The organism is Ravibacter arvi, assembly GCF_039540405.1.
GTDB classification, from domain to species: domain Bacteria; phylum Bacteroidota; class Bacteroidia; order Cytophagales; family Spirosomataceae; genus Ravibacter; species Ravibacter arvi.
Genome location: NZ_BAABEY010000025.1, coordinates 115,343 through 173,013 on the forward strand (window position 1 = coordinate 115,343; position 57,671 = coordinate 173,013).

Genomic DNA, 57,671 nt, shown 5'->3' on the forward strand with positions numbered 1-57,671 from the left:
CCAGCGTATCGGGTGAAGCCAGGAGACGGGCGTCCCACCCCTCAACGAGCGCTGTCAATATACGTTTAAGAATTGCGCGAAAACTCCCGGCCTCAGCGGATTCGAACCGGCTTATGTGCACATCGCTTCCTTTCCAACCGGCTTCCCTGTGCAGCCTGATACCCGAATTTCCGGCTAAAACCGCCTTAAAATTGGTTGACGCCGATTCACCGAGCGGAGAAACGATCACTTCTGCACCTACGTAAACCTCCTGTCCCATCTACACCTTATGCGCCTCTTTCCACGCCTGATAAAACGGTGGGCTCAGCAACTCCAGCTCACGCGTTTTTTGAGAGACAAAAACCTGGGTAGTGGTGCCGACAGCGGCTGTTTCACCGGTCGACAGGTTGACCACCCGGTAGTTGAAAACGATTTTGGCGGTTCTCACCGGTACATACTCCGTTATCACCCTGATTTTCTGACCGTAGAAGACGGACGCCTTAAAATCAAGCGAAGAATGTACGATGGGAATAAAAAAGCCTTCGTCAGCGACTTTCAGGTAAGGGATATTGAAGGTTTTCCCGAAGTGCTCCCTCCCGTCTTCGAAAAATTTCAGATAATTGCCATGCCAAACCACGCCCATAGCGTCAGTTTCACTAAAGCGTACGTCTAAATCTATTGTTGAGGTTAGTCCCGGGTTTGTACTGTTCATTTTTCAGATCACCAGCTTTATTTCACCTTCCAGCAGCTTCCGGTCCTCGTGATAAACCTCGCCCCGGATCATCACGACCGGCTCCAGCCGGTGTGTTACGCGTACATGCGTAGTAATACGATCGCCTACCCGGGGCAGTCCAAGGACGTTTACCCGTGAAATGGCGCCAATATAGCCAATTTTAGGCTCCTGCCCATTCTTCATCCCGTTGAAGCCAAACCCGAGCGCCGCGCTCTGCGCTATATTTTCCAGCAGCCCCGACTCCTGGAAGATACCGTCCCGTGTAAGGAGGTTTCCTTCGGGAATTTCAAACTCCGTCACGAAATGGTCTTCCGAAGCGCTTATCAGCTTACCGACCTGCACAAAGGGACTGCGATGCGGAATCAGCGACAACCAGTCCTGTTCAACGATTGTTTGCTTGTTCAAAATAAGGAAAATAGTTAAACCATTGTTCCGGATTATCCTTCACGCGGGATTCCAGTTCTTTTACAAACGCCCCCGCGATTTCCGAGGGCGAGAACTTACCTGTTACGGGTGACGTTGCGCTCAGATGGTATACAAAATTGCTTTTTTTCACACCAAACACAAAAGTAACGGGCGCATTAAACCTGGATGCAATCAAAAACGGCCCCAGCGGGAAGCGGGCAACCCGGCCCAGGAATGGAAGCTCAAGATATTTGGCACCTTCCAGGTAACGGTCCGCGTGAATGGCCACAAATTCGTTGTTTTTCAATGCGCCATTGATTTTCACGACATGCGTGAGATCGTTTTTTATGGCGATAATCCGGAACCTCGGCCCGCCTGTTTTTTCATGAAGATAGGCTTTGATCGCTTCAACTTCGGCGTCGAGCATTACCACGTTAATGGTGGGTGTTACCCTGCCTTTGAGCAAATTCCCGGCCGTTTCCCAATTACCGAGGTGAGCGCTGATCAGGATACCGCCTTTCCCGGCCTCGCGCATGGCGATCAGGTAGTTTTCATTTTCAAAAGAAAGGGTAAACTGGGAGGCTTTGCCCACCAGGAAATACATCCGGTCGACCAGGGTCTGAGCGAAAGTATAAAAATTCCGGAAGACAAGCCGGTTAACCGCCCATCCCTGCAGGCCAAACCCCAGTCCGTAGAACTGTTTTAGCGCTTTGCGCGCCTTTCCCGAAAAAATAAAATAGTAAAATGATATAAACCGGAGAAGCAGGTATACAAAACCTACCGGCGTATTGCGCACACAGGAAAGCAAAATCCGGTACCCGAGCAGTGTCCCTTTTGTCCTGCCATCCCAATTACTCATTCCATTACAGCGAAGAGCTCACCGCCACCGGTGCCAGCCTGGAGGCCACAAACCGATAAAAATCCTGGAAAGTGACGATAGATTTAAAATCCTCTCCAGTGACTTTAATGTTAAAATTTTCCTCAATCAGCACCACTAAATCGACGTAGTCAAGACTATCGAGGTCCAAAGTTGCTTTAAGGTCACTTTCCGGCTGGATCAAATTCTTATCTACCTCAAACTCCTCAGACAGAAAATCTTTGGTCGTCGTCACTATTTCCTCAATGCTCATGTTCAATTTTGGCAACATTATTGACACACAAAAATAGGCAATTTTGTTAATTTACTTAAATCCCCCCTTATTGTTTTTGAGCCAACGGAATACCTGAGTTAGCGGCGGCAATTTTTCTACCGCATCAAACGGTACCGAAGGCGATTTATTTTTAACCCGATGGCGGAAAAAATTACCGGATGATATTTATTGGAAATAAAATCCGGGCTCCCATCTAATTTATATTAAATTTGACCATGTAACGTTTTGCCACTCATACGAACAAATTCATGCTGCGGATTTTAGCGACCCTGACCCTGCTTCTGACTTCCAGCCTGGCCTTGCCCGCGCAGCGCGCCTCGCTCTTCGATGGTAAAACGCTAACGGGATGGCGGGTATCGGACCCGCAGTTTGCCAGTTTATGGTCGGTGGAGAACGGTATGATTGTCGGTGGAAGCGCCTCAGAAAAAATCCCTGCCAATAACTACCTGGTATCGAACAAGGCCTACAAAAACTTCGAATTCAGGTGTCTGTTCAAACTGGATGGCGATCCGGCAACCGGCATGATCAACAGCGGTATCCAATACAGGTCGGAAGTGAAAGGCCAGAACATGGTTGGCTACCAGGCCGATATCGGTGACGGCTACTGGGGAGATATTTATGACGAGCACAGGCGCGGAAAACTGGTGTCGGGCAACCTGGCAGCACTCAAAGAATTGCTACGTCCCGACGGCTGGAACTCCTATATTGTCAGGTGTACCGGCAACCGTCATGAACTGTATATCAACGGTATAAAAACGGCTGATTACGAAGAAAAAGAAAAAGGCATTCCGGGATCCGGCATCATTGCCTTCCAGGTACATAGCGGCGGCAAGGCACGCATTTTTTTAAAAAATATTGAAATAGAGACCTATCCTGATTAAACATTCACCCGTTTTGCCACAGCGAAGTCCCTCTTTTCAAACAATAGCTGTACATGCATTCCAGATTAAGTAAAGGCCCGGGCATCGTGATCATCGGCTGCTTTGATACCAAAGCCGAAGTTTTTGCACTTCTCTATGAGGAGCTATCCCGCCTGGAGCGTAAAGTCATTACCATCAACACCGGGATCCTGGGAAGCACCGGGTTGTTCCCGGTCCATTACGAAAACCATGAGCTGGCCGAACTTGCCGGAAGCAACCTGGCAGAACTGGCCGGAGCAGGGAACCGCAACCGGGCTGTGGAAGCGATTTCGCTGGGGGCAAAACGACTGCTCGAAGCATTATCAACCAGTGCGGAAGGCATAGCCGGGGTGATCGGCATGGGCGGCGGCGGCGGCTCCTACATCGCCATGCAGGCCATGCAGGGAGTTCCGTTTGGAATTCCAAAAGTCTGTATCTCAACATTGGCCACCAAAGATGTAAGTCACCTGGCCGGCATCAAGGATATTGTCCTCATCCCGTCAATTGTTGATGTTGCCGGCAGAAACAGCATCATAGAGGCGTTGATCAAGCAGGCGGCCCGGGCAATAGATGCTATGGCCCGGGCCGTTGTAACCCCCGATACCGCCAGGAAGCGGGTGGCGGTGAGTATGTTCGGCAACACGACAAAATGTGTTGAACGGTGTACCTCGCTTCTCGTCGAAAGCGGTTTTGAGGTGCTGCCCTTTCATGCCAACGGCAGCGGCGGAAAGGCAATGGAGACCCTGATCAGAGGCGGGTATTTTTACGCGGTACTGGATGTAACCACTACCGAGCTGGCCGATGAACTCTGCGGCGGCATTTGTAGCGCCGGTCCTGACAGGCTCACCGCTGCGGCAGACCTGGGTATTCCGCAGGTGGTGATACCCGGTTGTCTCGACATGGTTAATTTCGGCGCGCCGGAAACGGTTCCGCACAAATACCATGACCGGCAGTTTTACAACTGGTCGCCCGATGTGACGCTTATGCGCACCAACTTTACGGAAAATATGGAATTGGGAAAAATTTTGTCCCAAAAAGTCCTGAGAAGCAAGGGACCTGTATCAGTGATGCTGCCTACCGGGGGAATTTCGGAAATCGACCGCCCGGGAAACGACTTTCACCAGGAACGCTCCAACAAAAAGCTTTTTGATACCATTATCGAGAACCTTTCAGGGAAAATACCGCTAACCCAGCTCCCCCTTCACATCAACGATCCTGAGTTTGCTGCTGCAATTGTAAACGAATTACTGACGATTGCTGCTTCCAGGGCTTAGCTGTTCCGGTTATTATTTATGCACTTTGCCGTTGCTTCCATCATTAGATCGGGAGGGGATCTTGTCTTTTGTCAAAAGAACACTTAATCCCGTTTCCACTTCTATACCGCACCGCATGCACCGTTCAGTTTACCTGCTGCTTTTCGCCTTACTTTCAGCACCCGTTTCAGGCAAGGGGCTTTTTGTTTCCGACAGTTCCAGAACCAGGAACTATGTGTTGGAAAGCACCATGCTCGGCTATTTCAAAAAAGACGGCATGCGAAACCCGACACTTAAGGCCAACAAAGGCGACAAGGTCCGGATTATGATTGTAAACGGTGAGCTCATGCCGCACGACCTGGCCCTGGAGAAACACCAGGTTCAAACCCGGCCGGTTCTGGAGAAAGGTGATACGGCTTCGATAGAATTCATTGCCCTGCAGGATGACGTGTATTACTGTACCATACCCGGCCACAGGATTGCGGGTATGGCAGGAAAGATAGCGATCGTAGAAGGGGCGCTTACCAACGTGGCGGAGGTAGCGGGAGAAATTCCGCTACAAGAAGGGCGCAGGATGAACCTCAACTTCGAAACCGGGGATTTCACTGACTGGACAACCGAGGGTTCGGGATATAAACCCCTGATGGTCCACCAGGACCCTTCCCCCGATCATGACGAAAAAACTCAACTCGGTATAGGCGGCCATTATGCTTTTTCTTCGGGTGGAACCGCCCATTACCGCCAGACCGGCGTCCTGGTATCTGCTCCGTTTAAGGTGACACATCCGTATGCTTCTTTCCGGGTTTCGGGGGGTGCGCTTGAAGATACGCGTGTAGAACTTACAGAAGAGGGCGGCACTGTTCCGTTCTTTTCTATTACGGGTTCCGGCCGGCTCCCGCTGCAGCCGGTTGTCGTGGACTTAAGAAAATGGAAAGACAAGCTCATACGGATCCGCCTCGTCGACCAGGAAACCGGGATTTCAACCATTCCTTACATAAAAGATGACAAGTCTGCTCATCTTAACTTTGATGATTTCCTTTTTCATACGACCCGGCCGGTCTTCGAAAATGAGCTTAAAAAGGAAGACATTATCGCCCTACCGCCGGTAGATGTTATCAAATATGCTGGGCTCTCTGGCCGGGATGCAGCTAAATACATGACGGCGCCCGAAGGTTTCAAGGTGACTCTGGCAGCTTCCGAACCTGAAATAATCCGGCCGATCAGTTTCACCATAGACGCAAAAAACAGGCTTTGGGTAGCGGAAGGCCACACTTATCCGGTCAAGGCCAAAGAAAATGAAGGCAAAGACCGGATCCTTATTTTTGAGGATACCGATGGCGACGGCACGCTCGATAACCGGAAAGTATTTATGGAAGGCCTCAACCTTGTAAGCGGTATTGAGTTGGGAATGGGCGGGCTTTGGATAGGTGCAGCGCCGCACCTGCTATTCGTACCGGTCGATTTTTCGAAAGATCAACCTGCAGGCCCCGCAAAAATATTACTGGACGGCTGGGGTTACCAGGACACTCATGAAACGCTGAACAACCTTCGGTGGGGACCCGACGGCTGGTTATACGGCGTTCACGGTGTATTTACTCATTCCAAAGTCGGCAAGCCGGGCACGCCGGAAGCCCAAAGAACACCGCTTAATGCGGCAGTCTGGCGCTATCACCCCGTGCGTCATGAGTTCGAGATTTTCTCGCATGGCACGAGCAACCCGTGGGGGATCGATTTCAACGACTACGGGCATGCCTTCATTACCGCGTGCGTGCTTCCGCATTTGTACCACGTAATCCAGGGAGCCCGCTACCAGCGCCAGGGGGGCAAACACTTTAACGAGTTTACCTTCGACGACATTAAGACCATTGCCGATCATGTGCATTGGGTAGGAGACCGCGGGCCACATGCCGGCAATTTCCGGTCAGCAAAAAAAGGCGGGGGTCATGCTCATGCCGGCGCCATGATTTACCTGGGCGGATCTTGGCCTGAAGGCTTCAGGAACAAGATTTTCATGAACAACATCAACGGCGCCCGGCTCAATGTGGATTATCCGAAGCGTTCCGGTACCGGGTACGTAGCGAGTCATGAGCCCGATTTCATGGAGATGAACGACTCGTGGTCGCAATGGCTTAATATGCGTTACGACGCCGGCGGATCGGTTTATGCTATTGATTGGTATGATAAAAACCAGTGCCACAGCCCGAACCCGGATGTACATGACAAGACCCTCGGCCGGATTTTCAAACTCGCGCATCAGAACGACAAAGCAGTAAAAGTCGACCTGTACCAGGCAAAAAATGAAGAGTTGATAAAAAACCTGCTGCATCCCAACGAGTGGTTTGTCCGGCAGTCCCGGCAGCTATTGCAGGAGCGGGGCATTTCGCGCAAAGAGCGGAAGACACTCCTGAAAATGATGGGAGAAAGCACCGACATCCCCCGCAAGCTGCGTATTCTCTGGACCCTGCACGTTACCGGCAGCCTGACCGAGCAGGACTATATCGGCCTGCTGGCATACGAAAATGAATACATCCGGAGCTGGGCGATCCAGCTGGGCACCGAGCTGTTTCCCGCATCGGTAAAATGGACGGAAGCATTGACCGCTCTTTCCCGCCAGGAAAATCCGCCGCTGGTCAGGCTGTACCTGGCGTCCGCACTGCAACGGCTGCCGGTTGCGGCCCGTTGGGGGGTACTTGCCAACCTGCTTCCTTTGTCCGGCGATGCCAAGGACCAGAATCAACCCCTGATGTTGTGGTATGCATTTGAGCCTGCCGTGGCTGAAAATCCCGGAAAAGCGTCAGCACTCGCGCTGAAAGCCGCGGCGCCTGAGATGCTCTCTTATGTAATCAGGCGGTTGAAGGCAGTTGAAGGGGCACCGGCAAAACGTGCGCTTCAGCACTTAAAAACAAACCTGGAAAGCCAGGGGCACCGGTACCACCGGGAACTGGAGCTGCTTGCAGGAAAAGAATAAAGCAGCTATACTCTTTTTAAAACTTCCATACACATCCTGGAATTGTGATAAGGGCATTTCCAGAAGCTGATTTTATTGCCATTAGCCAATGTATAGTCGTCATTGACGCCGGTGAACCATTCCCCGCCCTTCAGGTCCAGGATGTATTTGCGGGTAAAAGCCCACATCTCCTGCATGCGGGTAAGAAATACCGGGTCTTTCGTTATCTGCCAGGCGTTGAGATAACCTACGATGGCTTCGGCAAACACCCACCATTCGCGGTGTTTGTCCCAATGCCCGTTGTCGGGGTTGTATTCGTAGTAAAGGCTTCCATCGGGCGCCAGGCCGGCAAAGGTTGCCCGGGCCATTTCCACCGATTTTTTGCGCCACTTTTCGGACACCGCCTCCTGGTGCAGTACTTCGGCAGATTCCAGCAACAGCCAGGAAGCTTCTATATCGTGCCCGAAGGAGACGCTGCGGGACAGCGGTTTCCAATCCATAGTGGCATATAAGACCATTTGGCTGGTTTCCGGGTGAATGATATGCCGGTCGAACGCTTCCAGCAGTCCTTCAATACTTTTTCTGAGCCTGATATCGGGCCAGACGTGGTAGAGATTCACGTAGGCTTCAATCACGTGCAGGTGCGTGTTCATCGTTTTCGGGGCATTTAAGCCGCCGCCGCCCAAGCGCATGTCGGACAAAGGCTCCCAGCTTTTCGAGAAGGCCTCTATATAGCCCCCCGATTCATGGTCATAGCTGAACTCCTCCAGCCGTTCATAGATTTCGGTGGCGAAAGCAAGCGCTTCCACGTCATCCGACACCGCATGGTATTCGCTTAACCCGTAGATCGAAAAGGCCTGCCCGTAAACGAATTTGGGGGTTTGCGCCGGACTTCCATTCGCCCTTACCGCCCAATAGGTCCCGCCATTTTCATGGTCATAAAAATGATCGCGCAGGTACGTATAGGCTCTTTTCGCCAAATCGAGATAAGCCGGCTTTTTAAGAACCCTGTATGCAGCCGAGAAGGTCCAGAGTATCCTGGCATTGAGTACACCGCCTTTTTCGGCTTCGGGGTAACGCTTGCCGTCGTGATCAATTCTGCCGATAAACCCGCCATGCTGGCGGTCCGGGGCATTGGTCCCCCAATAGTCCAGTATCCGCGAAAGCTCCGTCGCCATTTCTTCCCTGAATTTGGTTAAGTCTTCCATAGCGTGGGGATTTCGGGATTTATTACTATTTAGTCCTGGCTATTCATGCAACCATTTCATGTTATCGAGCTTGATTTCCTCCTTATCCAGGGTCAGGAATTCTTCCCAGAAAGGATCGAGCGGCACCCCGGCCCGGCATAGGACCGGCTCCTTTTTGACGGGGTGCTCAAAGAACAACCTGCGTGCATGCAGGTTAATATTGTTTTCTGGGTTGAATTTCGGGAACCCGTATTTCACATCACCGCGGATGGGGCACCCCATGTGCGCGAGCTGCGCCCGGATCTGGTGCGGGCGGCCGGTGATGGGCGACACCTCCAACAGGTGAAATTTATTGACTTCACCCAACCAACGGTAGGTAAGCTCAGCTTTCTGACTCCCGTCAACCTCACGGTCAAAAACCTCCACCTGGTTACGTTTCTCGTCTTTCACCAGCCAGTTCACCAGCTTTCCGTCCTTGTTATCCGGCTTTCGGCCTACCACCGCCCAATAAGTTTTTTGAATTTCCCTTTTCCTGAAAATGGCATTCATACGCTCCAACGCCTTCGACGTCCGCGCAAAAACCACCAGTCCGCTCACCGGCCGGTCCAGGCGATGCACCGGATGCAGAAAAACCTCTCCAGGCTTTTCGTATTTGTCCTTCACATAACCTTTCAGGAAATCCACCAGGCTTTTATCCCTTGTACCGTCTCCCTGTACCAGCACGCCTGCGGCCTTGTTGACTATTAATAAATGATTGTCTTCGTAAACGATCTGATAAGGCCTACCCCTGCTCATTCTTCCGTTTCTTTTATGTTACTGCCTTTAAAATTTGCACAAAGGTAACGCTTATTGTGCAGGAGATAACGGTAACCTCACATAATACGCAGCGAGGACTCCCTGATGACGAGCTCGGAAGGCAAGACCAGGTTTTCCGCACGGGCATCTTCGTTTCTCATCACCTGTCTCAGGAAGAGGCGTGACGCCTCCTCTCCTATCTTTCGCCCCGGCCTGGAAACGGTAGTCAGCGACGGGTAGATGTAGGCTGCAATGGGCGAATTATCAAACCCGACGAAAGCCACGTCCTGCGGGATCCGGAGCCCTTTATCGATAGCCACCCGCATGGCGCCGATGGTCACCTGGTCGTTGACGCCAAAGATACCGTCGGGCGGGTTGCTCAGTCCGAAAAGACGTATTGTTGGCACGATGGCGCTTTCTACTTTGAAATTGGTACCCATTATCAGGTCTTCATCCAGTGGGATATTGTACCGTGCCAGGCAATCCCGGTAGCCTCTCAGGCGTTGTTCAGACACCGTAAGGCCCTGCGGCCCCTGCAAATGCGCAATACGCCGGCACCCCATCTGAACAAGATGCTCCACGGCCGAAAACGCGCCGTGATAATCGTCTACCATGACACGGTCTGCGGTAACACCTTCATATTCCCGATCTATAAAGATGAGCGGTATTCGCCTGGAAAGCACCGCCTGCAGGTGTTTGTAATGCCCTGAATCATAGGTTTCCTGCGACACCGACAGAAATATTCCCTCCACACGGTTGGAAAGCAATTTGTTGATATGCTCTTTCTCCAGCAGATAGCTTTCGTTGGTCACGCAGATATTGAGCGTATAGCCCAGCGGCTGCAAAACGGAATGAAGCCCTTCCATCATTGCCGATTCGTAGTAAGCGCTGACCGTAGGGACAACCACCCCCAGCGAATCGCTCTTCTTATTCAGGAGACTGAGCGACAACTCATTACGCTGATACCCTACCTCCTGCGCATACTCCTGGATATTTTTGCGGGTATCCTCGTTGATGGCGGGATGATCGTTCAATGCGCGGGAAACCGTTGACGGTGAACAACGGAACCTCCTGGCAATATCCTTAATGGTAACCGGCCGGTCTGATTCTTTTGCCATTGGTGATTAGATCATCAACTGTCGTTTCCTGTTGTCGAGCCACGCCTCTATTTCAGTCAGGCTCAGCGCATTAAATGTACTCGCTTTGGTCAATCCGCCTTTTCGTCCCACCGTAACGCCGTACCGCATGTCGTGGTAACCGGCAGTTTCGTGCGCGTCGGGGTTGATGCTAAGCAGCACACCTTTCTCCATACAATACTGGATCCATCGCCAGTCAAGGTCAAGACGCCACGGGCTTGCATTGATTTCAAGCACCACATTGTGTGCCGCACAGGCGTCGATAATTACTTTATGGTCGACCTCATAACCCGCCCGGGAAAGTAAAAGCCTGCCGGTAGGGTGCCCGAGTATGGTCGTAAAAGGGTTGGCAATTGCGGTCAGCAATCTTTCCATCGCCTTGCTTTTGGTCATGGTCAGGTTGCTGTGGACCGAGGCTACAACATAATCGAACCCGGCCAGTACGTCGTCGGTATAATCCAGCGAGCCGTCACCGAGAATATCGGATTCAATTCCCTTCAGGATTTTAAAAGGCCGTCCGCCGTCGGTCGCATATTGCGTGTTCAAAAAGTCGATTTCCGACAATTGGGCAGACACACGCTCCGGCGTGAGGCCGTTGGCATAGGCCGCACTTTGAGAGTGGTCGGCAATTCCCAGGTATTCAAACCCAAGCTCCCGGCAATAATCCGCCATTTGCTTCAGCGTATTGCGACCGTCGGAATAGGTACTGTGGTTGTGCAGGATCCCCCGGAGATCTTCCCAGGTCACGAGCTCATTTGCATTCCGGCTTTCAGACCAGCTCCACTCGTGAATACCCTCCCGCATTTCGGGGACAATAAACGGAAGGCCCGCCGATTCGTATATGGTTTCTTCGGTTTCAAAATTGTTCCTGCTCACCAACTGGAAGAGGCTTGTTCCGTCAACGGCCCTCCTGGAGAGGTGGTCGGGGCCGGCAGAATCGAGAAACAGCTCGGATGCCAGGCGTGCGGGCGCCACTACCCTGATATCTACGGGCAGGGAAGAATCACGCAGTATGCCGCGCCAGATAAAGGGGCTTGATTCTTTCTCGTTTTTAACCAGGTCTTCCACTCCATCCAAAACCCGCTGAACGCTCACGGGTGAATCGGCCCCGATCAGGAGGCTGATCCGGTCAACAATCTCGGCTCCGCGCCTTACGTCGCCTGAAATCGCAACGCTGCTGAAATGTTGTTCGAGCTTTTCTTTTAATTTCCCGGCCAGGTAAGCGCCTTTATCCATCCTTACCTTGCCTTGCTGATTTTTCAGGAAAGCTATGGATTCCAGTATTTTCTGCTGGGTGCTGCCGCCAAAACCTTTGAGCTTCGCCACCGATCCGTTCAGACAGGCTTGTTCAAGCTCATAGACGGTTTCTATCCCCATTTCCTTCCAGATAACCTGGATCTTTTTGACACCGATCCCCTTGATCCTGAACATCTCGAGCACACCTTCCGGGGTGGTTTCCAGCAATACCTGAAGCTCCGGGAATGTTCCCGTATTCACAATTTCTATAATCCTGGCGGCGATACTCTTGCCCACTCCCTGAAGTTTAACCAGCTCGGCCTCCGTCATTTCGGAAAACGGCCGCTCATTGAACTTGTCAAGATAATACGCCGCGGTTCCGTAAGATTTAATTTTATTGGGGTCCCCGCCGTGAAGCTCCATCAATTTGGCGCTCAGATCCAGCAGTTCAACAATATCTTCGTTGGTCATTTATTTGTCGGGTTTGTATTGACGTACAACTTCTGATGCAAAGCTAAAATTAGGAAATTACCGCTAATTTTGTTTAACATGAGAATTCTATTGATCGAAGACGACCCAACCCTGAATGGCAATGTCAAAGAGGCGCTGACCGCCGAGAGAATGCTGGTCGATAACGTGTTTGACGGTTTGCTGGCGGAGCGCATGCTGCAACAAAATACATATGAATGTGTAGTAATGGACATCAATCTCCCGGGGAAGTCCGGCTTTGATCTTTGCAGGCAGTTCCGCACCTACAATTCCAGGACACCCGTTTTAATGTTAACGGCTTTCAGCGAGCTGGAAGACAAGATCAAAGGCTTTGATTGCGGCGCCGACGACTATCTTACCAAACCGTTTTTCATGCGCGAGCTGATCCTGCGCGTTCAGTCACTCACTAAAAGAAGCCGGATAGCAGATGACAACCAGGTGGATGACCGGGTAACGGCAGGTGACATCACGATTGACCGCCGGCAGAAAAAAGTATGGCGGCAGGGGACAGAGGTAGAGCTGACACCAAGAGAATACCAGATTCTCCTGCGCCTCGCGGTTACGCCCGGGGAAATCGTTTCCAAAAATGAACTGATCAGCGAAATCTGGGGCGGCATTGCAGGCTTTAATACCAATACCGTCGAAGTGTATGTAAATTTCCTTCGCAATAAACTGGACAAACCTTTTAACAGGACGACCATCCGGACCAAAGTCGGATATGGCTATTTTCTTGAGGTGTGAGGTATGAGGGGTGAGGTGTGAGCGCGCATCCCTCTCATCCCTCAAGCCTCACACCTCATAGCTCACACCTCCCTCATGAAAATCAGGAACAAAATACTAATCTACTTTTCGAGCACGGTCATTGCGCTTACGGCGGTGTCGTTTGCGGTGGTTTACCTGCTTTTTGCCGCCAATCGCGAGGAAGAGTTCCAGCAGCATCAGAGCGAAAAAATTACCCGCACCATCCGCATGCTTGCCGAGTATAAAGAAATGAGCGAGGAGCTGGCATTCCTGGTGGATGAGCAAACCCTGCATGACATTTACGATGAAAAACTGCTCATATACGACGGTCAGAAGGACCTGGTTTTTGCCAGTATAGACAGCCTTCCGATTCGCGATGCCCGCCATATCCTGCAACAACTATCACCGGCAGTCAGATGGATCGAAAGCAGGGAAGGCGCCTATGACCTGGTTGGGGTCTACACCGAACACAATCACAAAAGCTACTACGCCATCAGCAAGGCATTCGACAGCCTGGGTCATTCCAAGATGGAGTTCCTGAGAAACGTGCTCATTATCATGTTCTTTTCCATTTCCATCGTAGTAGTAATGGTATCTCTTTATCTCTCCAACAAAATCGCCAGGCCGATTACATCACTGGCGGAAAGCCTCAACAATTATGATCTGAGCCGTGAAAAAGTTTCGGAACTGAGCGCCGACACTACTACTTTCGAGCTGCTTTACCTGACCGGCCGGTTCAACGAATTACTGAAAAGAACCAACAAAGCCTTCGCCTTTCAGAAACATACCATTCACCACATTTCGCATGAGCTCAAGACACCGATCGCGGTACTGGTTTCGGAGCTGGAGCGCCTTTCCACGAGCCAGGATCTTCTGGCCATCCGGTACGGGCTCGGGCAACAGGCCGAGAAAGCCAAGCTCCTCGGCGAAGTAATCCAGGTTTTGCTGGAAATCTCCAAAATTGAGTCCGGCCAGGTAATTCTTAAACAGCCGACCCGACTTGACGAAGTTCTGTTTGACCTGATCGACGAACTGAGCCTGATCTACCCGCAGGTCAGGATCGCGATCCACTATTTTCCTACCGACATTGACGACAAAAAACTAACGCTACAGGTCAACGAAATATTGATTCGTCACGCCTTCCTGAACCTTTTGGCCAATGCGGCCACCTACGCATCTGACCACCAGGTCGAAATCAGGATAGACGGCTCCCGCCCGCAGCAACTCTCCATCCGCTTTTTTAACAACGGCGAAACCATCCCGGAAGAGGAGCAACAGTTTCTTTTTCAGCAATATTTCAGGGGCCGCAACAGCCTTCCGCACAAGGGATTCGGCCTCGGACTGGTGCTCACGCAAAAAATAATCGCGCACCACAACGGCACCATCCGGTATCATGCAGGTACCGAGCCCGCCAATGTTTTTGAGGTGACGCTGCCGATTAACCCTTAAGTTAATTTTTATCCTTTTTAAGCCAATTTTAAGGTTATCGTTCAAAAATTTGCACGGTAGATACGTCCTATTGTACAAATTATGCGCGTTGCAGCTTCCTGTCTGATTTCACTTTTTTCCGTTTTAATCCCCTTGCTTTCAGTGCGGGCGCAGGACACCCTCCGGCTCACCAAAGCGGCCTGTGAAGCTAAATTTCTCAGTGAAAATCTCCTGTTGCTGGCGGAAAAGCTGGAAATCCCAAAAGCCGAAGCCCTGGTTCAGCAGGCCCGGCTCTGGCCCAATCCTCAATTTACGCTGGACCAGGTAAACCTTTGGGCAACCCGGTCACAAACGGGCGGCAACGAGGTAGTTCCGCCGCTATTCGGCAACTTCGGAAAAAACCGCCAGTTCGGGGCTGAAATCGAACAATTGATCCTGACGGCCCGGAAACGCGGGAAACTGATAGCGGTCGAACAGGTAAAGGTAGATCAATCGCTCGCCTATTTCGAGGAACTTCTCCGTAACCTCAAACTGGAACTGCGCAAGGACCTCATAGAATTGCAGCACCTCCAGCTCCGGGAAACCACCTACCAGAAGCAGTTGGAGGCAGTCCGGCAATTGCTGGCCGCCTATCAGCGACAGGTGCAGGAAGGCCATATACCGCGCAGCGAGTACGTCCGGCTCAAATCGCTGGAACTGGAAATACTGAAAGGCATGAACGACCTGGAACAACAGAAAAATGAATCGCAGAGCGCCATCCGGCAATGGGCCAACATCCCGGCGGACCGCTTTTTAATCGTGTCGGAAGACGGATTCCGTATTCCGACAGCAGCGCTTCCGAAGGTTAACTTCCCCGAAGTCATGGAAGAAGCCAAACAGAACCGGCCGGATCTGCGCGCCAGCCTGCTCGACCATACACTGGCGTTAAAACAAATGGACTATGAAAAGGCCCGGCGTACCCCCGACCTGACGATCAAAGGAACCTATGACCGGAACGGCAACGCCATGCTCAACTTTTTCGGATTAGGAGCTTCGATTGACCTTCCGGTCTTTGACCGCAACCAGGGCAATATCCGCCGTGCGGGTATTGTTGCCGAACAGGCGCAGAAGGTGTCCGATTATCAAACCCGGAAAGTGGAAAATGAAGTCTCGCTTGCCTACAGGAACCTGTTGAGCGCCTACCACATTGCATCCAGAATTGAGGAAGGCTATGAAGGCGCTCTTGATAATATGTTGGGTGCCTATACCAAAAATTTCTCGAATCGGAACCTGAGCATGCTCGAATTCCTGGATTTCATGAATGCCTACCTGGATAACAAACAAACCATTCTCGAAACCTACAAGTCCGTGAACGAACGGTTGCAGGAACTTAACTACGCGGTCGGCCGCGATCTGTTGTAAGGTGTGAGGTATGAGCAGTGAGGTATGGGGCGCTCATCCCTCACCGCTCACGACTCACACCTCACACCTCACACCTCACCCCCATTTCATAATTAGACACTTCAGAATGCTTCGCAAATTCCCCTTTTTACTTATTGTGCTGGTGATCGGCATAGCTGCCTGCAGCGAAAAAACGGAACACCGGGAAACCGCCCCTGAAAAACCGGAAACTTACTGCCTGGACTCCGCTTTCAAATCCCGGCTAACGTTTGCCCAACCTGCTTTCGGTAAAGTTTCGGAGTCCATTCACCTTACAGGCTCCATTGAGGCCAACCCCGACCGCGTGGTCTCCTTCGTCAGCCTGGTAAGCGGTGTCGTTACGAGCGTAAACTTTTCAATCGGCGACAAAGTCCGGCAGGGACAGGTGCTTGCCGAAATGCAAAGCACAGAGCTTTCCGCCCTGCAGTCGGAGCTGACCACCTTAAAATCAAAGATCGAGCTTGCTGAGAAACGGCTTAAATCAGTAAAAGGCATGTTCGCTGACGGTGTATCGTCGGAGCGGGAACTTATGGAAGCGCAAAGCGACCTGGCGATTCTCCAATCTGATCTGGCCCGCACCTCGGCCAACCTCAACCTTTACAGCGCCAGCGTAACCCGGGGTGTTTTCCAGATACTGGCGCCGGCAAGCGGTGTGATTACATCCAAATCGGTCACCGCGGGCAGCCGGATTTCACCCGACTCCGGCCCGCTGTTCACGGTCTCGGACCTCAGCCAGATCTGGATACTGGCCAATATACATGCAACCAACGTGGCCCATATCACGGAGGGAATGGGGGTTGGCATCACCACGCTCTCCTATCCTGATGAGCAATTCAAAGGAAAGATAACCAATATCAATTCGGTCATGGACGAAGAAGCCAAGGTATTGAAAGCCAGAATTGAGCTTCCGAACAAAGACATGAAACTCAAGCCGGGGATGCTGGTGGACATCAACGTTGTCAAACCCGTGGACCGCTCAGCATGGAGCCTGCCGACCAGCGCCCTCGTGTTCGACGATAACCGGAATTATGTGGTTGTCTATCAAAATGATTGCCGGCTCGCCATCAGGAAAGTTGAAATCATCGCCCAGGACGAGGCAACTACCTACCTGTCAGAAGGACCGGACAGCACGGAGTCCGTCATTACCAGGAACCAGCTCCTGATTTTTGAACAGTTGAAGAACTTCCAAAACTAAGGGAAATGCAAAAATTTGTGCAGGGAATAGTCGCTTTTTCCCTCAAAAACCATGTAATTATCTTTTTTGCAACGGCCTTGCTCGCCGTGGTCGGGGTGATCAGCTACCTGCATACACCTATCGAAGCCTTTCCCGACGTGACCAATACCCGGGCGCGGATCATCACCCAATGGCCCGGCCGGAGCGCGGAAGAAGTAGAGAAGTTTGTGACCTTGCCCGTCATGAAGGCCATGAATACCATCCCGAAAAAGTCGGAAGTACGGTCGATTTCCTTGTTTGGCCTTTCGGTTGTCACCGTACTTTTTGAGGAAAACGTAGAGGATTTTTATGCCCAGCAGTACGCATCCAACCGGATGCAGGGGATCGAACTTCCAAACGGAGCAGATGCCAGCATAGAGCCGCCTTACGGGGCTACCGGCGAAATTTTCAGGTACGTTCTGAAAAGCAAACGACCGGTATCGGAACTTACGGCTATACACGACTGGGTGATTGAACGTGAAATTCTGGCAGTCCCGGGCGTATCGGACGTAGTGAGCTTTGGCGGCGAGGAGAAAATCTACGAAATCCAGATCAACCCTACCGAGCTCGCCAATTACGACCTTTCGCCGGTAGACGTATTTGAAGCCGTCGAAAAGAGTAACCTGAATGTAGGCGGGGACGTGATTGAAAAAGGAAACCAGGCCTATGTGGTACGCGGTGTCGGACTGCTGGAAAGCGTGGCGGATATAGAGAATATCATGATCGAGGTAAGAGGCACCACGCCCATCCTCGTCAAGCATGTGGCGGAAGTGCATGTTACTGCCAAACCCCGTATCGGGCATGTAGGCCTGCAGGATGAAAATGACCTGGTTGAAGGCATCGTCATGATGCTGCGGGGCGAAAACCCCGGGGAAGTAATCCACGCGCTAAAGGACAAAATTGCCGACCTGAATGAACGCATCCTCCCGGCCGATGTTAAGATCGAGCCCTTCGTTGACCGTACCGAGCTTGTTAATACTACGGTCCACACGGTGAGCAAAAACATTGTGGAAGGAGTTGTATTGGTGTCGGTTATCGTATTTATCTTTCTTTTCAACTGGAGAACCACCGTCATCGTGGCGTCAGTCATCCCGTTGTCCTTCCTTTTTGCCATTACCATGCTCCGCATACAGGGTTTGCCGGCCAACCTCATTTCAATGGGCGCCATTGATTTTGGCCTGCTTCTCGAGGGGACCCTCGTTATTGTTGAGACGGTCTTTGTGGCTATGGAAAAGAAAGCGCACCACCTGGGCATGGAGCGTTTTAACCAGATCAGCAAAGCCGGAATTATCAAGAAAAGCGCCGGGAGCGTGGCGTCATACATCGTATTTGCCCAGATTATACTGATTGTCGCTTTGCTTCCTATCTTTTCGTTCCGGAAAGTAGAAGGGAAAATGTTCTCGCCCCTGGCTTATACCCTGGGCTATGCGCTCGCCGGCTCACTGCTGCTCAGCATCACCTATGTCCCGGCCATGTGCAAACTTTTACTCACCAGGGACATTGTGGAAAAGGAGAATTTTATCTCCAGGTTTTTCAAGAAATACCTGTTTAATCTTTACCTCCTGAGCAACAGGAAGAAAGCGGCCACCTTAATCGGGTTTGTGGTACTGCTGATCGGGACGACGGTTGCCTTCATGAACCACGGTACCGAGTTCATTCCCAAACTCAACGAGGGTGCGCTGTACGTAAGGGCTACCCTTCCCAACAGCATCAATATCAAGGAGTCGACGCGGCTGGCTAATGAAATGAAGGCCAAGCTCCGGGAATTTGACGAAGTAAAATTCGTCCTCAACCAGGTGGGGCGCCCTAATGACGGGACGGATCCCACCGGCTTTTTCAACATCGAGTTTCATATTCAGTTATTCCCGGAAAAAGACTGGAAACGACACCTCACCAAAGAAGAACTGGTAGAGGAAATGCGTGGGAAACTGCAATCGTATCCCGGTATTGTTTTCGGTTTCAGCCAGCCGATCCAGGACAACGTAGAAGAGTACGTTGCAGGGGTAAAGAGCTCGCTGGTAATCAAAATTTTCGGCGATGATTTATTTCAACTGGAAAAGATGGCCGACAGTGTGGCGTCCAGTATCCGCGATGTGCCCGGCATCAAGGACCTCAATGTCTACCGGAATATCGGCCTGCCGGAGCTGCGCATACAGCTGCATGACCACAAGCTGGCGCGATACGGCATCGATATTGCACATGCCCAGGCCGTTATTGAGATGGCGATCGGAGGACGGGCCGCCACCAAATTCTACGAAAATGACCGCATTTTCGACGTACGGGTCCGCTTCATGGAAGACTACCGTAGCAACGATGCCGAAATCGGCGAAATATTGATCCCCGCAAAAGACGGGAAAAAGATCCCGCTCCGCGAAATCTCGACCATCGGCTACCTCACCGGCCCCACTTTCATCTACCGGGAAGGAAGCAGCCGGTACATCGCCATCGGGTTCAGTATTGAAGGCCGTGACCTGGGAAGCACGATTGCTGAGGCCAAGGCAAAGGTGGAGAAAGAAATTACCCTCCCCGCCTCCAATAAAATGGTCTGGGCCGGCGAGTTTGAAAGCAAGGAACGCGCTACGGGTCAGCTTGCCGTTATCGTCCCGGCCGTGTTGCTGCTGATCCTGTTTCTCCTTTATTTCAACTTCGGCAATCTCAAAGACACCCTGGTGGCGGCCAGTACCATCCCGTTTGCATTTATCGGCGGATTTCTCTCACTCTGGGTCACAAACACCATTTTCGGTATTTCAGCAGGGATCGGGTTCATTATACTCTTTGGTGTAAATACCATCAACAGCATTATCCTGATCGCGGTGATGCGGGAAAACCTCCGGAAGCAGCCCCTTGCAGAAGCAATTTCCAACGGGGTATACAGCAGGATTCGTCCGATTGTGATGATTGCCTTGATGGGGTCAATGGGCTTGCTGCCCGCCGCTTTGTCCACCGGGATGGGATCGGAAATCCAGAAACCGCTGGCCATCATGATCGTCGGCGGACTGATTATTTGCATGTTGCTATCGCTTACGGTATTGCCGCAGGTATTTTACTGGGCCTACCGGAAAAGAAGTAGATAACGGAATCATATCGATCCGCCCGCGTTTTCCGTTATTTTAGCATTACAAATTGACGGTGTATGAAATTAAATCGCTTTTTCGGGTACCTGGTTCTCATGTCACTGGCCGGCTGTGACCCGAAAGTCAATCCTGCCGGTCTGCCCGCTTTCCGGTCAACGCCTGTGGAACATACCCTGGCAGAGGGGCTGCTGGAAGGAGCGTCGGGTATTGTGGATGCCCGCAACTTTTCAAACGCTGTTTGGGTGCACAATGACCATGACCCCAGCCTTTATCTGCTGAGCCACGACGGAAAACTCCTCAAAAAGCTACCTTTCCGCGGCACCAGCCGCGACTGGGAAGATATTGCACTGGGTCCCGGGCCGGAACAGAACCGGAATTACATTTACATAGCCGAGACAGGCGATAACCAGCAGGTATACGACCGCTACCATATCTACCGTTTCCCCGAACCCGTTGAAAGCCAGGAACGGATCGACAATTATGACGACATTCCGTTTACGTACGAGGACGGCAAATATGATGTAGAAGCCGTAGTGCTTGACCCGCAGACCAGGGACCTGTATCTTTTCACGAAAAGAAGCCTCACTGAAGCCCGGGTTTATAAGCTGGCCTACCCGCAAAAAGTGGGAGAAAACAATACGGCAACTTTCGTTAAAACAATACCCTACGGCTTTCTGACCGCTGGTGATGTCTCCGCCGACGGGAAAGAAATTCTCCTGAAAAACTACGCGAGTATTTTCTACTGGAAAGTCCGGAACGGAGAAACCATTCTCTCCGCATTGGACCGCAAACACGATCTGCAGCCTGCTTACGTACTAGAACCCCAGGGCGAAGCCATCTGCTTTGACAAAAACGCCGGCGGTTTCTTCACCATCAGCGAAAAAGGAAATGGCAAAACTCCCGTGAAGTTGTATTATTATGGGAAGGAGTGAAGGGGGGAGAGAGGTCGGAAATCAGAAATCGGGCTTTTACTACGGTGTCGATTTCTGATTTCTGATTTCCGGTTTCTGATTCCCGATTTCCGATTCCCGATTTCCACTCAAAAATCCTCGTCAAAGGCAATCTTCGTCGACTCTTTTTCTTTGGTATTGCTCATGACGCCTGCTTTTTGGTAGTCTCCAACGCGTTTTTCGAAGAAGTTGGTTTTACCGGGAAGGGAGATGAGCTCCATAAAATCGAACGGGTTGGCGGTACCGAATGGTTTACGACACCCGAGACGTTCGAGCCAGAAATCGGCTACGTACTCTATATATTGCTTCATCAGGTCGGCGTTCATGCCGATCAACGATACCGGAAGCGCTTCGGAAATAAACTCTTTTTCTATTTCAACAGCGTCCAGGATGATTTCAAGAATGCGTTCTTCCGGGAGTTTATTGACAATATGCTGGGTGTACAACAGGCATGCAAACTGGCAATGCAAACCCTCGTCGCGCGATATCAACTCGTTTGAGAAGGAAAGCCCGGGCATCAGACCGCGCTTTTTCAGCCAGAAAATGGAGCAGAACGAACCGGAAAAGAAAATACCTTCAACAGCGGCGAAAGCGATCAGTCGTTCGGCAAAATTCGGGCTTTCGATCCATTTCAGCGCCCATTGTGCTTTCTTCTGCACGCATGGGATCGTATCGATTGCACGCAACAGGTGATCTTTTTCAACAGGATCCTTGATATAAGTATCTATCAATAGCGAATAAGTCTCCGAATGGATGTTCTCCATGGCAATCTGGAAGCCGTAAAAACATTTTGCCTCCGCGTATTGAACCTCGCTCAGAAAATTCACGGCCAGGTTTTCATTGACAATCCCGTCAGAAGCCGCAAAAAAAGCAAGCACATGCGAAATAAAATGCCTTTCGCTCGGCGTCAGTCCTTCCCAATCCTTCTTATCCGGTCCCAGATCTATTTCTTCAGCCGTCCAAAACGACGCCTCATGCTGCTTATACAATTGCCAAATGTCGTTATGCTTAATTGGAAAAAGCACAAATCTCAAGGGGTCTTCGACCAATAGGGGCTCGGTTGCTGGAGTTGGTTGTGACATAACTTTGTAACGGTAGATATTTGTAAAAACAAAGCTAGGGCATAATCCCTCCAATATCAAACCGGAACGAATCACACCTCCAAAGAATACACCATTATCCTAAACACAAAAAATCAAACACCTTTCAAATAGGCACTTACCTTTTAAACTTCCTATTAAAGTACAAATATGTTTCTTTTTACCGCTGCCTTCCTGCCTGAATCTGCTCCAGGTTGCGGCAGAGTGCAGGTTAAATCTCCCGCTACCTGCACCCAATCACTTCAGAGGACTTTTTCATAGCAACCGGAGATCCGTCGGCTCCACTGCGTTCCGCTCAGGATGACCGTCCGGTAGATGCGCTACCATTGACAATACTACAGATGAAGGCGCTCCCACCGGACGGTCATCCCGACCGCAGTGGAGGGATCTCCCGCTCCCGGTACCCAATCCTTTAAATAGAATTCTTCTAACAACAGGAGATCCTTCGACTCCACTGCGTTCCGCTCAGGATGACCGTCCGGTAGATGCGCTACCATTGACAATACTACAGATGAAGTCGCTCCCACCGGACGGTCATCCCGACCGCAGTGGAGGGATCTCCCACCCCCTTCACCCAATCCTATAAATAGAATTCTTCTAATAACGGGAGATCCTTCGACTCCACTGCGTTCCGCTCAGGATGACCGTCCGGTAGATGCGCTACCATTGACAATACTACAGATGAAGTCGCTCCCACCGGACGGTCATCCCGACCGCAGTGGAGGGATCTCCCGCTCCCGGTACCCAATCCTTTAAATAAAATTTTTCTAACAACAGGGAGATCCTTCGACTCCACTGCGTTCCGCTCAGGATGACCGTCCGGCAGATGCGCTACCATTGACAATATTACGGATGAAGGCGCTCCGACCGGAGGGTCATCCCGACCGCAGTGGAGGGATCTTCCCCCCCTGCACCCAATCCTTTAAATAAAATTCTTCTAACAACAGGGAGATCCTTCGACTCCACTGCGTTCCGCTCAGGATGACCCTCCGGCAGATGCGCTACCATTGACAATATTACGGATGAAGGCGCTCCCACCGGACGGTCATCCCGACCGCAGTGGAGGGATCTCCCGCTCCCGGTACCCAATCCTTTAAATAGAATTCTTCTAACAACAGGAGATCCTTCGACTCCACTGCGTTCCGCTCGGGATGACCGTCCGGGAGGTAGCCTCCGGCTACTATTGACTTCCATTGACAACATCTATTTGTCATCTCCACTCCAAGGTATTTCGGCAAAAAACTTTTTCCTTAAATTGACAGACGATCTATCAAACCAGAGAAAAAACATGCAGATTATACTCACGGCAACTGCTCAGTCCGCCCCCTTGTTGTTAAAGCTAATCAGTTCCGACTCCCCGCCGGAGCATCCTGTATTTTCCGGCAAAGCAGGAGAAATATGGTGGGCAGGCACCGGCGAGCTCTGGCTGGGCACCGGCAGCAAGCCTGATGCCCCCGCCCTACGAAAACTGGTGAGAAAACTCTTTCATAGCCGGAAAAGTGCGTGGCCGGAAGCGATCTCAATTGAGGTAAGCGGCCTGCACGAAGCCGAACTTGAGTCGGTTGTTAACGGCGTCATTACTGGGGGATACGACCTGCAACTCTACAAAACAAACCCGGTCGCGATAAGCCCCTTGTTCGGGGCGAACGGCAGGCTTTTTCTGGTCACGGGCGAAAAGAAAACACAAAGACTCTCTGAAATTATTACAAAAGCCTCCGCAACCGCTGAAGTCCAGCTCAGGATAATGGACCTCATGAACGCGCCGGGCAATAAGAAGACTCCCGGCACCCTCGCCAAATGGGCTCTCGAATCAGGCGATAGTTATGGCTATTCAGTCAAGGTATTCGACCAGACCGAACTTCAACACTACGGGTTTTCGGCACTTTTGGCCGTTAACCAGGGGAGTACAGAGGATGCCGCCATGATTGTAATGGATTACCATCCCGAGAAATCCCGCAAGACGGTAGCATTGGTCGGAAAGGGCGTCACCTTCGATACGGGAGGAATTTCAATAAAGCCCGGCAACAATATGCACCTTATGAAGAGCGATATGGGCGGCGCGGCGGCGGTGTTAGGAACAATAGAACTGGCAGCGAGGCTTCGCCTGCCCGTCCGGGTCGTCGGGATTATCCCGGCAACCGAAAATTGCGTAGACGGCGCTTCTACCAAACCGGGAGATGTAATTGACTCCTATTCAGGCAAAACAATAGAGGTAATTGACACGGACGCCGAAGGCAGGCTTATCCTCGCGGACGGGCTCAGTTACGCCGTTCGCGAGTTCAAACCTGACCTGCTGATTGACCTTGCCACACTGACCGGCAGTGTTATCCAGACGCTCGGTTACCACGCAGCCGGGCTTTTTACGCAAAATGACGCGCTGGCGGCCGCTCTCGAAAATGCAGGCGCCGCAACCGGCGAGAGAATCTGGCGCCTTCCCCTATGGAATGACTATAACGATGAAATCCAGTCGGACATAGCCGATGTCAAAAACTTTCACGGCAAGCCGCTCGCCGGTGCAATTGTCGCTGCCAAATTCCTTGAGGTATTTACGGATGAGCACCCCGCCTGGGCGCATCTTGATATTGCAGGTATGGCATTCGGAGACACCGATCTGGTCCCCGGCAGAGCGGGTACCGCCTTCGGGATAAGGCTCCTCCGGCAATTTCTCGAAAACCTGGACTAAACATTTTACAGTCAGCAACTTGCTTCTTGCCGTTGTTTTTTCTTTATTTTAGTCAAAAAACCCGGCGCGCCCCATCTAAACCTAAACGACTATGTCCTCTCGGCTGACTTTCCTATGCATCACCACCTACTTCAAAGGCAACGATTTCCTGAGGGCGTGCAAAGAGGCCGGAAACACCGTTTTCCTGCTCACTGCAAAAAAACTCGAGCAAAAGCCCTGGGCCCGGGAGGCCATTGACGAGACTTTCTATATTGAAGAACAGGGACATAACAACTACAACCAGGACGAACTGATCAGGGGCCTGGCCTACGTATTCCGAACCCGGAAAATTGACCGTGTAGTGGCCCTGGACGATTTCGACGTGGAAAAGGCCGCATTCGTCAGGGAACAGTTCAGGATCCCGGGGATGGGAAGAACTACCGCCTCGTACTTCCGCGACAAACTGGCGATGCGGATAAAAGCAGCTGCATCCGGAATTCGCGTCCCGGCTTTCTCCAGTCTTTTCAATGATGCACAGATCAACGAATTCATTGAAAAACATCCCGGCCCGTGGATGGTAAAACCGCGAAGTGAGGCCTCTGCCGCCGGCATTACCAAAAGCCACTCCGCCGGTGAGCTCTGGGACACCATCCACGCCCTCGGCGATAAGCGGCACGAATACCTGGTAGAACAATATAAACCGGGGAATGTCTATCACGTAGATTGTCTTTCGGTAGGCGGAAAGGTGGTCTTCAACTGGTCGAGCATCTACCTGGCCCCACCATTTGACGTTGCGCACGGAGGCGGCATTTTCCGCTCGGCAACCGTTCCCTTCGGATCGCCCGAGCAGCACGCGCTGGAAACCATCAGTGTGGATGTTCTGAAAGCCTTCGGATTGCAGTACAGCGCCTCGCACACCGAGGTAATTCGTTCGCACGACGACGGCCATTATTACTTCCTGGAAACATCATGCCGGGTAGGCGGCGCCCACCTGGCAGATATGGTGGAAGCTTCGTCAGGGCTCAATCTTTGGAAAGAGTGGGCCCTGCTGGAGACTGCCGAGGCACTGGGTATCCCCTATTCACTGCCTCCCCTCCGGCGGGATTATGCCGGGATTGTCGTTTCACTGTCGCGGCATGAATGGCCGGACATGACGCCTTTTAACGCCCCGGAGGTAGTCTGGAAAATGCACGAATCGTTTCACGTCGGCTGCATTGTGCAATCCGCAGACCGTAACCGCGTATTGGAACTTCTTGATCAATATGCCGAGGTCATCCGGCTCGACTACCACGCTTCGGCGCCGAATTCGATCGACAGGATTTCATAAATACCGGCCCCGTTTGCTACCTTTGGCCCATGAAAACTTATTGGCGTTTACTTTCCTTTGCGCGGCCACTGAAGAAGTTTGTAGTGCCCTTTTTTTTCACCTCGTTGCTGGCGAGTATTTTCGGTATCCTCAACTTCACCCTGTTAATCCCACTTTTAAAGGTTCTTTTTAAACAGGGGGAAACCGCCCGCGTGGCTGCATCGGCGGTTCCTCCCCAGCCCCGCGCAAGCGTCGACTACCTGATCGAGGTTTTCAACTATCATTTTCAGTCCATCCTCCATACCTACGGCGAATGGGGTGCGCTCAAATTTGTATGCGTCATTATTATCGCCTCGGTAATGCTGTCGAACATTTTCCGCTACATAACGGCGCGGTTAATCGAAAAATTCAAAGTCAAAATGGTCGGCAGGCTCCGGCAGGCCGTTTTCGATACCACCATTGACCTCCATCTCGGCTTTTTTTCATCGGAACGAAAAGGGAACATCATTTCCCGCATCATTACCGACGTCCAGGAAGTGGAAAGTTCGGTCGCCAACTCGTTTTCAGCGGCTTTCAAAGAACTTTTCACCCTCATCAGCTTCCTGTATGTCCTTTTCAAGATATCGGTCACCCTGTCCCTTTTTGCTTTCCTGGTGATCCCCATTTCCGGCGCTTTCATTGCGGTTATCGTGCGGCAGATGCGGAGGGAAGCCCGTGACGGACAGAATCGTCTCAGCGGGCTGATCAGCCTGATGGACGAAGTGTTCGGCGGTATGCGGGTCGTCAAAGGTTTCAATGCCGAGGAATTCATACGAAATAAATTCCGGGTTGAAAATGAAGGGTACCAGCGCTCTATCAAATCGATGGCCTTCAAACGCGAAATGTCGTCTCCGTTTTCGGAATTCATGGGCGTTTTCGTTGTCGCAATGATCCTTTTATTCGGCGGTCGGATGGTGCTTTCAGGCGAGTCGTTACTCTCGGCGGAGGAATTTATCACCTATATCGCGATTTTCTCCCAGGTGATGCGCCCGGCAAAGGAAATTTCAAACGCATTCAGCAATACACAAAGAGGTATTGCGGCCGGCGAAAGAGTACTGGAACTTCTGGATGCGCAGAATACCATACTGGAAAAGCCCAACGCTACGGTGCTGCAGGACTTCAATGATAAAATCAGGGTAGAAAACGTTTCTTTCGACTACGACCCGGGTGCAAGAGTACTGCATGGGATTAACTTCGTGCTTGAAAAAGGGAAAACAGTTGCGCTGGTCGGCTCTTCGGGTGGAGGCAAATCCACAATCGCGGACCTGATCCCCCGTTTTTACGATCCTACAGAAGGGGCGATTTTTATCGACGATCACAACCTCAAGGATCTGACGATGAGCTCACTCAGAAACCAGATGGGCATCGTCACCCAGGAGTCCATTCTTTTCAACGACACCATTTACAACAACATTGTCTTCGGCACCAGCGCAAACGAAGAAGAGGTATACCGGGCCGCGCGCATCGCCAATGCACACCAGTTTATTACCGAACAGCCCAACGGTTACCATACGCTGATCGGAGAAAGAGGGACAAAGCTTTCGGGCGGGCAACGCCAGAGGATCAGTATTGCCCGTGCCGTGTTGAGAAACCCGCCTATTCTTATCCTCGACGAAGCTACTTCGGCGCTGGATACCGAATCCGAAAAGCTGGTACAGGACGCCCTTACGAAACTCATGGCCAACAGGACCGTACTCGTAATTGCCCACCGGCTCAGCACCATCCAGCATGCCGACGAGATTCTTGTGGTACACCAGGGTAAAATTATTGAACGCGGCTCCCACTCCCGGTTACTGGAAAACAGCGATGGATTCTACCGGAAATTAACCCTCATGCAGGGACTTTGACAGAATGCGGGCACCCCAAACCCGGCCGCAGGTGCCCGCAGGGTTTGGTAATAACCGCACTTTAGTCCTAACTTGTGCCATTCTTTGGGAGCACCCGGTGTTGCCTGAAGTATTTTTAATTGATAACTACTCGTCTACTATGCGCAAGGAATTTTCCCAGGCGGTTGAAAAACTGGCTCAACAAGACGATTCCATTGTTTTTATAACCGGAGACCTGGGATACAACGCCCTTGAGAACCTCCAGCAGAAGCTGGGAAAAAGGTTTATCAATGCCGGTGTAGCCGAACAGAACATGGTCGGCGTCGCGGCAGGCTTCGCACACAAAGGCTACCAGGTTATTTGCTACAGCATTGCCCCTTTTGTGGTGTACAGATGCCTGGAGCAATTCAGGAATGACGTGGGATTCCATAAGCTTCCGGTGTACCTCGTGGGGAACGGCGGCGGCTATGGCTACGGCATTATGGGGAGCACCCACCATGCACTGGAAGACCTGGCCTGCCTGAGCAGCCTCCAGAACGTAAAGGCCTGGGTACCGTCATTTGCCGACGAAGTAGCGCCTTTCCTTGCCGAAATAACCGAACGAAAAGGTCCGGCATACCTCCGGCTGGGCGCCGGTAAGCAAACACCCGACGGCGCAAGAAGAGCCGGCGATTTTAACATCTTACTGCAGCCCGGCAATGCAACGCTCACCGTTTTCGCGCTCGGCCCTATCGCCAACAATGTACTCGAAGCGCTCAAAAAAGTAGATGTTCCGGTCAATCTGGTTACTGCGGTAACTTTTCCATTCCGACTCAACGCTGACATCCGGGCCCTGGTCAGCCAAACCCCGGATGTCCTGGTAGCCGAAGAACATGTGTCAACCGGCGGCCTGGCGCAGCAGCTATCGGTTCAGCTCCTGGAAAACGGGCTGACACCGGGACGTTTCCGCAGCCTCCGGGCAGAAGGATATCCCAACGGTCTTTACGGCAGCCAGGCCTATCACCAACGCCTGTCGGGACTTGATGCGGATCACATAGCAGGACAAATTATGTCTTTTGTGAGCCAGAATGCATAAGCGCGCTGTATTCATATCGGTATTGATTGCCATTTTGCTCCCGGTAGCCGTGTACCTCCGGGTATGGGATTATTATGCTGTCAATATTGCCAAGTGGGACGACCACGTTTTGAAGCGCACCCTGCTGGATTACCTGCAGGTCAAAAACCTTGGAGAGCTGATCGGCGTTCTCAGTGTGCAGCACAATGAGCACCGCATTTTCCTTACCCGGCTCGCGGCAATTTGTGACTATGCCTATTTCGGTCAGCTGGACTATAAACACCTCATGTTTTTCGGGAACCTGCTGCTCCTGAGCGTGATCTTCCTCTGGTGGAGGCTGCTCCGGCACAACGGGAAGAGCCTGTTTGCACTGGTACCGGTTGCCCTGCTCTGGCCGACCCTTGCCAACTGGGAAAACATGTACTGGGGTATGGCGAGCATCCAGAATTTCGGCGTCGTTACCCTCACTTTAGCGACACTTTACTGGTGCCTGAAAGGCCCGTGGTCGTACCTTGCCGCCGGATTAGTAACGGCCGCCCTGGCGGCTTTTTCGAGCGGCAACGGGCTCCTGGCCCTTCCTATCGCCTCGGCCTTGCTGTTTTTGTCGCGCGAACCTAAAAAAGGTGCGGTCACACTGGCCGCTACCCTTCTCACCTTTGTTCTTTACTTCTACACCTACGTTAAACCCGACTATAACCCGGAATCCCGGGCGGGGGCATGGATGCTTTTTAAAGGATACATGGCTTTTATCGGCTCTTTTGCCGAAGTATTTCCCGTAAAGGGTCGCCAGGATACCAGCGTAGTCTTCGGGGTGATCCTCTTCCTGGTGAGCATTTCAATCGTATCTACCACCACCTTCCGGCTTCTCCGCAACCAGTACAAAGAGCACTACCTCAAAGTAACCGATGCATTCTGTCTCGGTGTGATGCTGTTTATCTTAGCCACGGCGGCTATCGTAGTCTGGGGGCGCGCGGGCTTCGGACTGGAAGTGCTCCTTACCAGCCGGTATAAAATCTATTCCTTTTTACTGCTGATCAACGCCTACCTGTTCATTGTCATCCCGATCAGGGGAAGCTTCTACCATCCTTATGTTTCGGGAGTAGCAGTACTGTGCCTGTTGTTCAATGTGTTTTCTTATCACTACTACCTTGTAGACGCCTATAATCTCCGGAAGTTCATGATCACCTCCTACTTCAACCAGGTCTATGACAACAAGGAACTGAACCCTTTTACGGCCGATACTACTGAAGCGCACGGACTGGTCGCGAAACCGGCATTATTCTACGAACGTTTTCTGCCGTTGATCCAAAACCTTACCAACGGTAAAACCACCGGGAACCTCCAACCACAGGTAAACAGCATCGCCGGGAACACCAAAGTAATCGTTGACGAGCACCGGATCAAGGTTGAAAACGAAAGCGACCCAAGCCAGCGGCTCCAGGACAGCGGGGTATACCTGCTTCTTTCAAATGCCCGCCGGTACTACCTGGTGCCGACGTTCAGAGAACGAAACCGGAACCGGAAGCAATTGTTTTTTAAACAACAGTATTTTGCCAGAGGTTTTCATTCGGAGCACCCTTTTGACGGCCTTGAGCTGGATCCCGGCAGGTATGGATACGGCCTGGTCCTGCAAAAGGGTGACAGCACCGGCATCATGATGTACAAAGATTCGCTATCGATACCGGAGTACGCGGCGGGGGTACGGATCAAAACCAACTGGTGAGGTTTTCGCCTGTAAAAACAAAATAAAGAAAGCTGAGTATTTATGGTGAAAAGCCAAATCGGAAAACAAAACGCTACCAATTACCTGATACAACTGGACGGGCTCCGTTTTGTAGCCATCGCTCTGGTATTGGTAGACCATTTCACCGCGGCCATCAACAAAATCCCGATCGGCCCCCTGGGCGTTAACCTCTTCTTTGTACTCAGCGGCTTCCTGATCACCCGCATACTCATTACCAGCCGTCAGAAATTCAAGGACGAACCCGGCGGTTTCCGCCAATATTTCAAGCGTTTTTTCATCAGGAGAAGCCTCCGGATTTTCCCGGTCTACTACCTCTGCATTCTCGTACTTTTTGTTTTCGACGTGCCGCCGGTGCGGGAGAAAATTTCATGGTTTGTACTTTACGGATCTAACATTTACATGGCCCTCCACCAGACCTGGATGGGTGTTGTGGATCACTTCTGGTCATTGTCGGTAGAGGAGCAGTTTTATATTATCTTCCCGCTGGTCATCTTTTTCCTGCCCAAAAAATGGCTGGTTCCGGCCTTTGTAATGATGTTGGCGGGAAGCATCGTGTTCCGTCTTTATTTCTTCCTGGCCGGTTACAACTGGATTGTCAACTATGTTTCCATGCCTGCCTGCCTGGATGCTTTCGGATTGGGCGCATTTATGGCGTGGCTGCTGCTTTTCCGCCCGGAGCAGTATAAAAAACTATTCGGCAGCAATTACGGCGTATTGCTGGGATTGCTCTTCTGGGCTGGGATTGTCTACTGGTCCAAAACATTTGATCAGCCCAAAAATATTGCCACAGATGTCTGGGAGCGGCTTGCAGGCGCTGTCTTTTGTTTTTTCCTGATTGGCAAGGGAGTGCTGGGCTACGGCGGCGCCATGAAGCTTTTCCTTGAAAACAGCATTGTACTCTACCTGGGTAAGATCAGCTACGGCCTTTATGCTTACCACAACCTGGTATATAACCATTTCCATAGCCCGCCTACGCACCCTACCCTGAGGGCGCTCCGGAAAATTGAACAAATAGTACCGGCCGTGGCACACAATATCGTTTTCGAATCCGTATTCTTTTTCCTGGTTACGGTGATGGTCGCATCACTCTCCTGGTACCTGATGGAAAAACCCATCAACGGCCTTAAAGATAGATGGACCTAATTCACAGGATTGGATAATTCCGGGTTGGCAAATCTGGATATTCTGTTTAATTTTGCGACCATTATTATACTAATCTTTCCTATACATGTCGTTTTTTTTGAGTATTGTAATGCCTGCCTATAATGAGGAGGACTGCATTGAACAGGTGGTTGGCAGTTGGACTGATTTTTTAAAAAGTAAATTCCCAGACAAGAAAACCACGCTGATCGTCATCAACGACGGCTCAAAGGACAAGACAGGAGAGATTCTTGACCGGATAAAAGTTAACCACACACACCTGACTGTTGTACATCAAAAAAACGGCGGCCACGGAAACGCAGTTGTAAACGGCTACAAAATGGCTTTGAAGCTCGATTCGGAATATGTATTCCAAACCGACAGCGACGACCAGTTTGTCACTGACGACTTTGACAAGCTGTGGCAGAAGCGCAACCAGTCGGAATTCATCCTTGGGTACCGTGAAATCAGGCATGATGCCAAAGTACGCCTGTTCATTACGCGTTTTTTGCGGAGCACCATATCGCTGGTGTACGGGACCTTCATTCTGGACAGCAACATTCCCTTCCGGCTCATTAAAGGTTCGTTCCTTCAGAAACTGATGGATCAGCTTCCGGACCCGGCCCCGTTTGCACCCAATATTTTCCTGGCGGTAATGGCCAAGAAATCGGGCCAGGAGCTTTTTGACATTCCCATAACGCACCGCGAGCGCATTTCAGGAACCGTATCGATCGTGAAGTGGAACCTCTGGAAAGTTTGCATCAGAAGCTTCCGCGAATTGCTCAGGTTCAGACTTGAGCTAAACCGTAAAATTAAAGCCATCAAAAAGGCTTAGCCGATTCGCACACATTTGTAAGCTAGTTCTGCCTTGAGAAAATCCCAAATATTCCTCTTGCTTCTAGCTGTATTGGCGGCTTTTCTGGGCTACCGTTGGTTTCGCTCGAGACCGCCTGAAGTCTGGAAGCACATTCCTGGTTCGGCAACGATTATCCTGTCGTCCGATCAGCTTCAGAATGCCTTGCGTGGTGAAAATGACTCGGCATCGGTCCTTTACCGGGACCTCCCCGTTGTATCGCTTGCCACAGGTACGCTTTCCATTATCAAATGGTTCAACCAGGACCCGGAGCAGGTAAATACCTTTTTGAAAGGTAAATCCATAACCTACGCCTTCCACCCGCTCGCGGGAGATCGCATGGGTATTGTTATTTACCTGCCTGTCAACAGTAAACTGGAAGAAAAATGGCTTGATAACCCCAAAGCAGGGTCCGTCAGGGTCAATTCCCATAATTTCCAGGGGCAGACGGTTACTGATATTTCCAACGATAAATCCGAAGTTCTCTTTTCCTACATTCTCAAAGACGATTACCTGATTGTCAGCCAGCATGGCGAATTGATAGAAGATGTCATCAGGAATGCAAAGTCAGGGAATTCCGCCCGGAACAGCGCGCTGAAACTGCTGGAGCCGGTCACAGAAGGCGCTTCGCATCTGAGCATCTATACCAACGGCCCTCAATGGCGCGAGTTTGTGCTGCCAACCGGCTTGCAACCCAACGTCGCGGCTTTCCTGGACCTCGTTCCCGACCAACTCGGATTTCATTTACAGAAGGGAACGCCGGCGCAGAAATTGCGCTTCTCCTCCGCGGCAAACAAAATCCCGGAAAACACCTATCATTTACTGACCGAAGCCCGGGAAGGTACCCCTTTCAGCAACACGGACTATATTTCGCAGCACACCACCCATATGATCCGGCTGGCGGTAAAAGATGAGGAGGGTTTCAGAAGCGACTACCGGAAATGGCTTAAAAACCGGAAAACACTTCCCGCCCTCAGTGCTCTTGACAAAATATCAGGAGACGAGATAACGCCGTTTTACCAGGAAATCGGGCCGGAAGTTATTTTGTGTATTAACGAGAATAGCGGCGGCCTTACCGACAGCAAACTAACGCTTGTCAAATTCGGCGACTTCGACAAGGTCAGGCCTGCCCTGCAAAAAATTGTTTCGAAATACGGGCCGGGCGCTAACCACAAAACTGCCATACAGGGGTACGAAGTTTACCCCATCCTGATCCCCGACCTGATGGAAGGCTTATTCGGCCCCCTGTTCAAAGGCTTTCAGGAGTCGTATGTCACTTTTATCCCCCCTTACCTGGTGGTCGGCAACAATTCGGCCACCATCCGGAATTACCTGATCGACTACGAAAACCAGTCGACCTGGACCCATTCCCCGGATCTCGACAGCACGGACTACCAGGGCGAAACCTCCGCACAGCTCATGCTTTTTTCGAATATGAACAAAGTAAGGGCAGGACTTTCTACCGGCAGAAAAGGGTTAAAATCAAGCCTTGATGAGGTTGCTACCACAATTTTGTCTTACAACCGGTCCGGGAAAAGTGCGCAGGTGAGCCTTGAGATCAACTACAATTCCTCAAAAAAAGCTGAAAGCCGATCCGAGCTCACATCAGACCTGGTGTGGAAAGACGTTTTTCCCACGGTTTTTTCTGCCATGGCCGGACTCTCCGAGCCCTTTCCGGCCATTTTGCTGACCGACAGCAAAAACCAACTGATAGAAATTACAAGCGACCCCGCAGCAAAGCCAAGGATTCTTGCCGAGCTCGACGGGCCGATGATCGGACGCGCTTACCGCGCCGACTTCCTGAACATCGGGCGCCCGCAGCGAATCGTCAGCACCGCTACCACGCTCTACGTCCTGGATGAAGATGACAAAGGTATTATAACGCTTCTGGCGGACCCGCTGCCTTTCCAGATCACTTCGATAGACCGGATGAACGACTCCCGTGAGAGCAGCGCGAGGTTCATGCTCCGGGGACGTGACCAAAACCTGTATGTTTGGGAACGTGTGCATCAACCGCCGGTCAAACTCGCCGTGAAAGGTAGCTTTGACGGCGTTCTCTCTCCTGTCGTTTCTTTTGCCCGGGGGAATGAGAACCATTTTATCGTAACCCAACGCAACGGCAGGGTATTTGTTCTGGACGAAAAAGGCAATATTGTCCCGGGCTTCCCTTTTGATATGCTTTCCGGCATCGGAGGCGCCTTCGCGGCCATCCAGAGCAACGGGAAAGGGCTTGCCATCCAGGGCGTGAGCAACCTGGGTGACTTCGTAAAAGTAGGCACCGAAGGACAAACCCTTGAGCGCCGGCAGTTGCTGATCCCCGAAGGGGGCTGCACCTTCAGCACCCTGTTTGATGAAAACGCACTGGACTGGCTATTGCTTCGCCAGACCAAAAGCCGGGCGGCGATCCTCCAAAAGGATGGCAGCGAGATCTTCGAAGTTGTCAACCTCAAGCCCGGTTTCAGCATCAGGTACCATCATTTTGGAAGCGACAACCGTTTTATTTCTGTGGTTTCAGGCGGTTTTGTGTCTATCTTTGATTTCGCCGGGAACCGCATCGGCGATGCTCCCATGCCCTGCCAGGGAGCGCTGGGGTTGACTTTCACCGGGTCAAAAAGGACCTTGAGTGTATTCAGCCAGGTAGAAGGTAAAATCCAGGTCTGGACTATCAAATTAGGATGAAGGCACTAAAAATCGCTACCCTTGTCTTCTTTTCAGCGCTTTGGGTGCTGGGCCTGGCCAACTATGACCGGGTATATCCTTACCTGTACCGGTCGGGCCTTATCGAGGACGAATATCGCTATGGTGATCTTTTCCGGCTTTCCTACCTGCCGCAATTCAAGGAAGTTCTGACAACGTGCCAGGAACCGCTGACGCTCAGGAAAACATCCTCCCGGCCGCTCCACCTGTACGTGCTTGGCGATAGCTTCCTGGAGCCACAGCGCATAGACAGCAGCGATTTCGTGGCCGATCAGTACCATTTTATTAAATGGGACAACTTCCAGCATGTCAGGCTGGATACGGCCGCTACCAATGTCGTGCTGATCGAGAGTGTGGAACGACATCTCCGGCAGCATTTCGACGGGAACCCCGCCTCCTATTTTATAGCCGACACCGCGAACTTCCCGGAAAAATGGAGCGAAAAAAAGTGGATGTCCAGAATCGATAATTTTTTCAAGTCCGACCGGACCGAAAGCCAGCTGGGGCTTTTACTCACCAGCAACCGCCTGGGCGTATGGTGCAAAGAACTGAAGTCGGCATTCAATTTCCGGGTCTTCAACCGCACCGAAAGCGGCGTTACGGTTTCAAATGACAAAAAGCACCTGGTTTACTACCTCGACACCGACACCCTGAACTACCCGTACACTTCCGGTTTTTCTCACCTTACCGAAGCGCGCGTGGACTCGGTAGTACAGGGTGTAAACAAGACACAGGAGGAGTTGCTTGCCATGGGTTTTGACCACTTCGTACTGTCGGTGATTCCCAATAAGTCAACGATTGTTATGCCTGATTACGGACCGTATAACCACCTGATCGAGCGTGTACAGCAACACCCCGGGCTTAAAGCCCCCCTGATCAGCGTTCTGGACGAATACCGTAAACTTGGGGCAGCCGCCTACCTGGTAAGCGATTCGCACTGGACCTGCGAGGCCAGATCCGTCTGGGTACAAAAAATCAACCGGCATCTGCTCGGCCTTTCCTCCACTGTACCGGCGCGCAGCTGCATGACACCCGGTTCCAGGAACCAACTGATCAGGAAAACGCTCTAAAAACTATCGGACTGTCCCTTTCTCGCGGCTGGGAAAATCGGTGGGCACTTTTTGAGTTACTTTCCCGGTGGCGGCCCATTCGGTTCCACGCTGAAGGGTCACTATAAAACCGACACAGCGCTGCGAATAGTTTTCATGCCCCAGCGTCGTGTGAAATACGCGCCCTCTCCCATAAGGTATAGCCATGAGTACCGGCTCATGCCGGCCCGAGCCCTTGGTCTCAACCGTGGCATTTGCGGTGGCCAGCACGGTCACCTCCCGGGCCGGTCCACGGAGGCGATCATAGAGTTCATCTTTCTGATGCAGCCATTCAGTTGGCAGCCCCTTCATAATCGGGTGTCCGGGTGTGCGCGTCGTTACCACAAACTCGTGCTGCAGACCGTGGCTTCCGCCTTTGCCGGGGGTAACGTCCTGAACCACCTCACCTTTCTTCTCGTCAAAATACAAATAAGGTCCTGAATGCTCATCCCTGCCTTCCCACCCCCCGATTCCGATCATCCGGTTATAAGCCTCCCATTTGGGAAAGGCGTTATCTGCCGCATGAACAATTACCAGTCCTCCACCCGCTTCTACAAATTTTTCGAACGCGGCATTTGTCTTTTCGGACCACGGCTCGCCATTGTAATTGGACAACACAACATCATAGCCACCGAAATCAGGTGAAAAGGTACTCATATCGCCGCCCTTGGCTGGTGTAGTAATGATATCCACACGAAAAAGGCGGGTTTCTTCCAGTATCTTCTTCATAAATGCCGACCCCTCGTTCATGTTCCTGTGGTTGTTTTGCCCGTCGATAATAAGCACGGACATTTGGCCCGCCACCATCTGACTGAGCAGTAAAAGAATAACGAAGCAAACAAATCTTAACATAAGCATATGAATTCCAGGTAAATTTCCATTGGTCAAAAAACCTTTGAAAACCCTGCGTTTACTCATTTATCTGCCATTATTTTTTCGCTGAACTGCCGGACCAGATCCGGTTCATATCCTTTCCCTATTGCGTAGCGCATCAATTTCATCTGTAGCATGCGGCGGTCCGGTTCGGTTCGGCTCAATTGGCCCGCTTTTTTCTCCAGGAGCTTTTGGAGACCTTCGCGGTAAGCAGTTTCATCCAGCTCCCGCATTCCTTCACTGATGCTGTAGGTTCCGACTCCCCGCCGTTGCAACTCTTGCCTGATCTTAATCCTTCCCCATTGCTTGACGCGATGCTTACCGCCGGCAAAAGATTTGGCAAACCTTTCTTCACTGAGAAAGTTCCGGACAATGAGTTCAGCAATGATCTCATCGGCGGCCTCACCCCATACCTGCCACTTCCGAAGCCGCTCGCGTACTTCGTGGTGCGTTCGCTCCTGGTAGGCACAGAATGCCGCAGCTTTGTTGAAAATTACTAAGTCCATTGCGATCGTCCCGGTAGAAATGGGCCGGATTTTAACTATTTTGCGTAAACAAATATAGATGTATTCAAACAGCGGAAAGAGCAAATTCAGCGTACTTTTATGACATCCCTTAACATTTCACGCCGTAAATGGCTTAAAACGGCTGCACCGCTCCTGGTGGCCGGGTCGGGTACCACCCTAAACTTTGCTCCGAAGCCGCTTATCCGGTTTATCGTAGCCTCCGACGGTCACTTCGGCCAGCCCAACACTCCTTTTGAACAAAATCACAAAACTTTTGTCAACTGGATCAACCAGGAAAAATTTCAGAAAGGGCTGGACTTCGTTATTCTGAACGGGGATCTCATTCATGACGACCCCACCTTGCTGTATGACTTCAAAACGTCTCTCAAACCTCTGCTTGTTCCCTATTATGTAACCCGGGGGAACCATGATAAAGTGGCGCTGGATGTATGGAAGAGCACCTGGGGATACCCTACCAACCACAGTTTTACCTGGGCCCGGCATGCCTTCCTCCTGCTGGACACTTCCAACGAAGCCGGGAAGTACCTTTGTCCGGATATCGACTGGGTGAAGCAGGAGCTTAAGAAATATGAAGATGAAAAAGGAATTTTTGTGTTCATGCACATAACTCCCGCCAGGTGGACGACACACGGCGTTGATTGCAAGGAATTGCGGGAGCTGTTTGCCGCTACGCCTAATCTTAAAGCCATTTTTCACGGGCACGACCACGACCAGGACTCCGTCAAGACCGAAGGCGGGAAGCCCTATTTCTTCGACGCTCATTTCGGTGGCAGCTGGGGCACCACCTATAAAGGCTACCGCGTAGTAGAAGTAGCGGAAGACGGCACCTGGTCTTCTTACCAGTTTAATGCGTCGGCGGACCCCAAAATCAACTCATTTGAAGGGAAATAGCAGGGAATGGGGAAGCTGAAGGCGCCGGAAAAGTGATCCCGTCTGGATCGCATCATGCCGGTATAGCCGCCCCGAAAAAAGAAAAAAGCGATATGTATTGACAGATGCTGTGTTTTTTTATTACTTTTACAATAGTAACATCTAAACCTCAACTGCTATAATCGCAGCTATGTCAACTACCCCTCAAACGAATTCCTGAGCCTATGACCTGAACCTTACCATTACACATTACGTGAGGCCGGATGTTTTTCTTTTCATCCGGCCTTTTATTTTATGTTATAAGATCCGGTGCGCAAATTTTGGCATGACATTCACCTGCTTTTATACCGGTATGTGATAAGTTTATGAATATCTTTGCGAGAATAACCGACCGTACCCCGACCCAACTCAGTTTGTTCGTAAAAGTAGCCAAGTTTTCACCGATTTGCGGACGCGGAACACCGCAAGCCCCGAGTAAGCGCTACACAGAACTACAGACTGGTTGCGCCTGTGTCGTTGCCGCATTCTGTAAGCATGGCTGAGTTTGAAAACCATACCGATCTACAGTTGACTACCTCGCTCCGGCAGGGAGTGGAGGAGGCATTCGACGAGATTTATCGCCGGTATTGGCGGGTGCTTTACAATGAAGCATTGAAACGCCTCGGCGAAATTGATTATGCAGAGGAAGTAGTGCAGGATATTTTTATCGACCTCTGGTCCAACCGGAGAAACCGGGAAATTGAAGAGCTCTACCCCTATTTGCTTACTGCTGTCCGCTACCAGGTATTTGCCTATTACCGCAAACTAAAGCGACTGCCTGCTTTCGAAGAACCGTTGGAATACATGGGCGTCAGCACGGATAAAGCCGATAGTTCCTTTTTTCTCGAAGAACTGCACACCGGTATCCTGCGGTGGCTCAACAGTCAACCGGAAAAACGGAGAGAAATTTTCCGCCTCCGCCTGCTTGAACAGCTTTCTACCAAAGAAATCGCCGACCAGCTTCATATTACCCAAAAGACCGTGCAAAATCAGCTCATTAACGGACAGGATAGCCTTAGAACGGCTGTATCGAAGCTGTTGATGCTGTTCTGAAAAGGTGCTTGTTCCATGTTTCCATTTCCCATACAGCATGGAACATGACAGATCGGCGAAAAAGCCGGAATATATTTAGAAAAATTTACCAAATCCAAGATTAATTAGGACAATACAAGCCAACTCTATACAAGCTGGAATCGCCTTCTCATTACCGGAATGAATAAGGGGCAAAATATCGTGTTCACTACCAAATCGATTGAAAGTGGGGGAATTACTACCAAATCAGGTGCGAGACCACGAATGGCTGACCAATTTGAAAAACGGATGCCAGTCGACTTTTACAGAGATCTACAATGAGTACTGGTATCCGCTTTTCCTGTTTGCCTACCGTAAAACTGAAATCAAAGAAGTAGCGGAGGAAATTGTGCAGGAAATCTTTACCAGGCTGTGGAAAGATCGTACCAAACTTGAAGTAATCAACTTCAGCGCCTACCTCTTTTCCAGCGTACGTTTCGAAGTAGTCGATCATATACGGAAAAGCATACAGAAAGAGGGTTACCAGAAATACTGCGAGTCTTTTCGTCCCTATGCAGCGCTTTCAACCGAAGACATGGTTCACTACAACGACCTGCTCAGCAACTTTAACCAGGCGGTATTGCAGCTTCCCGATAAAACCCGCGAAGTATTTCACCTGAGCAGGATGGAGCATTGGCCGGTATCAAAAATTGCGAAACACTTATCCATCTCCGAGAAAACCGTGGAATATCACCTGGGTCGGGCCACGCGTTACATCAAAACTACACTGCGCGAGCACACGACGGGCAGCGCCGTCATTATATTGGATTTTATAAATAATCTTCTATAAAAAAGTGCTTCTTCACATAAACTTTCCCATTTTCTAGTGCCTTGCCCTGGGGATTTTGCAAGGTTATACGGCTTGTTAGTAGCCGCGCCGGAAAACGTACAGTCCCGGGCCGTGCAGGCGATAGTTCCCGAAAATGGAAAAATCTGAATTCGAAAATCTTTTGTGGCGTTACAGGGCAGGCCTCTGTTCGGAAGACGAGATAAGAAGAATTAATCTCTGGCTTTCCGAGCTTAACGAGACGTCTGCGCCCGAGATCTCGGAAGACGAAAAGGCGGAGCTGAAAATCCGGCTGAAGCATTCCATAGATACAAAACTTGCTGAAGCAACCGGGTTACCCCGCCCTGTACGGCGCCTTGGTGCAGCCGCCGGATATCTTACCCGGGCAGCCATAGTACTGATCTTCCTCTCGGCCGGCTTCTACTTTTTCCTGAGTACTGAGAAGAAAGGCCGGGAATCGACCTCCTGGATTTCCAGCTGGGAGAACCGCATCCGGCATGGTTCCTGGCATGCAGTTACAAGGGAAAATAAAGGCGAAAGCCCTATGAACATTCTTCTGCCTGACCATAGTAAAATTACACTGCTGCCGGGAAGCAGCATTACCTACCGGGACCCGTTTGAAGACCAAAGCCGGGAAGTCACCCTGCAAGGGAACGCGTTCTTCGAAATTACACGCGATGTGTCCCACCCCTTTTTCGTCTACCATGGCAATCTTGTTACACAGGTGCTCGGCACCAGTTTCTGGATAAAAAGCAATGAAGCCCTCAGAACACAGGAGGTGGAGGTAGTGACCGGCAGCGTTCGCCTCAGGGAGAAAAAAATCATCCGTGGAAACAAAGAGGGAATTATATTAAAACCCAGCCAGAAAGCAACCTATTTTGAAGAACGCGGCGACCTTCTTCAGCCATCGCCTGCGAAAAAACCTTTAAACGAAAACGAAAGGCCGGACCATCTCTTAACCATCAATTTCCAAAACGAAACGCTTGCACATATCAGAACGGTCCTGGAAGGCGAATACGGCGCTGAAATAGTATTGGCCAACCCGAAACTTCAATTTTGTACGTTTACAGGTGACGTTAGCAACCTCACACTTGGGGAAGCTCTCGGAGTTATCTGCAAATCCATCCAATCAGTCGACTACGATATAATTGGCAATCAATATGTTCTGTACGGAAAAAGCTGCGATTAGCGGCCAAAACTTCAAAAAGCCTATGATCTGAACCAACTAAACCACTGTTTCAAACCGCATCATTAACGACCTTCAACTAATCTTAACATCACCTGTTTATCCGGGAGATTGTGAAACGCGGCGAATTCGCGCCTTAGCTTCACAAACTACTATTCATTTGTTATGAACAAATTATTCTCAACATGCAACAGTTAGGAAAAAGCCCGTACAAGCATTTTGCTGCAAAACTGGCCCTGTTGGCAGTGCTTTTGGTTCTGTTCTCAACGAAGTCGTCCGTCGCGATCGGCCAGCTTAACCAGCGCGTCCTGGACCGGAATGTAACACTTAAGGCTGAAAAACTGGAGCTGCGACAGGTTCTCCGGCAAATTGAGGAACAAGCCAAAGTCAAGTTTGCCTACAGCGAAAAAAACATCGATACCCGGCGCAGGGTGAGTATTAGCGTGACCGGTCAAACCCTGGGAGAAGCACTGGCGCAACTTCTGAAACCGCTGCAAATCGAGTTCAGTGAAGTATCGGGGCGCATCCTGCTTACCCCGGCCAGGCCGGATGAAATGCCTGACCTGCAACGCGGTGAAACCCGCATGCCTCTGCCCGGTCGGCAGGTCTCAGGAACCGTAACCGATGAAAAGGGAGAACCCCTGCCAGGCGTAAACATTATGGTTAAAGGTACGCAGCGCGGCACCAGTACCGACATTGAAGGCCGATTTCAAATCGATGTAGAAGACCCTGCTTCGGTCCTGATACTCTCTTTTGTGGGTTTTGTGAGCCAGGAAATCATAGTCGGATCGCGTAGCAGCATTACCGTGGTAATGAAAGAAGATCCCAAAAACCTGGAGGAAGTGATCGTGGTCGGTTTCGGACAACAAAAGAAGGTGTCCGTAACCGGGGCTGTATCGGTGGTGTCTTCGGATGAAATCAAACAAACCAGTTCGGCAAGCCTGGCAGTAGCCCTTGCCGGTAAGCTTCCGGGACTAACCTCGCTGCAATCCGGCGGCGGTCAACCCGGCCGGGATGACGCCATTATGTACCTCCGCGGAGCAGCAACCTTGAACACAACCGCACCCCTGATCCTGATCGACGGTGTACCCCGCGAGAACATCAGGACGATAGACCCGAACGAGGTTGAATCCATCTCTGTTTTGAAAGACGCCTCTGCTACAGCTGTGTTCGGGGTGCGGGGAGCAAACGGTGTCATCATCATCACGACGAAACGGGGGACAAACGGCAAGACTTCCTTCAATGTAACGGCAGAACAGACCTTCAGCAGCTTTACCAAAGAGCCGGAGCGCCTTCATTCGGTAGATTACATGGCGCTGCGAAACCAGGCGCTGGCCAATGACAAGCTCCCGATCCTGTACACGGAGGACGTCATAGAAAAATACCGCAATCCGTTGGCGGGACTCGATCCGAATGCCCCTGACTACGCGGAACAGAAGCGGATTCGCGAATACATGTACCCGGATCATGACTATTACAGGGAGCTTTTCAAGCGTTACTCCCCTCAGACGCGCATCAACGTAGGTGCGAGCGGAGGAACCGACAAGATCGGCTATTTCATAAACGGCACCTACCTTCACCAGGGAGGAAATCTAAAAACCGAACCCAAGTCGACACTCGGCTACGACCCGTCGTCGTGGATGGACCGCTATAGTTTCCGGTCCAACCTCGATTACAAGATGACGTCCTTCCTGAAGTCATTCCTGAACATAGGGGCTTATATTGAAAAAGTGAATATGCCTGCCGCGTGGTTGTACGGAGGAGGTGATACCAACTGGATGATGAGCGACCTTTTCTACCAGGCGCAAACGATTCTCCCCATCACGCCGGGCCCCGTCACCATTGAAGGATTTGGCGTGGCCCCCGGCCAAATCGTGGACCCGGGCTATATGGACCGGTCGGCTTTCGAAATTATGAACAGGTTCGGCTACCGGAACGAAGTCCGCTCCAACCTCAATTCTACATTCGGCATGGAGCTCGACCTCGGCCAGTTCGTAACCCCCGGCCTGTCGGTCAAAGGAATGGTGTCGTACGATGCCATCTCTACCACCGCGATGCAGGCAGAAAAAACAGAACGCCTGTTCCTGACCAACCTGGACATCGCCAACAACACCTTCACTTATGCCACCAAACGGCCGGATGAGCGGCTCATCAGCCTGGTTAAAGGCGCAGATTCCAGGTACAATATCAACATCCAGGGGACCATCAACTACGCCAGGACTTTCGATGAAAAACACGATCTCACTGTTATGTTCCTCGGCCAGCGCGACAACTGGGAGAGTACCCTCGGCGAAATTCCATTTAACGTATTGGGGGTGGCCGGCCGCTTCACCTATGCTTATGACAACCGGTACCTGGCAGAGTTCAACATGGGTTATAACGGATCGGAACAGTTCTCTCCGGCTAAACGGTTCGGCTTTTTCCCCGCCGCATCTATAGGTTGGGTGGCGTCAAATGAAGCCTTTCTGAAATCGTCTCAGTGGTTGACAAACCTGAAATTCCGCGCCTCTTTCGGGAAAGTAGGAAACGACCGGATGGTGGGCACCCGCTTTCTTTACCTCGACAATATTACAGTCGGCGGCGGCCCCCTCGGCAGCCTCGGAATGGGTCAGGGGATCGACCAGGGACTGCTCGGCAACCCGAATATTACCTGGGAAGTAGCAGAAAAAAAGAACCTTGGAATTGACGTGGAATTGTTCAGGAACCTGTCGCTCACCTTCGATTATTTCACCGAGCGCAGAAGCCAAATCCTTATCGCACGCGGATTGGTCCCCGCCTTACAGGGCGTGCCCATCTCGAACCTGCCCCGCGTCAACATGGGAAAGGTGGACAACAAGGGCTTTGAACTGGAGCTGACCTATAACAAGGCGATCGGTTCCGACTTCACCTTTACTGCCCGCGGAAATTTCGGTATGAACCGGAACAAGGTGATTTATGCGGATGAACCGAAGCGCGACGGCAGCTATATCGAGCCTTATCTGTCAACCGGGCTACCTATGGCTACCAACTTCGGCTACAGGATTGACTACAGCAACGGAAACGGGTATTTCAACACCCAGGAGGAACTTGACACTTACCTCAAAACGACCAAATATGCCTTTGGTACGCCACGTCTCGGCGACTTCATATACAAAGATCTGAACCAGGACGGAACGGTAGATGACAAGGATGTTCAGCGAATCGGCTGGAGCCGTATCCCCGGCGTCATTTACGGTCTCACGCTCAGCCTCAACTACAAAGGCTTTGGCCTGATGGCCTTCTTCCAGGGCCTTGGAAGGTATTCACAAACCTATGGCAACCAGGGAGTGTGGGAAAATATAATCCGGGGAACCTACTTCGGCTATCACCGCACCGCCTGGACCCCCGAACGGTATGCTGCCGGTGAGGAAATCACCTACCCCGCCCTCAGCACCCTTCAGAACACCAACCATCGGGCTAACGATTTTTTTGTGATGAACAAAGCCTTTACCCGTATCCGCAATGCGGAAGTCAGCTACGAGCTGCCAAGAAAGCTCCTGGACGGCATCGGGGTAAAAGACATGCGGCTATATCTGAGCGGCCAGAATCTGTTTACCTGGAACAAACTAAAAATGGACCACCTGGATCCGGAAAACACCAATTCAATAGGTTACCCGGTAACCAGGACGATGAATTTAGGCGTTAACCTGACCTTTTAATCCCGGCGATAGATAGCCATGAGCGGAGAGTTATTAGCCCTAAGCTACACGCCGCGGCTCACATCTCACCGCTCATTGCCCAAAACTTTTATTCACATGAGATCAATAAGAAAATGGGCCCTCGCGACATGTTTCGCGTTCACCCTGGGATCATGCAACCAAGCACTGGATATAGCTCCCGACGGCAGAATCAGTCTTGAAGAAGTATTCAGAAACAACGATCGCACGGCCGCCTTCCTCAACTCGTGCTACAACTTTATTCCCTTAAAAGGCACACGGTATTTCTTCTGGAGCCGAGGGCCGGTCATGTGGAGCGACGAAGCCTGGGACACGGATGCCGAAGCCGAATCCTGGATTATGTCAGGCCGGATGTACAACGGCAATACTTCCGCCGGTGATCACCCGGTACTGAGCTGGGACAGTGACGGCAACGGGGACTACTGGAACCGTTACTGGCAGGGGATCCGCAATACTTCACTGTTTATCAAAAACATCGGAACGGCAACGGTCACCAACGAAAGGGACCGGGCCCGATGGAAAGCCGAAGCCCATTTGCTGCGCGCCTATTACTATCATGAAATGTTGAAATGGTTCGGGCCCGTACTGCCGATCATGCGCGAACCTTTCAATTTTACGGACGACTTCACTACGCTGGAGAAGGCTTCCTACTACGAAGTGGTAAAATTCATCATGGAAGATTGTGGAATCGCGCTCTCTACCGAAGAGTTGCCGTGGCGCATTACCACCCCCGGTGAAGCCGGACGTTTCAACAAATCAATGGCAGAGGCGATCAGGTCAAAAATGATCCTGTTCGCCGCCAGTCCGCTCAACAACGGGGGCCAGAACCTTTGGGAGGAAGCTTACCAGGTCAACAAGGCGGCTCTTGAATCCCTCCGGGCGCAGGGATACGCGCTTTACAGGAAAGTAGCGGTCCCCCAGACTTACCAGTCAGACCGCTCTTTCTTCGGGGAGGATAACAACTACTACGCCGCGGTCTACAACGAGTATTTCACCCGGCCTATGGACTACAGTTCCAACCCGGTTGATACCGAAACGATTTTCCAAAGCAAAGACGACCAGGGCAACATCTGGCATATTGATGGGATCGGGTCCCAGGTAGGTTACAAAACCGGTACGTGTCCGAGCCAGGAATTGGTGGATGCCTACGAAACCAGTGACGGGCAGCCCGTTCTCAACCTGGAAACTCCCTACCTGGATGCCCAGCACACCCAACCCAATTACAACACCGCCAATAAATTATATGACCCGCAGCAGCCCTACAAGAACAGGGATCCCCGCTTTTACGCCTCCATCTACTACAACGGTTCCAGGCGTTATGCCTGGTGGTCCTTTGCCGAAGAGCCGGCATCGGTTGAAAACTACCCCGCTCCCCAGGGCTTCCGAACGCGGGTGATCGCCACCTGGGCGGGCGAACCCAGAACCGGCCTGCACGGCACCGTAAGATCAGCCACCAGGACCGGCTATTACGAGCGTAAATTTCTTCATCCGACTGCAGGCGACAACAACGCGGTGGCCGGCGCAAACTGGAAACTCTTCCGGTTAGGCGAGGTAATCCTGAATTTTGCGGAAGCGGCAGCCGAAGCCGGGCACCTGGAAGAGGCCCGGGCTGCGGTCAACGAAATCCGTAGCCGGGTCAAAATGCCGGATCTCCCCGCCGGCCTCACGCAGAAAGATCTCATACTCCGGGTAAGAAACGAAAGAAGGATAGAACTTGCGTTGGAAGAAAACCGGTATTTTGACGTCAGGCGTTGGTCAATGCCGGAAGGGGACCTGTCTGCAACCGATCGCTGGGTTACAGCGATGGAAATTACCCGAAACGCCAACGGAACTTTTCAGTACAAAAGAAGGCCCGTCCGTACAGAAGACAGGAAATGCTATACCAACCGGTTTTTGTGGATCCCCGTTCCTCTTGCCGAAGCCAGCAGACTCTCTTCTATTACAGGGAAAAACTGGCAAAGTCCGGGCTGGTAAAAGCGGCTAATTGTTAATAGGGGTGAGGTATGAGGTATGAGGGGTGAGGGGTGAGCCATCTGCAAACACTCACGACTCAAACCTCACACCTCAAGGCTCAAAGCTCAAGGTTCAAAGCTCACCCCTCAAAACTCACACCTCAAACCTTTCATCCAATGAAAAATATAAAAATCAGGCTTCTGTTATCCTTCCTGGTCACCTGGGTTGCCGGCTCCGTATGGGCCCAGGAAAGCCAGGAAAAAGATGCCCCACGCCTCATACGCGGCGTTGTCGTCAATGCGGTGCAAAACCAGCTATCCGGCATAAAAGTGACCACATCAGACGGCAACCACGAGGTAGTTACCAACATGAAGGGAGAATTTTCTCTTGCTTTCACGCCCGGGACAACCGGCTTGACCTTCCGGTCACCGGGGTACCGGACGGTCACGGTCCCTGTCTCAGAGGGCGACGACACACCCCTTTCGATAACCCTCGAAACGGATATAAACCGACGTGATGAAATAGTAGAAATGGGCTATTTCAGCCGCCCAAGAAATTCTATAACCGGAGCGATATCGGTCGTTTACGGAGACGAGCTCGAAAGAGCACCGGTCGCTAACTTAACCCAAACCCTGCCCGGGCGCCTCCCGGGGCTGGTCAGCAGGGAAAACTATTCAGAACTATCGCGCGCTACTACGCAACTGTGGTCGAGAGGGGCCAACTCGCTGAGAGCGAACGGCCCCCTCGCCCTGATCGACGGGATACTCGTTTCCTACAACGTAGGTCAGACGCTCGAGTACATTAACCCTACTGAAATTGAGTCGGTCACCTACATCAAAGACGCTACCGGCCTCTCCCTGCATGGCATTCTGGGCGCAAACGGTTTGCTCGTGATCAAAACAAAACGCGGCGTTAAAGGCGGACTTCAGATTTCGGGAAGACTGGACAAATCCTTTCAGCAGGCCACCACCAGCCCCATCCGGTACAGCTCCTATGATTATGCAGTTATGCGCAACCAGGCTGCGGCCAACGACGGAAACGGTGACTATTTCTGGTATTCGGAAAAACAGGTAGAAGGATTCAAAAACGGGAGCGACCCTGTACTTTACCCGGACCAAAACTGGCACAAACGATTCATTCGCCCATGGACCGCCATGGAAAGGGCAAGCATGAACTTCAGCGGAGGCAACGACCGGGTGCAGTTTTTCTCCAACGTAAATTTCATGCACCAGGATGGCGTGTTTAAAACCGAACAGGATCGATACAATCCCAATGCGAACAACATATGGGTTAACTTCCGTTCGAATGTCGATATGCGCCTGGCACGGCGTCTCAACGGTTTTGTCAGGCTGAGCGGCAATGTCAAACGCGAACGGACTCCCGGTTACGCCGTCGATTTTGTCTACAACAGCATTGCTACGTTGCCACCTACGCTGAACGGTCCTTTAACTCCCGTGGAACTGAATCCCGACACGGGTCTGCCTACGGGATCAAGCGAACAGGTAGTTACTACAGACCGCCTGGACTACCCTACCTTCGGAATTTTAAACAGAAGCGGCTACTTCCGCCATACCGTAACCAACATCAACGCGCAGTTCGGACTCAACCAGGACCTCGATTTCATTGCGAAAGGACTGACCTTGAACGGCACATTCGCCTTCCAGACCAATTCTGTGGGGCATCTCAAAACCGGGCAGAATTTTGAACGGTATGTGCGCACCAGCAACCGCGACGAACTGATATTCCAGCGCAAAGGATCTGAGCAAAACACGCCTCTCTCCTATTCCAAGAGCGCCTCCTATTACTTTCACATTTCGTACAAAGCCTCCCTCGAATACGCGCGGAAATTCGGAAAGCACAGTGTCACCGGGATGGGATATTTTTTCTTCCAGAACCTCACAAAAAGCGACGTAACCGGCGGAGGGAACATCCTGCCTTATACGCGGTTACATCTCGGGGCCGATGTTTCATACGGATATGACGACAGGTACTTTCTCCAGGCCAACATCGGTCGGTCCGGCTCCGAACAATACGCCAAACAGGAGCGCTTTACCAACACCCCTTCCATTGGTGTGGCGTGGGTGGCGTCCAACGAGGCTTTTCTCAAATCTTCCGCTTGGCTGACCTATCTCAAATTCAGGGGATCTTACGGCATAACAGCCACCGACCGTAGCGGGTTGCCGCGCTACAGCTACCTGGACAACATCACCGTAGGCGGGGGCGGAAGGGTCCCTTACCTGGGCTATACGGTAAATGAAAATGCCATCGGCAATCCCTTCCTGACGGCAGAAAAGGTAAAAATGCAAAACTTCGGCATCGACCTCGGGCTATTCAACCGGTTTACGGTGTCGGTCGACGCATACAGGGAGCGAATGGACAACATGGTTGTGAGCGCGATTGCGACAATACCTGCTTTTCAGGGTATTCCACTAAATTATTACCCGCAAAGCAACTCCGGGATATTCGAAAATAAAGGAGTAGAGGTGTCTGCGGGATATTCGCAGCTGTTTGGGAGGGATTTCTCCTTCTCTCTGAACGGGTATGTAGCCAAAAACCATAATAAAGTGATTTCAATCAACGAAGCCAGGCGGGCAGACGACTATGTATATCCGCTGGTTGTGGAAGGACTTCCCGTGGCGCAACAATTCGGCTACCAGGTTGATTATTCCAATGGAAACGGCTTTTTCAATACGGAAGCAGAGCTTGCCGCCAATACCGTTGACTATACCATGGGTACTCCCAGGCTCGGCGACCTCCGTTATGTGGACAAAAACAATGACGGTATGCTTGATGAAAAAGACCAGGTTCCCCTGGGTAACGGTGGCTTTGCCAACTTCACTTATGGGGTAAACGGCGCTTTCCGCTACAGGTCCTTTGACGTCAATTTCCTGTTTCAGGGCATCGGCCAACTCAGCCAGATCCTTTCCGGACCGGGTATTTACGAGACGGAAGGCGACGGCATTTACGGAACGCTCCACCAATACGCCTGGACCCCGGAGAGGTACGCCGCCGGAGAAACCATCAAATATCCGTCCTTATCCACGGTCAGGACTGTCAACCATGTCGGGTCAGACTTCTTTCTTTACAACCTGGCTTATCTCCGGCTGAAAAACATGGAAATAGGATACACCCTGCCCGGCAGGATCAGCCGCGTAATCCGGGCGGACAAAGTGAGACTCCTGCTGAGCGGCCAGAACCTCCTTACCTGGGACAAGATGAAAACCGACGATTTCGGATCTGAAGGAGGCGGCTTCACGGGCATCCCCGTTTACCGCGTGTACAATCTGGGGCTCACCTTAACCTTCTAGCAGCATGACGAATTAGCCCCGAGATATCAGCAACGGTCTGCACCTCACCGCTCAAATCTCAAGGCTCAAACCTAATATCCCCATGAAATTCTCAAAATACAAAATGTGCTGCTATGCAGCCCTTCTTGCCGGAATGCTTGTTTCGTGCAACGAAGCCATGGAGCTTCCCTCCGACGGGCGTATTTCCATGAAAGACGTATTCAGCGACTACAACCGGATCAGGGGTTGGGTAAGTTCCTGCTATGGCTACGTGCCGGCTCCCTACATGGACCGGGCGTCTTTCACGGACGAGGCCCAGGACTCGGACGACAATACGGCCGGATCAGATTACGCCGCCTGGTACGGCGGCAATGTCACGGCTTTCAACTACGCGCAAATTTCGCAGGACGGCAGCCCCTGGTCGGGTCTTTATGCGGGCATACGGAAGTGTAATATCTTCCTGGCGGAAATCCCGACCGCCACTGCCTACGCTACCGAAGCAGAAAAAAAATCGTGGACCGCACAGGTACATGCATTGCGCGCTCTGTATTACCTCCAACTGATCAAAAGGTACGGCGGGGTTCCTGTTTTCGATAAGCCATTTGAACTCAACACGGACTTCGCAGCGGTTAAACGCGCAACATTTTCGGAGGTGGTGAAGTTTATCCTGGAGGACTGTGATAAAGCGCTCAGTTTTGAAAGCGGCCGCGACGGTTTTTCCTGGGATGTCTATGAAAACCAATTCGGCATCATGACACGGGCCGCCGCTTATGCCATTAAATCGGAGGCAATCACATACGCGGTCAGTCCACTCTGGTCGGACGGCACCTTCACCATGGAACAGGCTACCCAGATCAACGCCGAAGCGTTGGGACAATGCCTGGCTAACGATTACAGGCTTTTCGCCATTGAGCCCGCGGCCAACGCCGCCCACAATGCCTACGGTCTGTACTTCTTTACGAATTCAAATGACCAGCGGACCAATGACAAGGAAACAATTCTCCAGGTAGGAAGTCAGATGCGCGTATGGCAGTGGGCAGGTCTGCCGTCCAACACCGGCATGAACCGCGCGGGCCCTACGCCTACCCAGGATTTGGTTGACGCTTACGAAATGGCCAACGGGCAGCCTCCCATCCTCGGCTATTCCGATGCCAACAGGACCGTCCCCATCGTCAATACGGCATCGGGGTACGATGAGAAAGACCCGTATACCGGAAGAGATCCCCGCTTTTACGCGTCTATTTACTACAATGGCTCGGTCCGTTTTTTGAACCAGCCCAACGGCCAGAAGGTAGAAACCTTTGTGGGTGGGCGGGAAGAAATTTCCAGTTCCAACCCGAAAAATACGCGTACCGGCTACTACCTGCGCAAGTTCAACAACTGGCAGTCGGGGCAGAACAATGAAGGCGACGGCGCCATCCGCCTGTTCCGGCTGGCGGAGCTGTACCTCAACTTTGCCGAGACGGCTTACCAGTCGGCCGGTCCCGATATCGCTGTTTCCGCTACGGGCTTTTCCATGACGGCCCGCCAGGCAGTCAATGCGGTCAGGGCGCGTGCAAAAATGCCTGCCCTACCCGCCGGCCTGAGCAAAGAAGCCTTTGAAAAACGCTACCGTAACGAACGGCGCATTGAGCTGGCCTTTGAAACGCATCGGTACTTCGACGTTCGCAGGTGGAAAATCCTGAACCAGACGGATGAATTCGTTACCGGGATGCGCATCACCAAACAGGGAAACAACCTGACCTATACCCGGTTTAAATTTGCCAACCGGGATTGCTCCTCAGACCGTTTCCTTCTCTACCCGATTGACCCGCTGGAAGTAAACAAAATGTTGTCGCTGACCGGCGCCAACTGGCAGAACCCGGGCTGGATAGAATAACCTGCAAAGTATGATCAGAAATCTCATTTTCATCGCCTTTTGCCTGTTTCCCGGCATTCGCGGAACGGCCCAAACACTGGCCGGTACCGACGACCTGGGACGTACACTCCCGCAATCTGACCGGGTAGGTGCGCCCCGGCAGAACCGGCATGTGGCAATGTTCTATTTCCTCTGGCAGGACCAGGCCCCGGCCAAATCCTGGGATCTGCATGAAATCTGGACCAAGCACCCGGAAGCGTTCGAAGACTTCGACCACCCGGCCTGGGGCGGCGACGGCAAAACAGTGGGCTACTACTACTGGGGCCAACCGATTTACGGGTATTACAAGGGTGACGACTACTGGGTACACCTGAGGAACATGCAGCTGCTAGCCGACGCTGCCGTAGACCTTGTCGTAATTGACGCCACCAACGGCCCGACCTATCCGCAACAGGCCGATGCGCTCATGAGGGCCATGATGGCGGTGAATCAACAAGGTAAAAAAGCGCCGAAAATTGTTTTCTATACCAATACGGCATCCGGGGCGACCATGCAAACGGTCTACAATCAGTTTTACAAACCCGGAGCCCCGCACTACTATCCGGAAACCTGGTTCCTGCTCGATGGCAAACCGCTGATTATTGGCGTCACAGCCGAATCGGCCGGGCGGGAATTCGAGCATTTCTTTTCCTACCGCGAAACACAGTGGCCCAATGAGGGGCGCCACAAAATAAACGGATGGCCCTGGATTGAATTCCAGAGGCCCCAACACGTATATTCCAATCACAAGGGAGAGCGGGAAATTGTAAACGTATCGGTTGCCCAGCATCCGAACCCTACCGCCGGCATGGGCGGATCGGCTTTCTACGGCAACCAGGACAATTGGGGCCGCAGCTTCAGGAACGGTTCAAAAGGCAACCCGGAACAGGATATTTTCTATGGCTATAATGTGCAGGAACAATGGGATTTCGCAGTCCGGCAGGAAGTTCCCTTTGTCTTTGTAACCGGGTGGAACGAATGGATCGCCGGCAAATGGCCCAGCCATGACGCCAACCCGGAACATTCCTGGTTTTGTGACCAGGCGAGTCCCGAATACAGCCGGGATATTGAACCCACGCTGACTGCCGGACTCCGGGACCACTATTATATGCAGCTCGTGGACAACGTCAGAAGATATAAAGGGGTCGCTCCGAACCCAGTGCTGAGCCCGGTAAAAACCGTTCGCTCATGGAAAGACTGGGACAGCGTCTTTCCTGAATACACCGACTATACCGGTGATACCGCGCCCCGCCACCACCCGGGCGCACCGGTAGATCCGCCCACAACCTATGTCAACACCACCGGAAGAAACGACTTTCACCGGGCAAAGGTAGCCCGGGATCAGAAAAACATCTACTTCTACATCAGCACCGTAAAACCGGTCTCGAAGCAGGATGGCAACAATTGGATGGTGCTTTACCTGGACACCGACCGCAGTCACAGAACCGGCTGGAAAGGGTTTGACTTGAGGGTAACCGGTGGGGAAACGCTACAGAAATTCCGGAACGGGAAATGGACGGAAAGCGGGAAAGTTTCCTGTAAAACGGAAGGTAATCAAATGATGATTACCATTCCCAGGAACTCACTGGGCGAGCCGGACGCTCCTGTCAACCTAGAATTCAAGTGGTCGGACAACATGCAGGATGAAACAGAACCGCTCGACTGGTACCTCAACGGTGACGCCGCACCCGGCGGCAGATTTAACTTTATAGCCTGTGAAAAATAGAAAAATCGGCAGAGCAGCCCTCCTGCTCCTCACGCTTTGTACAGCGAAACTCACCGGACAACCTTTTGTCGGGCACACCAATGTGACAGCCACCGACGCCGTAGGCCGCACCCTGCCGGGCCATGAGCAGGTGGGCCCGGTGAAAAAAGACAAATTTGTTGGAATTTTCTACTGGACCTGGCATACACAGCAAAGCGGCTTCGGAAAAAATGCGCCGCTCAACGTCACGGAATACCTGGCGAGAAACCCCAAAGCAATCGAAGATTACCGGAACCCCATCTGGCCGAAAGAGAACACCCCGTGGTTCTGGGGCGAGCCACTTTTCGGGTACTACCAGGATACAGACGAATGGGTACTCCGGAAACATGCCGAAATGCTGGCAGACGCCGGCGTTGACATGGTTCTCTTCGATTGTACCAATGCCAACCTCACCTGGAAAGAGTCGTACATGAAGCTCTGCGAGGTATGGTCAAAAGCAAGGAAAGATGGCGTCAAAACGCCCCGGATTGCCTTTATGCTGCCGTTCTGGGTATCCGATGGCGGGAAAGAAATACTTCGGGAAATCTACCGGGACCTTTATAAACCGGGCCTTTACAAGGACCTGTGGTTCATATGGAAAGGAAAGCCCTTTGTGATGGGCCATCCCGACTTTGCAAAAGCGCTCACCGGGCAAGCCCCCGAGCCGGTGCTCACCCGCGAGCTAACCGGTTTCTTTACTTTCCGGCCCGGCCAGCCCGTTTACAACAAAGGCCCGGAGCAGCCTCATCACTGGGGCTGGCTGGAGATCTTTCCGCAACACGGGTTCGTAAGCAATGAAAAAGGAGGCTTTGAGCAGGCAACTGTGGGCGTCTCCCAAAACTGGAGTGCAGAGCGTGGCCTGACCGCCATGAACGCCCCAAAAGCATTCGGAAGAAGCTACACCGCAAAAAAAGGTCATATTACAGAGCCAGGCGCCGTCAACTATGGCCATAATTTCCAGGAGCAATGGGAAAGAGGTATAGAAATAGATCCGGAATTGATTTTTGTCACCGGCTGGAACGAATGGATTGCGGGCCGGTACGAGCTGTGGCAACAGCAGACCAACGCTTTCCCCGACCAGTTTAACCAGGAACACAGCCGCGACATAGAACCTATGAAGGGCGGGCACGGCGACAATTACTACTATCAGCTGGCAGCGAATATCCGGCGATTTAAGGGTACACCCGCGCCTCAAAAGGCCTCCCCTCCGGTCACCATCGCAATAGACGGGAAGTTTGATGATTGGAAAAGCGTGGGCCCGGAGTACCGGGCCTACAAAGGAAACACGGGCCCCAGGGATCATCCCGGCTGGGGTAGCTACCGGTACCTGAACACGACCGGACGAAACGACCTGTTTACTATGAAAGTCGCCAGGGATACCGCATATGTGTATTTCTACGCCGAAACCGCAAAACCGATTTCTGCACCCGGTGAACATTGGATGCAGTTGTTTGTCAATACCGACCGCGATAAAAACAGCGGCTGGGAAGGTTACGACCTGGTCGTCAACCGGAAAAAACCGGGAGAAAAAGCCTACCTGGAAAAAACCACCGCCGCCTGGAACTGGCAGCCGGCCGGGGAAGTAGCGATCAAAACCTACGACAACCGCATGGAAATCAAAATTCCAAGGCATTTCATCGAGCATAACGGCAGGCTGGATTTTGAATTCAAATGGCAGGACAACCTCCAGAAACCGGGTGATATCATGGACTTCTACCTGAGCGGCGACGCTGCACCGCTCGGCCGGTTCAACTTCTTTTTCACCGAGTAACGCCGGGAATTTCCGGCAACACCGGAGCCGGTTTCAAAAAAAATAAAAAAATTTTTCCTAAGTCTTGGGAGTTTTTTCCGGAATGACATACTGTCTATATAAAGAAACGACAAATGTATGTCTGAGGAAACCAGGAATGAATTCCAAAAGCTGGTAGACAAATACCTGAACGGAAGTGCTACCGAGCGGGAGCGAAAAGCGCTCGAGGAGTACTATGCGTTACTGGGAGATGCCCCGGAGCTTTCGGAGCTGATGGGTGAGTCTAAAATAACGCAGCTCGGCGACAGGCTGAAAAAAAGAATCAAGCAGGAGATTCAACCCGTCAGGAAGCCTTTTTACAGCCAGCCCTATTACAGGATAGCGGCACTCGCCGTGATCTTGCTCGGTATAATCTGGCTGGTAAAACTCAACCCCGAAAAACGCTATCTGCCGGCTGCCCCGGTTAAACAGGCGCGCGTAAAAAAGGATTCGATCAACCGGTTCCTGACCCTACCTGACGGAAGTACCATTGTACTTCATCGCGGCAGCCAGCTTGAAATCATGGAAGACTTCAACCAATCGGAACGCGCAGTGCGCCTTACCGGAGAAGCTTTCTTTGACGTCAGGCATGACCCCTCCCGGCCTTTTGTGATCCATACCGGGAAAATCAAAACTACTGTACTCGGCACCGCTTTCAACATCAGAGCCTGGCCCTCCCAGAAAGACATTATCGTGAGCGTTAACCGCGGGAAAGTGCGGGTAGAAGATGAAAACAAGCTCATCGCCGTGCTGACCCCGGATAAACAGATCGTGTACAATAAGAAAACCACCGTATCAGGTGAACAGACGGTTGAGTCGGAAGAACTGATCGAATGGATCCAGCAGGACATGGCATTTGAAGAAATGGCATTCGGCGACCTGGCCACCCATCTCGGCGCCCGCTACGGAGTAGAGATAAAGTTTCAGCACCCTGAACTCCAGAAATGCCTGATTACCGGAAGGTTTTCGGGAACCGAAACGCTTGAAGAAGTGATGCGGACACTCTCCATTACCCTTAATGCCCGTTATACGATAAATGAAGGAGTAGTCCTGATCGACGGCAATAAATGTTCTTAGCCCCCTAATTCCTTTATTATGAACCTGAAAAAATCCGATCGGGGACCTTAGCCCATAAAAAAACTCCTCCGGCCCTGGTAAGCAATGAGGAGTCCCGTTAAAAAATCTCTTTCAAAACTTTTTAAACAACACAAAGAATGCAAAAAACTTTAGCTTTTGCAAGCCGACGCGCCTATGCTTTTTGGCGGGATAAGAGGCGGACTCACCTTTATAAGCTCATGAAAATCAGCTTCTACAGCCTTATTTTGGCACTTGTTACGGCCCAGGTCATGCTGGCGGAAGTAAGCAAGGCGCAGGACATACGGGAAACGAAAATCGAATTCGGAGCAGAC

The 57,671-nt window shown here is 51.6% G+C and carries 46 protein-coding genes (2 of these 46 running past the window's edge); 30 read left to right on the forward strand and 16 right to left on the reverse strand.

Annotated features, from left to right (window positions below; all coding sequences use genetic code 11):
• The 5 genes in view from ABD852_RS13780 to ABD852_RS13800 are tightly spaced (at most 4 nt apart) and all read right to left on the reverse strand, a layout consistent with a single transcriptional unit that may run on beyond the window.
• A protein-coding gene (locus ABD852_RS13780; RefSeq protein WP_345029833.1) for a beta-ketoacyl synthase N-terminal-like domain-containing protein crosses the window boundary here: on the reverse strand, positions 1-259 show its 5' portion. 830 nt of this gene lie to the left of the window's left edge; 259 of the gene's 1,089 nt are visible here — the first part of the coding sequence; the start codon lies at positions 257-259; its stop codon lies beyond the left edge, outside the window.
• Entirely contained in the window at positions 260-691 is a 432-nt protein-coding gene (locus ABD852_RS13785) for an acyl-CoA thioesterase (RefSeq protein ID WP_345029835.1), read from the reverse strand.
• A 3-nt stretch (positions 692-694) separates the two neighbouring features.
• Complete coding sequence (locus ABD852_RS13790) at positions 695-1,117, reverse strand: hotdog family protein (RefSeq protein WP_345029837.1); 423 nt, start codon at positions 1,115-1,117, stop codon at positions 695-697.
• Positions 1,095-1,976, reverse strand: coding sequence for a lysophospholipid acyltransferase family protein (locus ABD852_RS13795; RefSeq protein WP_345029840.1), 882 nt, complete (start codon positions 1,974-1,976; stop codon positions 1,095-1,097). The genes ABD852_RS13790 and ABD852_RS13795 overlap by 23 nt, the downstream gene beginning before the upstream one ends.
• 4 nt (positions 1,977-1,980) lie before the next feature.
• Positions 1,981-2,247 carry an acyl carrier protein gene (locus ABD852_RS13800; RefSeq protein ID WP_345029843.1) on the reverse strand — a complete coding sequence of 89 codons (267 nt, stop codon included), beginning with the start codon at positions 2,245-2,247 and terminating at the stop codon, positions 1,981-1,983.
• Between the two features lie 269 nt (positions 2,248-2,516).
• On the opposite strand from ABD852_RS13800, the gene ABD852_RS13805 reads away from it, so the two are divergent.
• The 3 genes from ABD852_RS13805 (at position 2,517) to ABD852_RS13815 (ending at position 7,388) form a co-directional block, all read left to right on the forward strand.
• The gene (locus ABD852_RS13805) at positions 2,517-3,149 is read left to right on the forward strand and encodes a 3-keto-disaccharide hydrolase (RefSeq protein WP_345029844.1); all 633 of its coding nucleotides are present in this window, start codon (positions 2,517-2,519) and stop codon (positions 3,147-3,149) included.
• 53 nt (positions 3,150-3,202) lie between these two features.
• Positions 3,203-4,441 (forward strand): Tm-1-like ATP-binding domain-containing protein, encoded by a 1,239-nt coding sequence (locus ABD852_RS13810; protein WP_345029845.1) that lies wholly within the window; start codon positions 3,203-3,205, stop codon positions 4,439-4,441.
• Positions 4,442-4,556: 115 nt separating this feature from the next.
• Positions 4,557-7,388, forward strand: a complete 2,832-nt coding sequence (locus ABD852_RS13815) for a PVC-type heme-binding CxxCH protein (protein WP_345029848.1) — start codon at positions 4,557-4,559, stop codon at positions 7,386-7,388.
• Between the two features lie 5 nt (positions 7,389-7,393).
• On the opposite strand, the gene ABD852_RS13820 is transcribed toward ABD852_RS13815, so the two are convergent.
• From ABD852_RS13820 to ABD852_RS13835, 4 genes are all read right to left on the reverse strand, one after another.
• On the reverse strand, positions 7,394-8,575 hold the full coding sequence (locus tag ABD852_RS13820) for an AGE family epimerase/isomerase (protein ID WP_345029850.1): 1,182 nt from the start codon (positions 8,573-8,575) through the stop codon (positions 7,394-7,396).
• 39 nt (positions 8,576-8,614) lie between these two features.
• Complete coding sequence (locus ABD852_RS13825; RefSeq protein ID WP_345029852.1) at positions 8,615-9,349, reverse strand: RluA family pseudouridine synthase; 735 nt, start codon at positions 9,347-9,349, stop codon at positions 8,615-8,617.
• Positions 9,350-9,426: 77 nt separating this feature from the next.
• Positions 9,427-10,467, reverse strand: a complete 1,041-nt coding sequence (locus ABD852_RS13830) for a LacI family DNA-binding transcriptional regulator (RefSeq protein ID WP_345029853.1) — start codon at positions 10,465-10,467, stop codon at positions 9,427-9,429.
• Positions 10,468-10,473: 6 nt separating this feature from the next.
• Positions 10,474-12,192, reverse strand: coding sequence for a PHP domain-containing protein (locus ABD852_RS13835; protein ID WP_345029854.1), 1,719 nt, complete (start codon positions 12,190-12,192; stop codon positions 10,474-10,476).
• 78 nt (positions 12,193-12,270) lie between these two features.
• Here ABD852_RS13835 and ABD852_RS13840 point away from each other — a divergent pair, with 78 nt between their 5' ends.
• The 6 genes from ABD852_RS13840 to ABD852_RS13865 all read left to right on the forward strand — a co-directional run bounded on the left by ABD852_RS13840 (position 12,271) and on the right by ABD852_RS13865 (position 21,017).
• Positions 12,271-12,951, forward strand: a complete 681-nt coding sequence (locus tag ABD852_RS13840) for a response regulator transcription factor (RefSeq protein ID WP_345029856.1) — start codon at positions 12,271-12,273, stop codon at positions 12,949-12,951.
• Positions 12,952-13,026: 75 nt separating this feature from the next.
• A complete protein-coding gene (locus ABD852_RS13845) occupies positions 13,027-14,400 on the forward strand; it encodes a sensor histidine kinase (protein ID WP_345029857.1) in 1,374 nt (457 codons plus the stop codon).
• Between the two features lie 141 nt (positions 14,401-14,541).
• The gene (locus ABD852_RS13850) at positions 14,542-15,780 is read left to right on the forward strand and encodes a TolC family protein (RefSeq protein ID WP_345029858.1); all 1,239 of its coding nucleotides are present in this window, start codon (positions 14,542-14,544) and stop codon (positions 15,778-15,780) included.
• A gap of 106 nt (positions 15,781-15,886) precedes the next feature.
• Complete coding sequence (locus ABD852_RS13855; protein ID WP_345029859.1) at positions 15,887-16,993, forward strand: efflux RND transporter periplasmic adaptor subunit; 1,107 nt, start codon at positions 15,887-15,889, stop codon at positions 16,991-16,993.
• 5 nt (positions 16,994-16,998) lie between these two features.
• Entirely contained in the window at positions 16,999-20,085 is a 3,087-nt protein-coding gene (locus ABD852_RS13860; protein WP_345029860.1) for an efflux RND transporter permease subunit, read from the forward strand.
• A gap of 59 nt (positions 20,086-20,144) precedes the next feature.
• Positions 20,145-21,017: a PE-PGRS family protein gene (locus ABD852_RS13865; RefSeq protein WP_345029861.1), complete on the forward strand. Its 873-nt coding sequence runs from the start codon at positions 20,145-20,147 to the stop codon at positions 21,015-21,017.
• Between the two features lie 107 nt (positions 21,018-21,124).
• Here ABD852_RS13865 and ABD852_RS13870 read toward each other — a convergent pair whose 3' ends face one another.
• The 5 genes from ABD852_RS13870 to ABD852_RS13890 all read right to left on the reverse strand — a co-directional run bounded on the left by ABD852_RS13870 (position 21,125) and on the right by ABD852_RS13890 (position 23,349).
• Positions 21,125-22,117: a ribonucleotide-diphosphate reductase subunit beta gene (locus ABD852_RS13870; protein ID WP_345029863.1), complete on the reverse strand. Its 993-nt coding sequence runs from the start codon at positions 22,115-22,117 to the stop codon at positions 21,125-21,127.
• Between the two features lie 353 nt (positions 22,118-22,470).
• Positions 22,471-22,632 (reverse strand): hypothetical protein, encoded by a 162-nt coding sequence (locus ABD852_RS13875; RefSeq protein ID WP_345029864.1) that lies wholly within the window; start codon positions 22,630-22,632, stop codon positions 22,471-22,473.
• An 83-nt stretch (positions 22,633-22,715) separates the two neighbouring features.
• Positions 22,716-22,973: a hypothetical protein gene (locus ABD852_RS13880; RefSeq protein WP_345029865.1), complete on the reverse strand. Its 258-nt coding sequence runs from the start codon at positions 22,971-22,973 to the stop codon at positions 22,716-22,718.
• Positions 22,974-22,981: 8 nt separating this feature from the next.
• Positions 22,982-23,143: a hypothetical protein gene (locus ABD852_RS13885; RefSeq protein WP_345029866.1), complete on the reverse strand. Its 162-nt coding sequence runs from the start codon at positions 23,141-23,143 to the stop codon at positions 22,982-22,984.
• Positions 23,144-23,151: 8 nt separating this feature from the next.
• Complete coding sequence (locus ABD852_RS13890) at positions 23,152-23,349, reverse strand: hypothetical protein (protein WP_345029867.1); 198 nt, start codon at positions 23,347-23,349, stop codon at positions 23,152-23,154.
• Positions 23,350-23,423: 74 nt separating this feature from the next.
• On the opposite strand from ABD852_RS13890, the gene ABD852_RS13895 reads away from it, so the two are divergent.
• From ABD852_RS13895 to ABD852_RS13935, 9 genes are all read left to right on the forward strand, one after another.
• Positions 23,424-24,818, forward strand: a complete 1,395-nt coding sequence (locus tag ABD852_RS13895) for a leucyl aminopeptidase family protein (protein ID WP_345029868.1) — start codon at positions 23,424-23,426, stop codon at positions 24,816-24,818.
• 91 nt (positions 24,819-24,909) lie between these two features.
• Entirely contained in the window at positions 24,910-26,124 is a 1,215-nt protein-coding gene (locus tag ABD852_RS13900; RefSeq protein WP_345029869.1) for an ATP-grasp domain-containing protein, read from the forward strand.
• A gap of 29 nt (positions 26,125-26,153) precedes the next feature.
• Complete coding sequence (locus ABD852_RS13905) at positions 26,154-27,989, forward strand: ABC transporter ATP-binding protein (protein WP_345029870.1); 1,836 nt, start codon at positions 26,154-26,156, stop codon at positions 27,987-27,989.
• A gap of 139 nt (positions 27,990-28,128) precedes the next feature.
• Entirely contained in the window at positions 28,129-29,043 is a 915-nt protein-coding gene (locus ABD852_RS13910; RefSeq protein ID WP_345029871.1) for a transketolase family protein, read from the forward strand.
• On the forward strand, positions 29,036-30,745 hold the full coding sequence (locus ABD852_RS13915) for a glycosyltransferase family protein (RefSeq protein WP_345029872.1): 1,710 nt from the start codon (positions 29,036-29,038) through the stop codon (positions 30,743-30,745). Before ABD852_RS13910 ends, ABD852_RS13915 begins: the two co-directional genes overlap by 8 nt.
• 42 nt (positions 30,746-30,787) lie before the next feature.
• On the forward strand, positions 30,788-31,909 hold the full coding sequence (locus tag ABD852_RS13920) for an acyltransferase family protein (protein ID WP_345029873.1): 1,122 nt from the start codon (positions 30,788-30,790) through the stop codon (positions 31,907-31,909).
• Between the two features lie 85 nt (positions 31,910-31,994).
• Positions 31,995-32,741: a glycosyltransferase family 2 protein gene (locus ABD852_RS13925; protein WP_345029875.1), complete on the forward strand. Its 747-nt coding sequence runs from the start codon at positions 31,995-31,997 to the stop codon at positions 32,739-32,741.
• 57 nt (positions 32,742-32,798) lie between these two features.
• A complete protein-coding gene (locus tag ABD852_RS13930; RefSeq protein ID WP_345029876.1) occupies positions 32,799-35,438 on the forward strand; it encodes a hypothetical protein in 2,640 nt (879 codons plus the stop codon).
• A complete protein-coding gene (locus tag ABD852_RS13935) occupies positions 35,435-36,526 on the forward strand; it encodes a hypothetical protein (RefSeq protein ID WP_345029878.1) in 1,092 nt (363 codons plus the stop codon). Before ABD852_RS13930 ends, ABD852_RS13935 begins: the two co-directional genes overlap by 4 nt.
• A 3-nt stretch (positions 36,527-36,529) precedes the next feature.
• Here the strand turns inward: ABD852_RS13935 and ABD852_RS13940 are convergent, their stop codons facing one another.
• Complete coding sequence (locus ABD852_RS13940; RefSeq protein WP_345029880.1) at positions 36,530-37,402, reverse strand: ThuA domain-containing protein; 873 nt, start codon at positions 37,400-37,402, stop codon at positions 36,530-36,532.
• A gap of 56 nt (positions 37,403-37,458) precedes the next feature.
• Entirely contained in the window at positions 37,459-37,923 is a 465-nt protein-coding gene (locus ABD852_RS13945) for a regulatory protein RecX (protein ID WP_345029882.1), read from the reverse strand.
• Positions 37,924-38,022: 99 nt separating this feature from the next.
• On the opposite strand from ABD852_RS13945, the gene ABD852_RS13950 reads away from it, so the two are divergent.
• From ABD852_RS13950 to ABD852_RS14005, 12 genes are all read left to right on the forward strand, one after another.
• The gene (locus ABD852_RS13950; protein WP_345029883.1) at positions 38,023-38,835 is read left to right on the forward strand and encodes a metallophosphoesterase family protein; all 813 of its coding nucleotides are present in this window, start codon (positions 38,023-38,025) and stop codon (positions 38,833-38,835) included.
• A 513-nt stretch (positions 38,836-39,348) separates the two neighbouring features.
• Positions 39,349-39,906, forward strand: a complete 558-nt coding sequence (locus tag ABD852_RS13955) for an RNA polymerase sigma factor (RefSeq protein ID WP_345029885.1) — start codon at positions 39,349-39,351, stop codon at positions 39,904-39,906.
• 229 nt (positions 39,907-40,135) lie between these two features.
• Positions 40,136-40,714, forward strand: a complete 579-nt coding sequence (locus ABD852_RS13960) for an RNA polymerase sigma factor (RefSeq protein WP_345029888.1) — start codon at positions 40,136-40,138, stop codon at positions 40,712-40,714.
• A gap of 133 nt (positions 40,715-40,847) precedes the next feature.
• Complete coding sequence (locus ABD852_RS13965; protein WP_345029890.1) at positions 40,848-41,900, forward strand: FecR family protein; 1,053 nt, start codon at positions 40,848-40,850, stop codon at positions 41,898-41,900.
• 182 nt (positions 41,901-42,082) lie between these two features.
• Entirely contained in the window at positions 42,083-45,574 is a 3,492-nt protein-coding gene (locus tag ABD852_RS13970) for a TonB-dependent receptor (protein ID WP_345029891.1), read from the forward strand.
• Between the two features lie 96 nt (positions 45,575-45,670).
• A complete protein-coding gene (locus ABD852_RS13975) occupies positions 45,671-47,566 on the forward strand; it encodes a RagB/SusD family nutrient uptake outer membrane protein (RefSeq protein ID WP_345029894.1) in 1,896 nt (631 codons plus the stop codon).
• Between the two features lie 155 nt (positions 47,567-47,721).
• Positions 47,722-50,853: a SusC/RagA family TonB-linked outer membrane protein gene (locus tag ABD852_RS13980; RefSeq protein ID WP_345029896.1), complete on the forward strand. Its 3,132-nt coding sequence runs from the start codon at positions 47,722-47,724 to the stop codon at positions 50,851-50,853.
• An 82-nt stretch (positions 50,854-50,935) separates the two neighbouring features.
• Entirely contained in the window at positions 50,936-52,711 is a 1,776-nt protein-coding gene (locus ABD852_RS13985) for a RagB/SusD family nutrient uptake outer membrane protein (protein ID WP_345029897.1), read from the forward strand.
• Between the two features lie 10 nt (positions 52,712-52,721).
• Entirely contained in the window at positions 52,722-54,455 is a 1,734-nt protein-coding gene (locus tag ABD852_RS13990) for a hypothetical protein (RefSeq protein WP_345029898.1), read from the forward strand.
• Positions 54,445-56,244 carry a hypothetical protein gene (locus tag ABD852_RS13995; protein ID WP_345029899.1) on the forward strand — a complete coding sequence of 600 codons (1,800 nt, stop codon included), beginning with the start codon at positions 54,445-54,447 and terminating at the stop codon, positions 56,242-56,244. Before ABD852_RS13990 ends, ABD852_RS13995 begins: the two co-directional genes overlap by 11 nt.
• A 117-nt stretch (positions 56,245-56,361) precedes the next feature.
• On the forward strand, positions 56,362-57,339 hold the full coding sequence (locus ABD852_RS14000; RefSeq protein ID WP_345029900.1) for a FecR family protein: 978 nt from the start codon (positions 56,362-56,364) through the stop codon (positions 57,337-57,339).
• Between the two features lie 137 nt (positions 57,340-57,476).
• A protein-coding gene (locus ABD852_RS14005) for a SusC/RagA family TonB-linked outer membrane protein (RefSeq protein ID WP_345029902.1) crosses the window boundary here: on the forward strand, positions 57,477-57,671 show its 5' end (the start). 3,573 nt of this gene lie beyond the right edge of the window; 195 of the gene's 3,768 nt are visible here — the first part of the coding sequence; the start codon lies at positions 57,477-57,479; its stop codon lies off the right edge, out of view.

Bases quoted from the DNA above. Each gene is read 5' to 3' on its own strand.
- ABD852_RS13785 (WP_345029835.1), bottom strand. From the start codon at position 691: ATGAACAGTACAAACCCGGGACTAACCTCAACAATAGATTTAGACGTA.
- ABD852_RS13795 (WP_345029840.1), bottom strand. From the start codon at position 1,976: ATGAGTAATTGGGATGGCAGGACAAAAGGGACACTGCTCGGGTACCGG.
- ABD852_RS13800 (WP_345029843.1), bottom strand. From the start codon at position 2,247: ATGAGCATTGAGGAAATAGTGACGACGACCAAAGATTTTCTGTCTGAG.
- ABD852_RS13805 (WP_345029844.1), top strand. From the start codon at position 2,517: ATGCTGCGGATTTTAGCGACCCTGACCCTGCTTCTGACTTCCAGCCTG.
- ABD852_RS13810 (WP_345029845.1), top strand. From the start codon at position 3,203: ATGCATTCCAGATTAAGTAAAGGCCCGGGCATCGTGATCATCGGCTGC.
- ABD852_RS13815 (WP_345029848.1), top strand. From the start codon at position 4,557: ATGCACCGTTCAGTTTACCTGCTGCTTTTCGCCTTACTTTCAGCACCC.
- ABD852_RS13820 (WP_345029850.1), bottom strand. From the start codon at position 8,575: ATGGAAGACTTAACCAAATTCAGGGAAGAAATGGCGACGGAGCTTTCG.
- ABD852_RS13825 (WP_345029852.1), bottom strand. From the start codon at position 9,349: ATGAGCAGGGGTAGGCCTTATCAGATCGTTTACGAAGACAATCATTTA.
- ABD852_RS13830 (WP_345029853.1), bottom strand. From the start codon at position 10,467: ATGGCAAAAGAATCAGACCGGCCGGTTACCATTAAGGATATTGCCAGG.
- ABD852_RS13835 (WP_345029854.1), bottom strand. From the start codon at position 12,192: ATGACCAACGAAGATATTGTTGAACTGCTGGATCTGAGCGCCAAATTG.
- ABD852_RS13840 (WP_345029856.1), top strand. From the start codon at position 12,271: ATGAGAATTCTATTGATCGAAGACGACCCAACCCTGAATGGCAATGTC.
- ABD852_RS13845 (WP_345029857.1), top strand. From the start codon at position 13,027: ATGAAAATCAGGAACAAAATACTAATCTACTTTTCGAGCACGGTCATT.
- ABD852_RS13855 (WP_345029859.1), top strand. From the start codon at position 15,887: ATGCTTCGCAAATTCCCCTTTTTACTTATTGTGCTGGTGATCGGCATA.
- ABD852_RS13860 (WP_345029860.1), top strand. From the start codon at position 16,999: ATGCAAAAATTTGTGCAGGGAATAGTCGCTTTTTCCCTCAAAAACCAT.
- ABD852_RS13865 (WP_345029861.1), top strand. From the start codon at position 20,145: ATGAAATTAAATCGCTTTTTCGGGTACCTGGTTCTCATGTCACTGGCC.
- ABD852_RS13870 (WP_345029863.1), bottom strand. From the start codon at position 22,117: ATGTCACAACCAACTCCAGCAACCGAGCCCCTATTGGTCGAAGACCCC.
- ABD852_RS13875 (WP_345029864.1), bottom strand. From the start codon at position 22,632: ATGGTAGCGCATCTACCGGACGGTCATCCTGAGCGGAACGCAGTGGAG.
- ABD852_RS13880 (WP_345029865.1), bottom strand. From the start codon at position 22,973: ATGGTAGCGCATCTGCCGGACGGTCATCCTGAGCGGAACGCAGTGGAG.
- ABD852_RS13885 (WP_345029866.1), bottom strand. From the start codon at position 23,143: ATGGTAGCGCATCTGCCGGAGGGTCATCCTGAGCGGAACGCAGTGGAG.
- ABD852_RS13890 (WP_345029867.1), bottom strand. From the start codon at position 23,349: ATGACAAATAGATGTTGTCAATGGAAGTCAATAGTAGCCGGAGGCTAC.
- ABD852_RS13895 (WP_345029868.1), top strand. From the start codon at position 23,424: ATGCAGATTATACTCACGGCAACTGCTCAGTCCGCCCCCTTGTTGTTA.
- ABD852_RS13900 (WP_345029869.1), top strand. From the start codon at position 24,910: ATGTCCTCTCGGCTGACTTTCCTATGCATCACCACCTACTTCAAAGGC.
- ABD852_RS13905 (WP_345029870.1), top strand. From the start codon at position 26,154: ATGAAAACTTATTGGCGTTTACTTTCCTTTGCGCGGCCACTGAAGAAG.
- ABD852_RS13910 (WP_345029871.1), top strand. From the start codon at position 28,129: ATGCGCAAGGAATTTTCCCAGGCGGTTGAAAAACTGGCTCAACAAGAC.
- ABD852_RS13915 (WP_345029872.1), top strand. From the start codon at position 29,036: ATGCATAAGCGCGCTGTATTCATATCGGTATTGATTGCCATTTTGCTC.
- ABD852_RS13920 (WP_345029873.1), top strand. From the start codon at position 30,788: ATGGTGAAAAGCCAAATCGGAAAACAAAACGCTACCAATTACCTGATA.
- ABD852_RS13925 (WP_345029875.1), top strand. From the start codon at position 31,995: ATGTCGTTTTTTTTGAGTATTGTAATGCCTGCCTATAATGAGGAGGAC.
- ABD852_RS13935 (WP_345029878.1), top strand. From the start codon at position 35,435: ATGAAGGCACTAAAAATCGCTACCCTTGTCTTCTTTTCAGCGCTTTGG.
- ABD852_RS13940 (WP_345029880.1), bottom strand. From the start codon at position 37,402: ATGCTTATGTTAAGATTTGTTTGCTTCGTTATTCTTTTACTGCTCAGT.
- ABD852_RS13945 (WP_345029882.1), bottom strand. From the start codon at position 37,923: ATGGACTTAGTAATTTTCAACAAAGCTGCGGCATTCTGTGCCTACCAG.
- ABD852_RS13950 (WP_345029883.1), top strand. From the start codon at position 38,023: ATGACATCCCTTAACATTTCACGCCGTAAATGGCTTAAAACGGCTGCA.
- ABD852_RS13955 (WP_345029885.1), top strand. From the start codon at position 39,349: ATGGCTGAGTTTGAAAACCATACCGATCTACAGTTGACTACCTCGCTC.
- ABD852_RS13965 (WP_345029890.1), top strand. From the start codon at position 40,848: ATGGAAAAATCTGAATTCGAAAATCTTTTGTGGCGTTACAGGGCAGGC.
- ABD852_RS13970 (WP_345029891.1), top strand. From the start codon at position 42,083: ATGCAACAGTTAGGAAAAAGCCCGTACAAGCATTTTGCTGCAAAACTG.
- ABD852_RS13975 (WP_345029894.1), top strand. From the start codon at position 45,671: ATGAGATCAATAAGAAAATGGGCCCTCGCGACATGTTTCGCGTTCACC.
- ABD852_RS13980 (WP_345029896.1), top strand. From the start codon at position 47,722: ATGAAAAATATAAAAATCAGGCTTCTGTTATCCTTCCTGGTCACCTGG.
- ABD852_RS13985 (WP_345029897.1), top strand. From the start codon at position 50,936: ATGAAATTCTCAAAATACAAAATGTGCTGCTATGCAGCCCTTCTTGCC.
- ABD852_RS13990 (WP_345029898.1), top strand. From the start codon at position 52,722: ATGATCAGAAATCTCATTTTCATCGCCTTTTGCCTGTTTCCCGGCATT.
- ABD852_RS14000 (WP_345029900.1), top strand. From the start codon at position 56,362: ATGTCTGAGGAAACCAGGAATGAATTCCAAAAGCTGGTAGACAAATAC.